Here is a 57671-nt window from a genome sequence, read left to right on the forward strand (position 1 = left end):
GTCCTGCTCCTTCGGAGCTGCGGACAAGGCGCCACACATGGTCGAGGACGTTCTGAAAACTAAGCCCAGCCCCCGCCGGACAGGTCAACCGCTACTCGCAGAGCAGCTTAGCGATCTGGACGGCGTTGGTTGCCGCGCCCTTACGGATTTGGTCGCCGCAGCACCAGAAGGTAATACCGCGCGTGGCCTCGGGGTTCGAGATGTCGCGACGTACGCGGCCGACCCAAATCAGGTCCTGGTCGGACGTATCCATCGGCATGGGGAAGCGGTCGTGCGCATCCTCGGCGCTCATGTCGTCAACCAGCTTCACGCCCGGAGCGGCAGCCAGCGCAGCACGGGCCTCCTCAACCGTAATGTCGCGCTCAAACTCGAGCGTAATGCTCTCGGAGTGCGAGCGCAGCACGGGCACGCGCACGCAAGTGCAGTTCACGCGCAGCTCGGGCAGATGCATGATCTTGCGGCCCTCGTTCTGCAGTTTCATCTCCTCGGAGGTAAAGCCCTCCTCCTTGACGCCGCCAATCTGCGGAATCAGGTTGCTCGCGAGCTGGGCGGCAAATGCGCGCGGCTCGGGAATCTCCTCGCCACGGCCCAGAGCGGCCAGCTGAGCCTCAAGCTCAGCCATACCGGGAGCGCCAGCACCCGAAGCCGCCTGGTACGTCGAGACGATCATGCGCTTCACGCCGGCGAGCTGATGCAGCGGCCACGTGGGAACCAGGCCGATGATGGTCGCGCAGTTGGGGTTGGCGATAAGGCCATGATGCCACTTGATGTCGTCAGCATTGATCTCAGGCACGACCAGCGGCACCTCGGGATCCATGCGGAAGGCGTGGCTGTTGTCGACCACGACGGCTCCGCGCTTAACGGCCTCGGGCAGCAGCTCCTTGGCGATATCGTCGCCGGCAGCGCCGAGCACGATGTCGCAGCCCTCAAAGGCCTCGGGGCAAGCTTCCTCAATCACGATCTGCTCGCCGCGGAACTCGACGGTTTTACCCGCGGAGCGTGCACTTGCCAGCAGCTTGAGCTTGCCAACCGGGAACTCCTGCTCGTTGAGGCACTCGAGCATCTGGGTGCCTACAGCTCCCGTCGCGCCCAAAATAGCAACCGTGTACTGTTTCATGCTTCCCCCTTTAAAGGTTGTGGCTTTTGCCCGCACGCCGAGCAGGCCGATTATTGTTGCCAGTGTATACAAGAACGGGGCGTGCACGAAACCCGCCCCGTCGAAACGAAACCGAAACGAAACGCCCCGCCGTAGATTTTTGAGACATGACCCAAAAATCTACTGGGATAGCAGCTACTTGTGGAGCGCGACCAGAGCGGGATCGACCGGCGCGGGAGCCTCCAGATCGGAGACCTTCACAATGCCGTTCTCGTCGGAGAAGGCGCGGTAAATGGTCTGAATCGCCAGATCAAAGTCCTTCTCCTCCACACCGATGATGATATTGATCTCGTCGCAGCTCTGCGAAATCATACGCACGCTCACGCCAGCCTGGCCAAGCATGCCAAACAGGTGGCCCGAGATGCCGGCACGACCGCGCAGGTTACGGCCGACGGTCGCGATAAGTGCCAGACCCTCGACAACCTCGATCTCGAGCGGCTCGACCTCCTGCTGAATGTCGCCCACGAGCGAGTACAGTGAATCGTGAACGTCCCGCTCCTGCACCACGGCGCCAAAGCGGTCGACACCGGTGGGCATGTGCTCGACGGAAACGTCATAGCGCTCGAACACCGAAAGCGCACGGCGCATAAAGCCGACGCGGGGCTTGGTGCGGTCGCGGGCGACGTTGATGGCGACAAAACCGCGCTTGCCGGTCACGCCGGTAATGATGGGCTCCGCCTCGCCTTCATCAGCCGTCTCGCTAATGATGGTGCCGGGGTCCTGCGGCGCATTGGTGTTCTTGATGACCAGCGGAATGCCTGCCTCGCGCACGGGGAACACGGCTTCCTCGTGCAGGACGCTTGCGCCCATGTACGAAAGCTCGCGCAGCTCCTCGTAGGTAACGCGCGCAATGGGCTGAGCCTCCGGAACAATACGCGGATCCGCAGAATAGAAACCCGAGACGTCGGTCCAGTTCTCGTAAAGGTCGGCGCCCAGGCACTTAGCCAAAATCGAGCCCGAGATATCGCCGCCGCCACGATCGAGCAGCTTGATCTGGCCCTCACGCGTCGCGCCGTAGAAACCGGGCATAACAAAGCCGCCCTGCTGACCGTACTCCTGCACCAGCTCGGAGGTGCGGTTCATGCTGAGCGTACCGTCGTGATGGAACGCAACGACCGTCGCGGCATCCAGGAACGGCAGGCCCAGGTACTCGGCCATCAGGCGGGCGGTGAAGTACTCACCGCGGCTCACAAGCTCCTCGGTGGAGTAACCGCCCGAGCGGGCGCGCTCGGCAAAGGCCGCGAACTCCTCGCGGATGGGATAGGTAAGCTCCAGCTCGTCAGCAATATCAAAATAGCGCTGGCCAATGTCCTCGAGCAACTCCTCGCACGACACGTGATACTTAACGTGCGCGTTAACCAGGTAGAGCAGGTCGGTCACCTTGGTGTCGCCCTTAAAGCGGCGACCGCAGGCAGAAACCACCACAAAACGGCGGGCAGAGTCGGCATCGACGATGGCCTTGATCTTCTTGAAGTGTTCGGCGTCGGCGACCGACGAGCCGCCAAACTTGGCAATCTTAATCATGGGCTGGAGGTTACCTTTCTAAAAGCCTCTGCGAACCTATTTTGCGTGCTCTGATACCATGGTTTCACCGATTGGGACCAAGGCATCCGAGGAGCAGTGTTATATGGGAACTTATCATAGTACACGAGGACGCACTTTATCGTGCTCAAGTAAGGTGGCAATCCGTACCGGCATCGCTCCCGACGGGGGTTTGTTTGTCTCGGACGAGCTCGGCACCCAGCAGGTCGATATCAGCTCGCTTGCAGCTAAATCGTACTTTGAAATCGCTCAAGATGTGTTGGGAATGTTACTGAATGATTACACGGCCGAAGAAATTTCGGCGTGTGTCGACGAGGCATACCGCGGCACGTTCGCGAGTGAAGAGGTTACGCCGCTCGTCAAACTCGACGCTGCGCCGGGTGTTGACGCCCCTCAGACCTATGTGATGGAACTCTTTGGCGGCCCTACAAGCGCCTTCAAGGACGTCGCCCTGCAGATGCTCCCCCGTCTGATGGCCCGCACTTCCGCCAAGGACGGCGGCGCCGAGCGCATTATGATTGTCACCGCCACATCGGGCGACACGGGCAAGGCTGCGCTCGCCGGTTTTGCCGACGCTCCGGGCACGGGCATCACCGTCTTTTATCCCGAGGGCAAGGTTAGCCGCGTCCAGAACCTGCAGATGTCCACGCAGGAGGGCGACAACGTCGCCGTCTGCGGCATCCGCGGCAACTTTGACGACGCCCAGAGCGCCGTCAAGCGCATCTTTGCCGATAAGGAGCTTGCCGAGCGCCTGGAAGCCGCCGGCACGGTGCTTTCGAGCGCCAACTCTATCAATGTCGGCCGTCTGGTACCGCAGGTCGTCTACTACTTTGCCGCCTATGCGCAGCTGCTGCGCGCCGGCGCTATCGAGGCTGGCGACGCCGTAGAGTTCTGTGTGCCCACCGGCAACTTTGGCGACATCCTGGCCGGCTACTATGCCAAGCGCATGGGTCTGCCCGTCGCCAAGCTCATCGTCGCGAGCGACAAGAACAACGTTCTGGCCGACTTCCTGACCACCGGCGTTTACGACCGCAACCGTCCGTTCTTCACGACCATCTCGCCGTCGATGGACATCCTTATCAGCTCCAACCTGGAGCGCATGTTGTACTTCCTGTCCGACGGCGACTGCGAGCTCGTTGCCGGCCTTATGGAGCAGCTTGCCCAGACCGGCCGCTACGAGGTGCCCGCCGAGCTGCTGGCCAAGATCCAGAGCGTGTTTGGCTGCGGCTGGGCCAGCGAGGACGAGGTCCGCACTGCCATCAAGAGCTGCTGGGATGCAAACGGCTACGTGATTGACCCGCACACCGCTTGCGGCTATCACGTCTTCGAAAAGGTCGCTCCCGCCGAGGGCGTCAAGGCCCGCGTGCTACTTTCGACCGCCAGCCCCTACAAGTTCCCGCGCGCCTGCTGCGACGCCCTGGGCCTCGACGTTCCCGAGGACGACTTTGAGGCCATGCACGTGCTCGAGCAGGCAACCAACACGGTCGCCCCGGCACAGCTCGCCGAACTCGAGTCCAAGCCCGTCCGCTTCGAAGACGTCTGCGACGTCGATGAGATGGCCAGCTACGTAGAGCAGGCTGCAAAAAAGATGGCAACCAACTAAACCCCATATAAGGCGCTGGCGAAAGCCGGCGCACTTTCTTTTAATTTGGCTCCCCAGCGCGGTGAGGAGACGGCGTAGGTCGGTTTCACGCTTGCTCCGTCGCGAGTTCCGCACGAGCCGAAGGCCACTAAATGTGGCCTTCGTGCGAGCAGGACTGTCCGAGCAGCGGAGCAAGCGTGAAACCGACCCCCAGGAGGACCAACAACAATGATCAAGATCACCGTCCCCGCCACCAGCGCAAACCTAGGCATTGGCTACGACACCCTCGGCATGGCCGTAAGCCTCTACTCGCACTTTACCTTCGAGCGCACCGACAAGCTCACCATCACGGGCTGCCCCGAGGAATTCCAAAACGAGAACAACCTGGTCTACGTGAGTTTTGTGGATGCGCTGGCCGCATGGGGCGAGCCGGCCTTCCCCGTCGCCATTGACATTCAGACTGACGTTCCCGTCGCCCGCGGCCTGGGCTCCAGCTCCACCTGCGTCGTCGCCGGCATTATGGCCGCCGCCGCACTGACAGGCCACACTGTCGACCGCGCCGAGCTCGTCCGCATTGCCACCGAGGTCGAGGGCCATCCCGATAACGTCGCCCCCGCTATCCTGGGCGGCGCCGTCTGCTCCTTTACGCCGACCGATTCACTCCCCCAGTGCCTGCGCTACGAGGTGAGCAATCGCTTGCGTTTTATTACCGTGATTCCACCTTACGAGGTGCACACGAGTGAGGCGCGCAAGGTCGTGCCACAGGAGATTCCGCTCTCCACCGCCGTGTGGCAGATGGGCCGCATCGCCGGCATGACGCGCGGCTTGGAGACTGGTGACCTGGACCTGATTGCCGCCGCCAATGACGACCGCATTCAGGAGCCCTATCGTCGCCGCCTGATTCCCGACTACAACGCCGTGCGCGACACCTGCCTTAACGGCGGCGCCAAGACCATCTGGATCAGCGGCTCGGGCTCGACCCTCATGGCCGTGACCGACGACACCATCGTGGCAAAGTTCCTGCAGGTCAAGCTGCGCGAGCAGTTCCCCAAGTGTGACACGCACATTCTGACGTGCGACACGGAAGGCGCCCAGATCGAATACCTGTAGTCGCCGTCCCGTATACTCGCCGGGGAGGCCAGGGGCTTTGCCCCCAAATCGTCCTCGGACATGGCAGGACCCCCGCTGTGCACTTCGTGCGGCGGGGGTCCTGCCGTCCTGCGGAAAGATTTGGGGGCAAAGCCCCTGGCCTCCCCTATGTTAACTTCGCCGGCGGCGGCTACAGGGACCTACGCTCTGGAAAGTCGCCGGGCTGATGTTCTGCATTTTATTGATAGGAGCACTTATTAGAGGCAAGCCTCGGCGATGCGCTTTTTGAGTTCGTCGATGCCCACGCCGGTCTGGGAGCTTGTGATGATTACGTTCTCGGCAGGGACGTTGAGCTGCTTTTTGATGGCTGCTGCTTGGCGGGCCTGCTGGGTACGGCTGAGTTTGTCGGCCTTGGTGAGGCAGACGATAAAGTTGAACTCGTTGCCCTGCAGATAGTCGATCATGTCATGGTCGAGCTTGCTCGGGTCGTGACGAATATCCACCAGCGACACGACCAAGTTAAAGCTACGCTCGGAGTCAAAGAAATCGCCGATGAGCTCGGCCCAACGATCGCGCTCGGCCTTGGAGCGACGGGCGAAACCGTAACCCGGCAGGTCCACGAAATGCACGTCGTCGGCCTCAAAGAAGTTGATATTGCTCGTCTTGCCCGGCGTACTCGAAACCTTGACCAGGTTCTTGCGGCCAAAGAGTTTGTTCATAATCGACGACTTGCCCACATTTGAGCGGCCAACGAAGCTCACCTCGGGACAGGTGGACTCGGGGATCTGCGAAACCTTGCCGTAGCTGGCGACGAACTTGGCAAGCTGGTAGTTAATTGAATCGGCCATGGACACTCCTTGGTCGTAGGTTCTTACAAAACGGGCGTGCTATTGCGCGGCAGCGATACGACGAACGATGTCAAGCGTGATGCCGCTCGCGGTGCGAGCGTACTCGTCCAGATCGAACTCGCGCTCGCAAAACGCGTCATATGCCTCGTCACAATTATCGCTGATAGCGCGCAGCACCAGGCAATCGACACCATTCTTGGCCGCGATGTGCGCAATTGCCGCGCCCTCCATCTCGACGCAATCGGCATGCGTGGCCTCAATCGCAGCGTTACGCATGGCGTCACCCGTAACAAAGCGGTCACCCGTGGCGATAGTGCCACACAGGAACTGCTTGGGGTCCTTCTCCGCAGAATTCTCATCCGCCGAGGTATCCACAAATCCATGCTCGGCAAGCACGGCGGCGGCAACATCAACCAACGCCGGCGTCGAGACAAACTCCTCGAGCCCCGGCGCGGACTCGGCGATGAGTGCCGTATCGGTATCCAGATAGCGCAGGCACTTGCCTATAACCACGTCGTTAATATGGAGTTTAGGGTTTAGGCCGCCCGCAATACCCGAGAACACAACGGCCTGCGGGGCGTATTTGCTGATGAGATGCTGCGTTGCGGCAGCGGCGTTCACGGTCCCCATGCCTGCCGTCGTGGCGACTACCGTCAGACCCGAAAGCCCACCGTTCACAACGGTCAAGCCCGCCTCCTGCGACTCATGCGCGCCACTCAGCTCTTCCTTAATCTGCGCAACCTCTTTTTCGAGTGCGCCTATGATCGCGATGGTTGCCATGCCATCCCCCAAATCCGTGCAAATTGCTTATCCACGGTATGGTACCAGCATTTTGGCTCAACCGTGTCAGCACCAAGCCGTTAGGCCAGTACAGCTCGGGTATCATAAAGGGGCAAAAATGGCTTGTTAGCCGATGGCCGACCTGAGCTCCGCACGGCGCTTTTTCATACCGGCCATAACGGCATTGCGCAGCTCGGGCATGCGCGCGGTATCCATCTGAGGTACGCCCTCAAGCTTATAGGGAATGCCCAGTTGCTCGTACTTGACGACACCCATCGTGTGATACGGCAGCATTTCCAGGCCCACCACGTTGTGCCATGGAGCGATGAGGCGACCGAGCTTCTCGCACTCCTCCACCGTGTCGGTAATGCCCGGCACCACCACGTGGCGGATAACGACCTTGATCTTGCGACGTGCAAGTTCATCGCCGAACGCCAAGATGCGTGCGGGATCGCAACCGGTCAGCTTTTTATGCTCGACCGGGTCGGCATGCTTAATATCGAGCAGTACCATGTCGGTCTCGTTGAGCACGGCATCGAACTTCTCGGGGTGGTTGGGGTCAAATGCATAGCCACAGCTATCTAGGCAGGTATGTACACGGCCATCGGGGTTGTTATGCATAGCACGAAACAGATCGGCCAAAAACTCGGGCTGCAGGAGCGGCTCGCCGCCGGACACCGTAATGCCACCGCTGCGATAGAACTCGTGGTTACTCTGGAACTCATCCATCAGGTGTTCGACGGTCACCATGGTGCCGCCGTTGACCGACCAGGTATCGGGATTGTGGCAATACGCGCAGCGCATGGGACAGCCCTGAACAAACACCACAAAGCGGATGCCGGGTCCGTCGACCGTTCCCATCGTCTCGATCGAATGCACGCGGCCAAGGGCAAACGCAGAGTCCTCGGGACGAGCGTCCACACCCTCAAGCGTCATTTCTGCCATTCGCGCTACCTTGCCTCTCCTTGGATGCAACCAATTAAAATGCCAGAGTCATTCTAGCCCATGCGTTTGCGTTTAAACGTCTCGGACTAGAACGGCACGTTTTAATCTATCCCCCATCACCATGGCTGGGGGCTACGTCGAGATGTCAGGCTGAAGAACGCTCGCCTGCGGCCTTTACGCCTTAAGCGTGAGCACCGCACCGAAGGCGGTCGGGCCGCAATGGCTCGAGATGACGCCGCCGACCTGAGTCCAGGTAACGTCCTTAAAGCCCAGATCATGCGCATAGACCTCCATGTCATCGCGCAGCTCCTGGGAAAGGCCCACCGAATACGCCAGGCCAATGTGCGAGTAGTCAATCTCGCCCTTCGCAACCATGTGGTCAATAAAGGCGCGGGCGCACTTGAGCATAGAGCCGCGGAACTTCTTGGTCGCCACGAACTTGCCGCCCGTCACCTCAATGCAGGGCTTAATCTTGAGCAGATGGGCGCCAAGGAATGCGACGTTGGACAAGCGACCGCCCGCCTTAAGAAAGGCAAGATCGGTAGGAACAAAGCCCAGCAGCACGCGGTCCATGACGGAATTCGTAAATGCAAAGATCTCGTCGACGGTGGCATCGGGGTGAGCCTCGATGTATTTGGCGGTCTCGACGACAACGAGCGACTGGCCTACCGAGACAAAGCGCGTGTCCATAGAGAACACGTAGTCGCGACCCTTGGCGGCGATCTTCGATGATTGATGCGAGCAGGTCGTGGCCTCGGAATACGCGAGATGCAGAATAGTCGCATCGGGCTGCTCAGCGTGAATGCGGTCGTACACGTGAGCAAAATCCGCAGGCGCGCAGCCGCTGGTCTTGGGCATCACGCCAAACTCGTTGCAGCGCGAATAAATCTCGAGCGGATCGATCGAGCCGTCCTCGACGGTCTCGTCACCAATCGTGACATGCATGGGCACGCGCACGATGCCGTAGCGCTCGCAGAGCTCCGGCGTCACATCCGACCCAGACTCAACCACGATTACGTACTTGCCCATTATTATCACGACCCATCTCGACATTGGCTTTTCAATACATGGCACGCGCCGCCGCACTGTTGCACAACGGCGTCCAAGCGCCAAAGAGACGCCGCCCCTTGCACACAACAAAGGACAGCGTCTCCCTGGAAAACTCCGTGCTTATCTAGGATTCCACACGGTTTATTAAGGAGGGTTACTTATTCCGCAAACGGTCGCTATATGCGGTAAGCGGTAGTTGGCCGCGACAACTGCGACACATTCCGTCCAGCAAATCCAATCGTGCTCCACGCACGGTTAATGCACGAGGCGGTAGAAATTCATCGATGCCGCACCCTCGGCGTGCAGCTCCATCGCCGGAACCGCCGGCGAATAGGTACGGCTCGTAAGTGCCGCCTCGCCGCCATTTGCAAAAATCTCGACCATCGTAGTGTCCGAAAGCACGCGCAGGTCGCGAAGCTCGCTGAGCTCGATCGACCTCTGGTCGCGCCCATAGCCTTCGTCACCCATGTCGAGGGTAAGCATCCCGTCTGCATAGCGCACAAAGACACCCTTGCGGATTTCGAGCTCGATCACCTGGGCGCCCTCACAGGAAACCACAAGATCAAACAGGCGGCCCGGCTCCTCAACGGTTTCACCGCCTGTCGCGCGAACGCAGTCGCCGCGCATCTTCTCAATCTCGTGCGCCGGCTGCTGACAGAGCTTACCATCGCGTATGCTCAGCTCTCGCGGCACCGTCAACGCGCACTGCCACCCGCGTGCCACCGTCGGGTTTTCTGCCGTCGCATCGGGGCAACCAGACCACCCGATCATCAAACGCCGACCCGCAGCATCCTCAAAGGACTGCGGTGCGTAGAAATCAAAGCCGGCATCGACCATCGGGGGCATGCCCTGCCCGGTGATCTTAAAGCTCGGCGCCTCCCAATCGGCCTCGATGGAGAACCACACGCACTGGTGCGGATTGCGGTAACGCCAACCATCGGCGGGCACGCCCTGCGGACAGCAAACGAGAATTAGCTCGCCATCAAGCTCAAATAGATCAGGGCACTCCCACATAAAACCAAACTTCTCGCCCAGCTCAATGCGCGTCGCATAGCTCCAATCCTCTAGATCGCGCGAAGTATAGACAAGCACGCAGCCGCGGTCGTCTTTCGTACGAGCGCCCAGAACCATGTAGTAGATACCATCGTGTTCAAGGATCTTGGGGTCGCGTACGTGCGTACCGATATCGTCGGGGTAATCGACCGGCCCAACAGCCACACGCTTCTTGCCCAATTCGTCGGGATTCTCGGTAACCATATGAATTTGGTTTTGCTCACGGCCCGTCAACACGTAGTCGTAATCATCGCGGTCAAAATGCTTGACGTTGCCGGTATAGAAGTAGTGAATCTTGCCGTCGTGTACAAAGGCAGAACCAGAATACGCTCCGCTCGAATCCAAATCGGAATCGGGGAACAGCACAGGGCCGCGATTCTCGTACGTCACAAAATCCTTTGTTGTCAGATGATTCCAAAGCACTGGACCGCCATGCGCAGCATCGAATGGATCGTATTGGTGATAGATGTGATACGTATCACCGATCTGCACCAAACCGTTGGGATCGTTGAGCCAGCCAAGCTCAGGCTCAACATGGAACAGGAGCCTATCGGGGTCGGACGCGATGCGACCCGCCGTCTCATCCTGTCCGGCACGCCACTGCTCATAGTCCGCGCGTGTCACCTTATTTTTTTGATTAAACATCGCCGTTGACTTTCTCGTCTATGGGGAAGGACGCTCGACTCACACGAGTCGAACGCCCTTCCTCAAATGGACTTATCCTCAGATTACGCTGAACGGCTCAACTAGAAGCTGACATCGAAGCCAGCACCAGCGCCCTCTTCATCGGTGGTCGGCACGCCCTTTGCCTTGTTGTAGGCAAAGATCAAGACGATCGGCACGATGAAGGCGATGAGATTGCCAGCCACATACCACACGAGCGTCTCGGGCGTAACGATGAGCAGGCCAAGCACGCCGGTCAGACCCTGACCGATGGCGCGCACCTCAAAGAGCTTCACGAAGGCACCGCCGCAGCCTGCACCGATGCAAGCGCAGATGAACGGGATGATCGAGTAGCGCATGTTTGCAGCAAAGATTGCGGGCTCGGAGATACCGACCAGCGTCGGGATAAAGGACGACATGCAGATGTTGCGCTCTTTGGAATGCTTCTTGTGAATGAGGTACATGCCGATGGCGCCGCCGCCCTGGGCGATGATGGAAACCGACCAGATTGCCTGGATGTAGTTGAAGCCAGTCGTGGCAACGAGGTTTGCCTCGATACCCTGGATGAACTGATGCGTACCGGTAACGACGAGCGGCTGCAGGAATGCGGCAAAGACAAAGGCACCGAAGACGCCCATCCTGTTGTACAGGATATCGATTACGCCGGCGAGGACGTCGCCGATCAGGTTGCCGAGCGGGCCGAACACGGTGAACAGGGCGACGTTAGCAAGAATCAGGGTAACGGTCGGGACAAAGACGAACGAAACGACCTCGGGGATGTACTTCTGGGCAATCTTCTCGACCTTGGCCATAAACCAGGCAGTCAGGATTGCAGGGAACACGCCGCCCTGGAAAGCAACCATGGGAATGGAGAGCGGACCGAAGTTCCAGTACTCAGCACCCGTCGGGTCCATAACGAACGTGTTACGGTTCATAAGGCTCGGGTGAACCATGACGATACCGACGAGGATGCCCAGGATCGGGTTACCGCCAAAACGCTTGACCGCGCTGTACATAACCAGGACAGGTAGGTAGTCAAACGTGGTGGCGATAATGGCAAAGAAGCTTGCGAGGTTCTTGAGGAACTCGCTGTGATCGGCGAGGCTGCCCTCCATGCCAAAGAGGCCGTTGGCAACGATCAGCGACTTAAGGCCGATGATGATAGCAGCGCCGACGAAAGCGGGAATGATGGGGATAAAGATGTCCGAGAATACCTTGAGGACCGAGAAGAACTTGCCCTTCTTGTCCGCCTCGGCGCCCTTGACCTCGGAAGCGCTGATCTCCTTAACGCCTGTCAGAGCCATAAACTCATCGTAAACCTTGTTGACGGTACCGGTACCGAAGATGATCATGAGCTGGCCGCTGTTGTACAGCACGCCCTTGACGCCATCGATGTTCTCGAGCTCGGCCTTGTTGTACTTGCTCGTATCCTTGAGCACCAGACGCAGACGCGTAACGCAATGCGTGGCGCCCTCGATGTTCTCCAGACCGCCGACGTTATCGACGACTTGCTGAGACACTACTTTGTAGTCCATGTTCCTCTCCATTCCTTTACGAAATCATAAGACGTTTTGATGCCATTACAGAGACGCGATCGTTGCATTTGCGCACTTAAGCGTACCGTCGGTGACCGTCAGCGCCACACCCTGGCCCTGCTTATTGCAGAATCGAGCGTTAAGCGCAACATCATCGACAAAGATGGTCGCGATATCGTCGTCAACGACCAGGCGCACATGATGAGTGCCCTCGCCCTTAAAGAACAACGGACGCTCGAGGCCCATGTTGTTGACCTGGAACCACGGATACTGGGGGGCCGCCGTAAACTCGAGCTTGCCCTCACGCAGGTTGGCGCGGAACTCATAGGCAAGACCGGACTCGGCGTCCTCGGCAAGCTTCACCGAGAAGCCGGCAGCGTCACCGGCGAGCTCGATGTCGGCATCGAGCATATAGGTGGAACCGGCATCCGCGGCGAGCACCTGCTCGACCTTGCCCGACTCGCAGGAGAGCTCAAAGGCCTCGACTGCCTTAGCCTCGCCAAAGGCGCCAAGCATGCTGTCAGGAAGCTTGGTGCCGAGCGTTCCGTCGGCACGCTGAACGATCTCGAGGGGCATAAAGGTGCCACCCCACAGGTAAGAGCTGGGGTCGCCGCCCTCGTCACGCGTAGGAACCCAACCAAAGAGAACGCGGCGCTCGCCGTCAAATGCGGTACGCGCGGCATAGTACGCGCGGCCATCGAAGGAATCGTCCGCAGGAGTGATCCAAGGACCGTTGATAGAGCGAGACATGCGGTAACGGGTCTTGTTGCCATCACTGTACTCGGAGAACACCAGATACCACCAGTCGCCCATCTTAAAGAGATCAGGCATCTCGAACATGGTGTACAGGCCCGGATTCCACCAGTCGCCCTGGAACTCCCAGGTATCCAGGTCCTTGGAGGTGAACTTGACCAGACGACCGGTCATCAGACGCTTGTCCTCGCCCACACGCGTGCCGAGGATGAGCATGTACTCTTCGTTCTCCTCATCCCAAAGCACAAAGGGATCGCGCCAGTTGCGGTCATCGTAACCCTCCTGGGGCGGAAGCAGCGTCTCGGCGATGTTCTTCTCCCACTTGACGGCGTCGTCACTCGTTGCGTGAAGAAGAACCTGCTTCATCAAGCGTGCCTTGACCTTATCGCGATTGCAACCAGTGTAGAGCGCATGGTACTTGTCGCCCACCTTAAACACCGTGCCGGCATAAACATACTGGTCGACTTCCTCGTCGCCGCCACGCTCAAGGCTCTCGCCAAAGTCTTTGTAATTGACGAAGTCCTTGGTTGTCGCGAGTGCCCAGCCAAACGGCTCTCCGAAAGGTCCGGGGTTTCGCGTGTCACGCTGATGATAGAGATAGAACGTGCCGTCCTCGCCGTACGGCATGATGTCGCCTACCCAAATTCCCTCAGGCTGGTAATACACCTTGTGCATCCGAGACTTCCTTCCCACGTGATACTAACTCGGTACAACTGCAAGATATGTCAATCGTTTTCATATGTCAAACGTTTTCACACCAATACGTCTTTTCGCAGTTCCAGTCGTCGGCAAACGGTTGACATATGCCGGCGAACGGTCATCAGAGGCGTTTGAGGAATTCTTTTGGCACGGGATGAACTACGCGGTTTTGCCCTCAATGAGTTCAACGGGGAGCTTGGTATTCGATTCGGGCTTTTCACCGTTAACAAGAGCGATGATGGATTGCGCCGCGAGCTCTCCGATGCGATCGATATCTTGACGAACGGTTGTTAAGTCAGGCATAAACGTCATAGTGCGGCGGGCGCCATCCGCGCCCACGACCTTAATATCGTCCGGAGCGCTCAAGCCGCGCCGCTTCATCACGTTGAGGCAGATGGCCGCCATCGTGTCGTCTCCCGCAAAGATGCCGTCAATATCGGGGTTCTCATCGAGGATCTTCGCAACGACCGCACTCTTTTCGTCGTCGGACTTAACGAACTCGACCTCACGAACAAGCGCGGGCAAACCGGCCTGCTCCACAACATCGTGGTAGGCATCGGTACGCTTATTGGCAGGCATACGCATGCGGCTATTGTTGCGCAGGCACAAGATGCGCGAACACCCGTCATCGATCAGGCGACGCGTGGCAAGTTCGCCGATGCCATAGCTGTCGCTCGCAATCTGAACAGAGGTCTCGCCAAGGTCGCAGTCGATACCAACCAGACTCAAGCCCATCTCGGCATACGCCTCGGCACCGATATTAAGCGAGTTGACGATGACGCCATCAACCATATTGCGCCGAAGCATATCGATATAAGAACGCTCAAGATCAGGTCGATTGGCGCTATTGCACAGCAACATCTTAAAACCGTTTTCGGCCAGGGTACGCTCAACGGCTTGGACCGCTTGGGCATGAAACGGGCTGCTGACATAGGGGACGATCATACCTATTAGATTCAGGCGACCGTTGAGCATGGCACGGGCGATATCGTTGGGCGTATAGTTGATGCGCTTCATCGCGGCATGGACCTTATCGCGGGTCTCTTGGCTAATATAGCCACGATTATTAAGCACACGAGATACCGTAGTAGGCGAAACCCCCGCCACCGCCGCAACTTCCTTGATGCCAGGCTTAGCCGTATCCTTAGAACGAGCACTCTCGCGAGCCATAGCACCCTCCCCCATCAACATGTCATACGTTTACATACGAACAAAGCATACCCCAACAAGAGCGGGAAGACGGTAACAGTACAAGTAAGTAAACGACTCATCCAAATAATTAGGAGAGTTCCGCCTAAAGGGTGACTCCAAAGGACCCCACATGGCCGGTTTTGGGTTATTTTCCAAAACATCCCGCAGGACGCAAAGAGGCTCCGCCGCGCAACGCGCGCAGCGGAGCCTCTTTGCATGTCCGAGGACGTTTTGGGAAATAACCCAAAACCGGCCCCAGTAATCCTACAGGAGTTGAACCCTTTAGAACTTGTCGTGGAAGGTACGCGCAATGACCTCGTCCTGCTGCTCCTTGGTGAGCGTGTGGAAGTTCACGGCATAGCCGGAAACGCGGATGGTCAGCTGCGGGTACTTCTCGGGGTGAGCCTGAGCGTCGAGCAGCGTCTCACGGTTGAAGACGTTGATGTTCAGGTGGTGGCCACCCTTCTCGGCGTAAGCGTCGAGCATGTGGACCAGGTTATCGGCCTGGGTCTCGGAAACTTCAGAAACCTTCATAATGTGTCTCCTTCGATTAATAGGCGCCGGCCGAAACCGGCGCACTAATCAGTAATCGTTATTGTTAGTATAGCACTAACAATAGTTACTCGCCCAGCTGATCAAGGTCGATATCGCCAAAGAACACCTGGTCCTCCTTGCCGAGCGCACTCGGGATGATGGAGAAGGTGTTGGAGATGCCGTCCTGAGCATCGCGGAACGGGAGCTTGGAAACCGAAGACAGCGAAGCGATGGCGCCGTGGCTATCGCGCTTGTGCATGGGGTTAGCACCCGGGGCGAACGGCTGGCCAGCCTTGCGGCCGTCGGGCGTGGAGCCGGTCTTCTTACCGTACACGACGTTGGAGGTAATGGTCAGAACCGAGGTCGTAGGCACGGAGTTGCGGTAGGTATCGTTCATGCGGATGTACTCCATGAACTGGTGCACAACGTCGTGAGCGATCTGGTCGACGCGGTCGTCGTCGTTACCGTACTTGGGGAACTCGCCCTCGGTCTCGAAGTCGACGATGATGCCGTTCTCATCACGGACGGGGTGGACCTTGGCGTACTTGATGGCGGACAGGGAGTCAGCCACGACGGAAAGGCCAGCGATGCCCGTAGCGAACCAGCGGTGCACGTGCTTGTCGTGCAGAGCCATCTGGATGCGCTCGTAGCAATACTTGTCGTGCATGTAGTGAATGATGTTCAGCGAGTTGACGTACACGCCAGCGAGCCACTTCATCATGTCGTTGTACTTGGCCACAACGTCGTCGTAATCGAGCGTATCGCCCTCGACGGCGCGATACTTGGGGCCGACCTGCTTCTTGGAGACCTCGTCAACACCGCCGTTGAGTGCGTACAGCAGGCACTTGGCCAGGTTGGCGCGAGCGCCGAAGAACTGCATCTCCTTGCCGATGCGCATGGAGGACACGCAGCAGGCGATGCCGTAGTCGTCGCCATGATAGACGCGCATGAGGTCGTCGTTCTCGTACTGGATCGAGGAGCTAGCGACAGAAGTCTTGGCGCAGAACTTCTTGAAGTTCTCGGGCAGACGGGTCGACCACAGAACGGTCATGTTGGGCTCGGGGCTGGTGCCCATGTTCTCGAGCGTGTGCAGGTAGCGGTAGCTCATCTTGGTAACGAGCGTACGGCCGTCGACACCCATGCCGCCGATGGACTCGGTGACCCACTGCGGGTCGCCGGTGAACAGGGCCTGGTACTCGGGGGTACGGGCAAACTTGACCATGCGAAGCTTCATGATGAAGTGATCCACGAACTCCTGGATCTGCTCCTCGGTGAAGGTACCGTTGGCAAGGTCGCGCTCAGCGTAGATGTCGATGAACGTGGAGGTACGGCCGATGGACATAGCGGCGCCGTTCTGCTCCTTGACGGCAGCGAGGTAGGCGAAGTACATCCACTGGATGGCCTCCTGCGTGTTGGTAGCGGGGTTGGAAATATCGAAACCATAGGTCTCGGCCATCATCTTAAGCTCGCCGAGGGCGCGGATCTGCTCCTGCAGCTCCTCACGATCGCGGATGTTGTCGGCGGTCATGACCGTCGGGGTGGAAGCCTTCTGGGCCTCCTTGTCCTTGATCAGGTAGTCGACACCGTACAGGGCAACACGACGGTAGTCGCCGATGATGCGGCCGCGGCCATAGCCATCGGGCAGACCGGTGATGATGTGGGCCGAGCGGCAAGCACGCATCTCGGGGGTGTAAACATCGAAGACGCCGGCGTTGTGGGTCTTGCGCTCGAAGGTGTAGCGCTCGACAACGTTCTCGTCGACCTTGTAGCCGTGCTGGCTGGCAGCCTGGCAAGCGATGCGGATACCACCGTTGACGTGCAGCGCGCGCTTGAGCGGCTTGTCGGTCTGGAGGCCGACGATAGTTTCCTTCTCGCGGTGGGCGTTATCGATGTAGCCAGCGGGGTGGCTCACGATACCCGTGACGATCTTGGTGTCCATATCGAGGACACCGCCCTGTTCGCGCTCCTTAAGCAGCAGGTCGAGAACCTCGCCCCACAACTCCTTGGTACGCTCGGTCGGACCGACGAGGAACGACTCGTCGCCCTCGTAGGGGGTGTAGTTCTTCTGGATGAAGTCTCGGACGTCAACCTCTCCCGTCCAAATGCCTTCCTTGAAGCCTTCCCATGCCTCCTGCATTGTGTAACCACGCTCCTAGTTACGTGTAATGCGGCGCTCTCTCACACCGCTGCTTATTGAATTCTTGAATGTTCGGCTTGCACTACCGGCTTCTTCCGTTCTTCACCACACGCTGGTGCAGAGAAAACGTTTGTCCACCTTGGAACTACAACCCAAAACCCAAGATTTCACCCGTCTGAGAAGGATAACATAGCGACCCTCTCCATCTGGGCTGTTATATGTTTCTTTTTTTATATCATAAGGGCGTTTTTTACAAACCCGCAGGAAATGCGAGCGCGAACAACTACCGTTCACCGATTTATATGTTATTTTTCCTTGCCTTTGTACGACGTTCGCTCTAGCTGTTATGCCAGCTTTAGCAGGGTAAAGTGTCTCAGAGACCCTACAGAAACTGCAGGGCGGCCACGGGATCCCCCGTGGCCGCCCTGTGGCGTGACTAGTTTTTAGCTTTGATTGCCGCTTGGCATTAGGCGGCTGAGGCGGCCTTGTCGGTCGTTGCCTTGCTATCGCCGTTGCCCTGGCCCTCAAAATGCTTGTAGCACCAGCTGGTGACCAGCGGGGTCAAAATAGCCGTCACGATTGCGCAGGCAGCAACCTGTGCCGTGGCCGTCGCGAGCACCGCGCCGCCGTACATGGCCCCGTTGACGCTTGCCATGGCAGCAGGCGTGGCCACATTGGCTCCGGCGCAGCTCGAAATGGCCGCACCTGCGACACCCGTACCACCCGTGAGCTTATCGACCGCGATGACGGGAATTGCAAAGACCACCGAGCAGATCACGCCGAGCAGAATACCGGGAAGACCGCCATTAATGAGCTGGCCAAAGGTCATGGTCGAGCCCATGGCAAAGAAGACGAGCACGATGATGGCGGAAAGTGCCGGTGCCATCATCTTCTTAAAGCTCGGGAAGAGGTTGCCCAGAATAATGCCGACGACGATCGGCAGGATGGCGCCCACGAGCGACCAGCCGATCGGAGCCTGACCGGCAGCGCCGAGCACGATCATCGTGACCGGAGGGCCGACAACCAGCGTGGTGATGGCGACGGCGCCACGCTCGGCCTCATTGCCCATGGTGCCCATCAGACCAGCGTACATAGCGTTGTTGGCGCCGGTGCAAGCCGCCAGCATCACCATGGCAGAGATGCCAAACAGGTTGTCGTTGAACACATAAAGGATGAGCAGCGACACGGCAACGACCACGATCTGCTTGACGGCGATGATGATGGCGCCGCGTGCAGCGGCGGCAGGAGCACTCTTAAACGAAATCGTCGTACCGACGATGAGCAAAAAAGCGCCCACGAGCGGGCCTGCGCCCTGCTGGGTCATACCAAGCGTAAAGCTGCCGAGCGTTTTGAACAGGTCGGGGAATAGCGTGTTGAGCAGACAGCCCAACAGAAGCGGCACCAAAATATTGGCACCCGGGATGGAGGACATCTTAAAGAACGGCTCCTTTGCCGCCGGCGCCTCCACCGCAGTCGATTCACTCATATATATCTCCTTTGGATGCATGCGAATCGTAGCCGCACGCGCCTATGTCAGAAAGAAGGCGACGGTCCCGAGTCGCAGGAGCCGTCGCCGAATAATCATCGCGGGGTATTACCCGTCCAGGACGATGCCGCCGTCGCAGTCACCGATCTCGCCGTTCACGAAGCTGGCGAGGTCGGAAGCGAAGAACAGCACCATCTGCGCAGGCTCGCTGGCCTGGGCAGCGCGGCCCAGAGGAATACCGTTGATGATGCGCTGAGAGTTCTCGTCAGAGAGAATCGAGGTCATATCGGTCAACGTGAGCGACGGGCACACGGCGTTGCAGCGAACGCCAAACTTGCCGCCCTCCTTGGCGACCGCCTTGGTAAGGCCGTTGACACCGGCCTTGGAGCTCGCGTAGGCAGCGGTGCCAAGCAGGCCGCCGCCGATCTTGCCAGCAACGGAGCTCACGTTGACGATAGTGCCGGCATGAGCCGCCTTAAAGTGCGGGTACACGGCGTTCATCATAGTGAAGGTACCGTTGAGGTTGATGTCGATGGTGCGACGCCACTCGGTGTCATCGATCTCGTCGAACTTCTTGGTGCTGATGACGCCAGCGCAGTTGATCAGAATGTTGGTTTGAGGCAGGTCCGTAAAAATCTGCTCGACGGTCTCGCGCGCCTTGGGCGCATCGGCGACATCGAGCTGATAGAACTTGTTGCCCTCGCCAAGCTCGGCCACAGCGGCCTCGCCCTTAGCAGCGTTCCTTGCGATGAGCGCGACGTGTCCGCCGCCCGCGACGATGCCCTTGGCGATCTCGAGGCCAATGCCCTGAGTACCACCCGTGACAATCGCGGTCTTACCCGTGAAGTCAAATGCCATGACTCCATCCCCCTTTATGTAAGGTGTCTCCTTGCGGGAAGTTGGAGCATCGCACGTGGCGATTATATGAGTCCCAGTCGTCATGGTGGTGACAACCCCTCGCCTAACCGCGGCCATAATAGTTCTTTGAAACGCTTCAGCAATTGAATGATTTTAAGTCTTAATGAGCTCTTAATATTGCCCACTGTATGAGGCCCGCGTATGGGGGTATCATCTTCCACCGAAAATAGTTTCTAGTGTTAGGGGTTTTCGGTGGAAGATACCGATTTCCATGAGCTTGGGCGTCAGCTCTTTACCGAGTTTGGCAGCATGCACCAGCGCGTTTCGCGCTTTGCCGACCAGGCTCTGGGTGGCGAGATGGCCGTCATGCGCGCCCTCATGCGCGCCGGCGGCTCGCTCACGCCGAGCGAACTCGCCGATCGTGCCTGGGTCTCGAGCGCCCGCATCGCCAATATCCTGCGCGCCCTCGAGGCCAAGGGCTGGGTCGAGCGCGAGCACTCAAAGACCGACCGTCGTCGCGTACACGTCACGGTGACCGACAAAGGATTCCAGGTTATCGAAATCAAACGTCGGGAATTCGAGGACCGCACCGCGGCCTTCCTCGAGCAGCTTGGCGAAACAGATACCCAAGAGATGGTGCGCCTTCTTAGACGTGCCAACGAAATTATCGACCGCAATCAAGAAAGGAGAGATGCCGAGTGAGGATTCTCAAGCTCTTTAAAAAGCATGTCCTGGCACTATTCGCAGCTATCGTACTTATCGTAATCAGCTGCAACGCCGATCTGGCGCTGCCTACCTATATGAGCGACATCGTCGACGTGGGTGTGCAGCAAGGCGGCATCGCGTCGCCCGTACCCGACACCATCCGCGCCGAATCGCTCGACGACCTCGAACTCTTTATGAGCGCCAAGGACGCCAAGACGGTAGAAGCTGCGTTTGGCAAGGCAGACAAAAACGGGATTCGCACGTACAAGGGAACCGAGGATGAGCGCGCCGACGGCAGCAAGCTCGCCGATATCATGAGTCTGCCCGAGACCGTCGTCCTTTCGCTCAACCAGGGTATTGACGCCAACTCCATGGGTGACATGATGGGCACGTCCAGTGAGAAAGACAACAGCGGCGCCCAGGCCATGCCCACCCCCGAGCAAATGGCAGCGATGACGCCCGAGCAGCTCGCCGAGATGCAGCAGAAGGCCGCGGCGGCGCAGAACATGCAAAAGCAGATTGATGCCGACGGCGGTAAGATCACTATGAAGAGCCTGCGCCTGGGTGTCGAGGGCGGTCTGGTAGACCAAAGCAAGCTCGTCGAGGGCGCCAACCAAATGGCGGACAAAATGGGCTCCATGTCGGGCTCCATCGTCACCCAGCGCGCCGTGAGCTATGTACAGGACGAGTACAAGGCGCAGGGCATCGACCCCGCCGACGTGCAGAACGCCTACCTGAGCCGCATGGCGACCACGATGTTTGGACTGTGCCTCGTGTCGCTCGTCGCCACCATCCTGACCGGTGCCGTGGCTTCGCGCACCGCCTGCTCCATCGCCCGCGACCTGCGCCGCGAGACCTTCAACAAGGTTATGCACTTCTCGCCGGCCGAGGTGGGCAAGTTTAGCCAGGCCTCGCTCATCACCCGCTGCACCAACGACATTCAGCAGATCCAGATGGCCGCAACTCTGTTTATCCGCATGTGTCTGATGGCCCCCGTCATGGGCATCGTCGCCGTCATGCGCGTCCTGGCCAACCATACCGGCCTGGAGTGGACCATCGCCGTTGCCATCATCGCGGTCTCGGCCGTCGTCGGCGTGCTCATGGGCCTCACCATGCCCAAGTTCAAAAAGATGCAAAGTTACGTGGACCGCGTGAACCTTACCGCCCGCGAGCTGCTCGACGGCCTTATGCCCATCCGCTCGTTCAACCGCGAGGAGCATGAGCTCGAGCGTTTTGACAAGGCTTCGCTCGACCTGATGACCACGCAGCTCTACACCAACCGCGCCATGAGCTTTATGATGCCGCTCATGATGCTGGTCATGAACTGCATCACCGTGCTTATCGTCTGGTTTGGCGCGCAGGGCGTGTCCGACGGCGTGATGCAGGTCGGCAACATGATGGCGTTTATCTCCTACACCATGCAGATCGTCATGGCGTTTATGATCCTCACCATGGTTTCGATCATCCTGCCCCGCGCCGAGGTCGCAGCCGAGCGCGTGGAAGAGGTCATCACCTGCCCCACGAGCATCAACGACCCCACCTCGCCCAAACTGCCCGCTGCCAGCGCGCCGCGCGGCGAGCTCACCTTCCGTGACGTGAGCTTCCAGTATCCCGATGCCCGCGCCGACGTCATCAGCGGCGTGAACTTCACCACGCATGCCGGTCAGATGCTCGGCATCATTGGCTCCACGGGCTCGGGCAAATCCACGCTCGTGCAACTGATTCCGCGCTTATACGACGTCACGGGCGGCAGTATTTCGCTCGACGGCATCGACGTGCGCGACATGACCCTTTCCGAGCTTCGCCGCCGCATTGGTTACATCCCGCAGCAGGGTCGCCTGTTCTCGGGCACCGTCGAGAGCAACCTCAAGTTTGCCGGCGACATGGTGAGCGATGATGACATGCACCGGGCGGCACGCATCGCCCAGGCCGAGGACTTTATCGCCGAGCGCGAGGGCGGCTACGACTCCCCCATCAGCCAGGGCGGTTCCAATGTTTCGGGCGGTCAGCGCCAGCGTCTGGCCATCGCCCGCGCGTTGGCCAAAAAGCCCGAGGTCGTGGTGTTCGATGACTCGTTTAGCGCCCTCGACTACAAGACCGACGCGCGTCTGCGCGAAGAGCTGGCCAAAAACGTTACCGACGCCGCACTCGTGGTCGTGGCCCAGCGCATCGCGACCATCATGCACGCCGATCAAATCATCGTGCTCGACGACGGCCACGTAGTGGGCACCGGCACGCACGAGGAGCTGCTGCGCAGCTGCCCGGCGTACCTGGAGATCGCACAGTCGCAGCTCTCCGCCGAGGAGCTGGGGCTTACCCAAGAAGAAATTGCAGCCGTCATGGAAGGAGGCGAGCGCTGATGGCAGACGAGACCAAGACTCAGATTCCCAAGCCCACCCGTCAGCGTGGTCCCATGGGCCGCATGCGTCGCGGCGAAAAGGCCAAGGACTTTAAGGGCACCATGAGGCAGCTGCTCGGCTATATCGGCCAGCACAAGATTGCCGTGTTTGCCGCCGTCGCCTTTGCCGTGTGCTCGGTCATCTTTAACATTGTGGGACCCAAGGTGCTCGGCCAGGTTACGACCAAGCTGTTCGAGGGCCTGGTCGCCAAGGTCAACGGCACCGGCGACGTTGACTTTGACTGGATCGCCAAGACGCTCGGCTTTTTGCTCTGCCTGTATCTGGCAAGCTCTGTTTGCAGCCTGATCCAGGGCTGGCTCATGACCGGCGTCACGCAAAAGATTTGTTATCGCATGCGCAAGGAGATCGCCGCCAAGATCGCCGTCGTGCCAATGAGCTACTTTAACGGACACAGCAAGGGCGACGTGCTCAGCCGCATCACCAACGACGTCGATACGCTGGGTCAGTCGCTCAACCAGAGCGTGACACAGCTCATCACGTCGGTGACGCAGATTATCGGCGTGCTCGTCATGATGCTTTCGATCAGTCTACCGCTTACCGGCGTCACCGTGCTCACGCTGCCGGCCGCCGCGATTATCCTGACCGTGATGATTCACTTCTCGCAGCCGTACTTCCGCGAGCAACAGCAGGTCCTGGGCACCGTCAACGGTATTATCGAGGAGGACTTTGCCGGCCAGAACGTCATTCAGGTGTTCGACCGCGCCGAGGCCTCGATCGAGGAGTTCGACCGTCAAAACGACCGCCTCTTTATTAGTGGCTGGCGCTCGCAGTTCCTGTCGGGCCTGATGATGCCGCTTATGAGCCTGGTGGGTAACATGGGCTACGTGGGCGTTGTCGTGGTGGGCGCACAGCTCGCACTGACCGGCAACGCCACGCCCGGCGACATCCAGAGCTTTATCCAGTACGTTCGCAACTTTACGCAGCCCGTGCAGCAACTGGGCAACGTGAGCAACACGATGCAGTCGATGGCAGCCGCCACCGAGCGCGTCTTTGAGTTCCTGGCCGCGCCCGAGGAGGAGCAGAAAGCCGACGCGCAGATTCCCGAAAAGCGCCCCGGCCATGTGGAGTTTGATCACGTCAAGTTTGGCTATACGCCCGACAAGACCATCATCCACGACTTTAGCTGCGAGGCGCAGCCCGGCCAGACCATCGCCATCGTCGGTCCTACCGGCGCCGGCAAGACCACGCTCATTAAGCTGCTGCAGCGCTTCTACGATGTGGACGGCGGTTCGCTGCGCGTCGAGGGTGTCGACGTGCGCGACTGGGACCGCGCGGCGCTGCGCGGCGAGTTTGCCATGGTGCTACAGGATACCTGGCTGTTTAACGGCACCATCCGCGAGAACATCCGCTACGGACGCCCCGATGCAAGCGATGCCGAGGTCGAAGCCGCTGCACGCGCCGCACGCTGCGATCACTTTATCCATACGCTCGCCGGCGGCTACGACTTTATGATCAACGAGGAAGGCACCAACCTGTCGCAGGGCCAGCGCCAGCTCGTGACCATTGCCCGTGCCATTTTGGCCGACCGCCCGGCGCTAATTCTGGACGAGGCAACCTCCAACGTTGACACTCGTACCGAGGAGCTTATTCAGCGTGCCATGGATGCGCTGATGCAGGGCCGTACCAGCTTTGTTATCGCGCACCGCCTGTCCACGATCCGCAACGCCGACGTGATCTTGGTAATTCGCGACGGCGATATCGTCGAGAAGGGCACGCACGACGAGTTGCTCGCCCAGGGCGGCTTCTACGCCGATCTGTACAACTCGCAGTTCGACGAGGCGGCGTAAATTCTGCCGCGGGGAACGAATAACGCCCGAGAACGGGGGCGCAGGACAACCTGCGCCCCCGTTTTTGCTCTGCGGCCCTCAAACCGCCTCCCCTGGGACCTGATTGACAGCCCCTTCGAGGCCCCGTGGGCAAAAAATGGCAAATATGAGTACTGTTACCCTTTTAGTAACAGCCAAAACAGCCCCAAATGCCGTTTTCACGGCTTACACGCGTCCCTAAATTGATCAAACAGCCCTATAGCGGACTTATATGTGTTTGCGTTAATGAACATATTTTGCTGTTATGTCTATTATTTTGCGAAGGCAATATGCTACTAAGCTAGCAACCGTACTCATATTTGGCATTTTTTGCCCACAGGGTGTTTCCTGGGGAACCGACAATAGCCTTAGGGTCCCGCGCGACGCCACTCCCTCCCGGTATCCGCCGACGTTCCCCCATATAAAACCTGCCAAAATAAACCTGTCCCTTTTGGCAGGTTTCGGGGTGGCAAGGGCTTGCACTTTAGCGTGCGACAGCGGATAATGCCGAGCATTCGAGAATACGCTTATTGCTCTTTCTATAGATTGAGGAGGCCCCTATGGCCATGGAATTCAAACGCAGGCTGCCGATCCCCATGGAGATCCGCGAGGAAATGCCGCTTTCCGCCGAGCTTACCGCTAAGAAACAGGCATTCGACTCCGAGGTCGCCAAGGTCTTTACCGGCGAGGACGCACGTAAGGTGCTCATCATCGGCCCGTGCTCTGCCGACCGCGAGGATTCGGTGCTCGAGTATATGAACCGACTGGCCAAGACCGCCGAAGAGGTCAAGGACAAGCTCATCATCATTCCGCGCGTCTACACCAATAAGCCGCGCACCAAGGGCACCGGTTACAAGGGTCTTCTGCACAACCCCAACCCCGAGGCTCCCGACGACCTGCTCGAGGGCGTCAAGGCCATCCGCCATATGCACCTGCGCGTTATTGAGGAAACGGGCTTCTTCACCGCCGACGAGATGCTCTATCCGTCCAACTACCAATACCTCGTTGACCTGCTGAGCTATGTCGCCGTGGGCGCACGCTCGGTAGAGAACCAGGAGCACCGTCTGGTGTCGAGCGGCATTTCGGTACCCGTCGGCATGAAGAATCCCACTGCCGGCTCTACCACCGTTATGCTCAACTCAATTTACGCCGCCCAGGCGCACCAGAGCTTCATCTTCCGCAACTGGGAGGTCGAGTGCGACGGCAACCCGCTCGCACACGCCGTTATGCGTGGCTACATCGGTCTCGATGGGCGCACCTACCCCAACTACCACTACGAACACCTGGAACGCCTGGCCGAACGCTATACCGAGCATGCCGGCTATGCCAATCCGGCAGCGGTCATCGACTGCAACCACGACAACTCGGGCAAGCGTCCGCTGGAGCAGTATCGCATTTGCAAGGAGGTGCTCGACAGCTGCCGCCGTAACGAGTCCATCTCCAAGCTGGTCAAGGGCTTTATGATCGAGTCCTACCTTGAGGACGGCAACCAGCCAGTCGATGGCGGTGTCTTTGGTAAATCGATCACCGACCCGTGCCTGGGCTGGGAAAAGACCGACTACCTCATCCACGAGATCGCGGAGCGGATTTAGTTACGCGGTTTTACCAAACCGCGTAACGGCTCGACGCTGCAAACCCGCCAGAGCGGCAATCTGCCTTTCAGCTTCGACGGCATGACCAAAAGGTCAATGCCGCCTCGCTTCAAGGCACCTTGCTCGCTCTGGCGGGTTTTCGCTGACGTTTTTCTACCTGCGTCGTTGCCAGAGCTGGCACTTGGAGACGCTCCTTTTGGGTAATCGTTGGGGACGTTCTTGTTTGACTAGTCGTTTAAGAACGTCCCCAATGACTACAAGCCGCACCGCCCGCCGTTCAGCTGAAACCACCTGCCAAAAAGGGACAGGTTTATTTTGGCAGGTTTTATCTGGGCAAACGTCCAAACCGACGTAAGGGAGTTGCCTTCCCTCGTGGCGGTCTTCTAGCAGAAAAACCAAGTGAGTAGGCTTTTTGCAGAAGGCCGAGCACGCCCTAAAACGCCACAGCTCTAACCTGCGGTTTCATCGATCATTTGTCGCGATGTGCTCGGCAGGTTCAAAAAAGTCTACTCACTTGTATCTGAGACGCACCAGATTGGCAAAAACCGCCGCGAAAGGGCCCCTGGTCCCTTCGCGGCGGTCATACGCCTCTAATTTTGCGACGGTTTTGCCCGCTTGTTACTCGCTGTAGCGGGTAGCGATGGCGGCTCGCACCATGCCGGTGCTCATGAGGTAGGTCACCAGGAAGTAGCCACCGTATGCTGCCAGGAAAATCGCACAGGTGAGGCCCACGGTGCCGCCGATGCTCATATTTCCGAAAATGCTCACCAGCTCGATGATCACCTTGAGTGCCACAAAGGAGTGCGCCAGGCCCACTGCCAGCGGGAACAGGAAGAATACCGCTTGCTGTGCCATCACCGAATGGCGAATCTGGCGGTCGTCACAGCCAATCTGCGCCAGCACACGATAGCTGCGGCTGCCGTCGGCCACGTTGGAGAGTTGCTGAATCGACAGAATCGCCGCGCATGCAACGACCAATACAAAGCCGATGTAGATGGCTAGGTAGCTAATAAGACCGTTCATTTGCGCTGCTTGCGCGTACATCTCGGAGCGTGTGATGAAGGTTCCCCACGACCCCGGCTCCTTGCCGTCAACGAGCAGATTGTCGAGCACAGTGTATTTAATACTCTCGTCTGCCTCGGTCGTATCCATCCCCTGTTTGTAGTTAACGAGCAGACTACTGGAATACGGCTGCAGATTAAGTTGGGACAACAGCTCGTCGGCAACGACGACGGTACCCCCATTACTGCCCATCGCCGAGTTGGCGATGGCCGCCGTATCTTCGTCCGACTTATCGGTTGCGGGCTTGAGCGTATGCCCGCCCAAGGTAAGGGTATGGCCGCCAGCCATATACTTGGTGTACAGGTCGACCAGCTCGCCGCCCATATCACACGTGAGCAGATACTGGTCGTGACCGATGTGCACCGGCTCCTTGCCCATCATCTGGCGCAGTTTGTTGTACTGACTTGCCGGCGTCACAGACAGGCCTGTCATGTCGGCATTGCTACCCCCGAACGCCTTGGGAAGCTTTTCGCCCATGGTCTTGCACATCTCACTTGGGGTCACCGAAGGATCCGAGCCGCCAAGCGGGTAACTCAGATACGAATCGATCTGCACATGCTCACCGGCAACATCGGCGATATTGACCTTCTTGCCGGTCTCGTCGTTGTTGTCCGCCGACTTGCCCTTAATACCGTCTGCAACGTTATCGTGATCGATACGATCGCCGTGCCATGCGGGGTACAAATCGACCGTACTATCGGCCAGCACCATGCGATCGGCTTCAGACGGATTGATGTACTCTTTGTAGTAGTCGAGCGTATCGGGCGTGTAATAGACATACGTCTGTGACACGTCAACAGGGTTATAGCGCTCCAGGTTTTCGTTCATCACATTGGCAATCGACATACCGCACGTCACCGAGGTGATGGCCAAAAACAGGAGCATCGCGATGACACCCATCGAAAAGCACACCGTATTAACCTTGGCCGCAAGCTGGCGCACGGTAAACATATTGAGGCCGCGCCAATACACGCTGCGCAGGCTCTGCAGCAGCTTGATAAGAATGCCCGAGAGTCCCCAGAACAGTGCAAAGGTACCCACGGTAACCATAGCGGTTGTAATGCCAAACTGGCTCATGGCCTCTTGCAGCTTGCTGTCCGTCGCGGTTAGCGGGAACCCATCACGTAGCAGACGGTAATAGGCCACGCCCACAAGCACCACGCCTACGGCAAAGATGGCAATCGCGATCCAGGGGTTGCGTGTCTTGATGCTCTCGTTGCGACGCTCGGCACCCATAAGCTCGATGAGTTTGGTACGACGCACGGCACGAAGGTTCAGCAGTAGCGTGAGCACAAACATTACGAGCATGCAGGCAAGGGTCAGGTTGAACGCATGCACCGAGAAAAAGAAGTGGAAATTGGCGATCTGTGTCTTAAAGAGCGAGGCCGTAAAGAATGTCATGAGCTGGGAGAGTCCCACACCCAGCACAATGCCGACGACAAAGGCCACGACCGATACTATCACGGTCTCGAGCGCCATGATCGTGGCGACGCGCCCGCGCCCCATGCCGAGCACCTGGTACAGGCCAAACTCCTTTTTGCGGCGTTTCATGATGAAGTTATTGGCATACACCATCAAAAAGGCCATAACACCGGCCAAAAAGTACGTCAGGTCGCCGAGCATGCTGCCCATTACCTGCGCCAAGCCCTTTTCATCGATTCCGGCGATGTCAACCTGCATCGAGATGGTGTTAAAGGCATAGAAGACCGTGACGCCCAGGGTGAGCGTCAAAAGGTAGACGAGGTAGTCGCGGCCGGCACGGCGGACGTTGCCCCAAGCGAGTTTACAGAGCATCGGAGCCCTCACCGCCCATCATGGCAACGACCTCCATAATGCGGTCGAAAAACTCCCGGCGGTCGGTGTCGCCGCGGCGCAGCTCGGTGAAGATCTTGCCGTCGCGGATAAACAACACACGGCTCGTGTAGCTGGCAGCAAAGCTGTCATGCGTGACCATGAGCACGGTGGCGCGCAGGCGGCGATTGAGGGCCTCCAGGCTCTCGAGCAGCAGGCGAGCGCTCTTGGAATCGAGGGCGCCGGTGGGCTCGTCGGCCATAACCATAGTGGGGTCGGTGACGAGCGCGCGAGCCGCGGCAACGCGCTGCTGCTGACCGCCGGACATCTGGTAGGGATACTTGTCGAGCACCTGACTGATGGAGAGGCGCGCTGCCACATCCTGCACGCGGGTTGAGATCTCTGCCGAGTTTGTGCGGGCGATGGTGAGCGGCAGGGCGATATTCTCGCGTGCCGTGAGCGTATCGAGCAGGTTGGAGTCCTGGAAGATAAAGCCAAGCTCCTCGCGGCGGAACTGCGAGAGCTTGGCCTGCTTCATGCGCGTAACGTCCTGCCCGTTGATGCGGATGGTGCCGCTCGTGGCGCTATCGATGGTCGACACGCAGTTGAGCAACGTCGACTTGCCCGAGCCCGAAGCGCCCATGATGCCAACGAATTCACCGCGGTTGACGGTAAAGCTGACGTCGTTGAGCGCGCGGGTCACGTTGCCTAGCGCTCCGTATACCTTTTCGAGATGCGCGACCTCCAGTACCGGGGTCGCCATGTGCGTGGTTTGCATACCGAGTCCTTTCTTGCAATTAGTCTACGGCATCTATAGTCGCAAGAAGACGAGTCGGCTACCATCGATATGGCTTACGCTTGCCTTACCGTTGTGTAAGGTACGGGTAGCTACCCTGCCACGTGTTGATGTTGAGAGAGGACTCCTGTTGAAGACTGTTCATGTTGCTGCTGGGATCATTCGCAAGGAAGGATCTGACGAGCTGCTTGCCGTGCAGCGCGGCTACGGCGACATGCAGGGACTTTGGGAGTTCCCCGGTGGCAAGCTCATGCGCGGCGAGACACCCGAAGACGCCGTGCGCCGCGAGCTCATGGAAGAGCTGCAGGTAAAAGTCACCAACCTGCGCGATTTCTATACCGTTGAGTACGACTACCCCGATTTCCATCTCTCGATGGAGTGTTACTACTGCTCGCTCGCCGATGAATCCGATGGGCCTCAGAAGCACGACCGCCAGCTCGATATCCGCTGGATTCCACGCACCTCGCTTGCCACCGTTGAGTGGATGCCCGCCGACAAGGAGCTCATTGACGCCCTGATTGAGCTGAAGGAAGACCGGCTCGAGGCCAACGGCACTGCCAACAACGCCGAGGCCACCGCGACCGACGAGCCCGCCACCAAGCCCAAGCGCGCACCTAAGCGCCGCAGCAAGAAGCGTCCCAAGCCCGGCCTGCTCGACGGCATCGATACCTCGGACCTCTCCGCTGACGAGCGCGAACTGGTCCGCCGTCGCGCCGCCATCAAAAAGTCCATGAAGGGCAACAAGCGCGCCAACACCAAGCCCGAGCTGCTCGTTCGCCAGCGCCTGCGGGCAGCAGGCTTTACGGGCTATCGCTTGGAATGGAAGGTTCCCGGCAAGCCCGACATTGCCTTCCCCGGGCGCAAGATCGCCATCTTCGTCAACGGTTGCTTTTGGCACCGCTGCCCCAAGTGCAACCCGAGCCAGCCCAAGCGCAACGTTGAGTTTTGGGAGGCAAAGTTCCGTCGCAACGTCGAGCGCGACCACGCTGCCGTGGCAGCACTCACTCAAATGGGTTGGACACCCATAACCATCTGGGAATGCGAACTCAAAAAGGACCGCATCGATGCCACCATGGAAAAGGTCATAGAGCAGGTGCGGGCCGCAAAGCCGCGGCGCTAGGAACGCGCCGTCCACACGCCCCACACAGGCGAGCCACATCCGCGCCACAAACCTTAGAAAGCCCTTAAGCCCCCAACCTTTCAAGAGTGTTATGCAATAGCTTTGACCTGCGGTTTCATGGTTACATCAAACCTGATTAAGCCTTTCTTTAGCGCTTCTTTGCAACAGCCGCGGCATAATACTGCCAACGCACGGGACCTAGCAGCACACCCCGTGCGCAACCTTTTGGTGGACATCGAGGAGGCCGCATAAGCATGCATTCTTCCAATGACGCAGCACAGCAGCCATCCCTAAAACATGCAGACCTTTTCTCCTTCCCCCCGACACAGAGAAACGGCCTCCTCGACTCCCCCACCACAAAACCCAAACGCTCTGCAGACCAACACCTCAACCTACAGACATCCTTCGAAAAACTCCAAGCCTCACTAGACCAGGCATTCCCCAACCAAGCCCGGGCATACTAATCCCCCATCAGCAAAGAAGCCCTAACGCCCCATCCATTTCCGCCCTAACGCCACAAGGGCGATCGAGCAGGACGGCTTGGGCGGGTCCCCGTACTTAGTTTCCAAAATCATTCCGCAGCGCGAAGGCCCCCGTTGCCAACGCTTCGTAGAAGCGAGGCAACGGGGGCCTTCATGCGCGAGGACGTTTTGGAAACTAAGTACGGGGACCCGCCCAAGCCGTCCGGTGGGATCAGAGTACCCTTGCTGTTACTCTGCTTTGCCCACAGAGTTGAGGTTGGTCATGCGGATCTTAACCAGCTCGGTGATCTCACGCATACCCTCCTTGGCCGGCTTCTTGGGATCGAAGCAGGCAGGGTTCTCGGCCATGTAGGCCATGAAGCCCTTGGTGTAGGCCTGACGCAGCTCGGTGGCGTAGTTAACCTTGCAGATGCCGTTCTTCACAGCCTCGGCGACCTGCTCATCGGGCACACCGGAGGTGCCGTGCAGAACCAGCGGCACGTCGACGGCGTCGCGGATGGCCTTGACCACGGACTGCTCGATGTGCGGATCGCTCGTGTACACACCGTGGCTGGTGCCAACGCCAATGGCCAGCGAGGTGCAGCCAGTGCGCTCGACGAACTCCTTGGCCTCAGCAGGATCGGTGTAAGGGCTCTCGCCCTCAACCGCAGGACCGTCGTCCTCCTTGCCGCCAACCTTGCCGAGCTCAGCCTCGACGGGCACGCCCATGGCGCGGCCAGCGTCGGCGACGGACTTGGTCAGGGCGATGTTGTCCTCGAAGGACTCGTGCGAGCCGTCGATCATAACGGAGGTGTAGCCCGTGCGGAAAGCCTGCATGCAGCGGTCATAGCCATCGCCGTGATCGAGGTGCAGGGCGACGGGCACGGAAGCGCGCTCGGCGGCAGCCTTGACCATGCCGTAGAAGTAATCCAGGCCAGCGGTCTTGATGGTGCCCGGGGTGGTCTGCATGATGACGGGGGACTTGGTCTCCTCGGCAGCGGCCAGAACGGCCATAACAAACTCGAGGTTCTCGACGTTGAACGCGCCGACGGCGTAGTGGCCAGCCTGAGCGTCCTTGAGCATCTTTTCGGTGGTAACAAGTGCCATGAGCGTTTGCTCCTCTCCCTCGCCCGCATCTGGACATCGGGCGTAGTTGTTCACAAGGCGTTTTACCTTGCGTTTTTCTGCGCTCATTGTATGAAATTCAGTGGCTTTGCACGTGCGAGATATTGAGCCCATGCAGGTCAATACCGTCGTTTTTGAAAAGTAAACGGAAGGAATTGGAGCCGAGTGGGCGTGTTCGATATTGAATTTTGTGCGTTCAGCGTCTTTCTTTTATAGAAAAGATAAGTAATCGAAAGGTGTTTTCTTACTCAAAAAGAAAATGAACGAAAATAGAGTCAACACAATTCCTGCAAATTTAGCCGAGAATGGAGCAAACATGGCCCAAGCTACCAGCCGCGCTTTTGCCGACGAACGCCGTACCGCCATTATGGAAATGCTCGAGCATAATGCCTCGGTGCAGGTAGCAGAAATCGCCCATACCTTTGGCGTGTCCTCCGTCACAGCCCGCGCCGACCTGGACGCGCTCGCCGAAGCAGGCAAGCTGCGCCGCACGCATGGTGGCGCCGTATCGCTTCACAAGCGCCTGACCGTCTCCACGCAGGATCGCCGCATCAATGTCAACGTCGCCGCCAAGCAGGCCATCGCACAAAGCGCTATCGAGCTCGTCAATGACGGCGACACGCTGCTCGTCGACTCAGGCACCACCGCGCTCGAGTTTGTCCGGCTCCTCGACCAGCGCAACGGCATCACCGTCATCACGGCCGACATTACCATTGCCGATTACATCGACGAGAGCATGCCCTCGGTCGACGTCGTCATGCTGGGCGGGGCGCTGCGCAAAGGTCATCGCTATCTGTACGGTCCACTTACCATGCAGGCGCTCCAAATGGTCCACGCCGATCTTGCCGTCATGTGCCCTGGCACTTTTGTTCCCGGCTGCGGCTTTACGACCGACTTTCCCCAGATGGCTGAGACCAAAACGGCTATGATCGCCGGAGCCCATCAAAGCGTCGCCCTCATGGACGCCAGCAAGGTCAACGGACGCGGCATGTACCGTTTTGCCGAGCTTGCCGACGTCGACGCCATCGTGATGGACCGTGATCCCGACGATGCCGTCGCCACCTCAATCGACGAAATCGTCGACGACGCCCGCCCAAATCTCGTCATCGCCGGCGCTTAAACAAAAACCACCACAAAGGTGCCTGTCCCCTTTGTGGTGGTTGTGATGGTTGAGCGTCAAAAGTGAACGTGTCGCTACTTGGACAGCTCGTCGGCGAGGGCCTCGATCTGAGCGCGCGAGGCGTCGTTGAGCGAACCCAGGACAGTCACCTTGTTCTGCGTCAGGGTGATGTCCTTCATGCCCTCGAGCTCCTTGGTCATAACCTTGGCAGCTGCGGGCGCCCAGGAACCGGACTCGACAAGCGCCACGGTGCGGTTCTGGTAGGCATGCTCGGCGAGCGTGTGGATAAAGGTGCTCATGCACGGGAAGATCTCGCCCTGATAGGTAATGGAGGCGAGCACCAGACGGTCGTAGCGGAACGCATCCTCAACGGCCTCGGCCATGTCGTCGCGAGCCAGGTCAAAGACGGAGACCCTCTGGCCGCGAGCCTCGAGCGCAGATGCGAGCTCCTCGACGGCAGCCTTCAGATGGCCATACACGCTCGCATAGGCGATCGTGATGCCCTCGTCTTCGGGCTGATAGCTCGACCAGATGTTATAGGTGTCGAGGTAGTAGCCCAGGTTCTCGGTCAGCACGGGGCCGTGGAGCGGGCAGATAATCTGAATGTCCAGGTCGGCGGCCTTCTTGAGCACGGCCTGCACGAACTTGCCGAACTTACCGACGATGCCAAAGTAGTAGCGGCGAGCCTCGCAAGCCCACCCCTCGGGATCCTCGATGTCGTTGGCGCCAAACTTGCCAAAGCCGTCGGCACTAAAGAGCACCTTGTCGGTGGACTCGTAGGAGAAGATCACCTCGGGCCAGTGAACGTTGGGGGCGCCGATAAAGGTCAGGCTGTGGCCGCCCAGGTCGAGCACGTCGCCCTCTTTGACGACCATCTTGCGCTCGGGGTAGTCGGTGCCAAAGTAGTTGACCATCATGCGGAAGGCACCCATGCTGGCCACGATCTGCGCCTGGGGATAGCGCTCCATAAAGGCAGCGATACCGGCGGAGTGATCGGGCTCCATGTGATGGACGACCAGGTAGTCGGGCGTACGGCCATCGAGCACGGCCTCGAGGTTGCCGAGCCACTCGTCAACAAAACCGCCGTCGACCGAATCGGCGACAGCGATCTTGTCGCCCAAGATAACATAGCTGTTGTATGCCATACCGTTCTCGGACACATCGTACTGGCCCTCGAACAGGTCAATGTCGTGATCGTCGACACCGATGTAGCGGATATCCTTGGTGATCTCCATCAGGCAAAGCCTCCTAGATAGACAAAAGAACCCGTCTATCATAACACTCGTCTTCATAGACACGGCTATCTGCCAGCATCCTTATCGATTGTTATTGAGGTGGAATATACCGCCGTTGACCTGCACAAACTATGCGCGCAGTATTGCCGTGCTATGTCGAATAATGAGCTGGCCGGGAATACGGATGGCAACGGTTTTGCCCGCCGTACCCGCCTCGGGAACCGCATGCTCGAATACCTCGCGTCCACGTTGATGCAAGTCGAATCGAACGGTCGTAAGCTCGTTATGCGCTACAAAATCATCGAGCGAATCGTCGACGCCCACCACACTTACGTCCTCGGGCACGCGCAGACCACTATCACGCAGCGCGGCAATCGCGCCATTTGCCATCTGATCGTTTGCCGCGTAAATCGCCGTCATGGTGCGGTCGTGCTCGGCCAGGTACCTGCCGGCCTCGTAGCCGCTGTTGGCAGACCAGTCGCCCTCGAGCGGCTCTGCCGGCTCGATGTGTTTACGCTCGAGTGCATCCTGCCAACCGGCGCGACGAAATTGTTCGTCGACCGAGAACGACGGGCCGCCAATATAGCGAATCTGATCGTGCCCCAGCTCAAACAGGTGATCCATAAGCAATAGCGAGCAGCCGTAATGATCGGAGTCGACCGTGGTCACCCGCGGGTGCGCGTACATGGTAACGATGACCGTGCCAATGCCCGGCAGTGGATCAAACGTCTCAAAATCGGGCGCCATGCGACTCATGCCGATGATGATGCCGTCCACCGGCAATGCGGCCATACGACGCGTAGCCTCGGCAAGCGAAAACTCCTCGGTCTTGGACATCTCGACCAGTGTGATGGCGCAATTATGCTCGCGAGCAGCGCTGGCGATGCCATCGATCATTGAGAGGTTGCCAAACTTGGTGACATCGTTGACGCACAGGCCGACCGAATGGTAACGGCCGTCACGCAGCGAGCGACCGGCATAACTCGGACGAAAGCCGAGCTCTTGCATAGCGGCCTGCACGCGCTGGCGTGTCTGCTCGTTAACGTTGGGCAAGCCGTTGGCGACGCGCGAAACCGTCTGCTGCGAAACGCCAGCAGCGCGGGCGACGTCGGCCATGGAGACCGGACGCGTACCTGTATCGTTGGACGGGCGCCTTGCCACAGGATCACCTTCACCCTTGCGAGATCTGAATAGCGTGAATGCCGGCCCGGGCAGGAGTTTAGCCCGCGCCGAGGCCCGCTATCGTCGGACGCATGTTAACGTACTCTACTTTTTCAATCCGCATCTCTTCTGCTTTATAAATCCATACGGCAATACCGTTCACGGCTGAATTTCTACCGATTACCAGATTCTCAAAAAGTGACAAGAGTTGTGTTATGAGTACGTTAACATAGCCCGTAACGTGCGGCATCGTGAACACTTGGTTCATGCCGCTTCAAGTTGTTAACGTACTCATAACGACGCAAAACTTACCCGTACGCGCCAAGGAAAGGACTCCGATGACCACCCCCGACGAAAAGACACTCGCCACGCTCACCAAGCTGTTTGAGGAGGAGTTTGGGCCCATCGGCGATCGCCAGGTGCTCTATGTGCACGCGCCCGGCCGCTCCGAGATCAGTGGCAACCACACCGACCACGAGGGCGGCCACGTCATCGCCGGCTCGCTCGATGTCGCTGTCGACGGCATTGCCGTGGCGACCGACACCAACAAGGTTCGCGTTGCCGACGAGGGCTATCCCACGTTTGAGATCGCGCTCGACACGCTAGACGTTCAGGAGTCCGAGAAGGGCACGTCCGCGAGCCTCGTCCGCGGCATGGCCCACGAAATCGCAGCGCTTGGTGTTGAGCCCCACGGCTTCGACTTCGCCTTCACTTGCTCCGTCCCCTCGGGTGGCGGCCTTTCCAGCTCTGCCGCCGTCGAGGCCGCGTACGGTCGTGCCATGGAGACGCTCTGGGGCGCACCTGCCATCGAGCCCGTCGCACTCGCCCAGATGAGCCAGCGCACCGAGAACAACTATTACGGCAAGCCCTGCGGTCTGATGGACCAGGCCGCTGTGTGCCTGGGCGGCCTTGCCTACATGGACTTTGAGGACCAGGCTCAGCCTAAAACCCAGAAGCTCGAGCTCAATTTTGAGGATCACGGTTATGCGCTCGTGCTCGTTAAGGTTGGCGCCGACCATGTGGCAGCTACCGACGACTACGCCGCCGTTCCGCGCGAGATGCAGGACGTCGCTGCCGAGTTTGGCAAGGCACGCCTGTGCGAGGTAAACGTGGCGGACTTTGACGCCAAGCTCCCCGAGCTGCGCGCCAAGCTGGGCGACCGTGCCTGCCTGCGCGCCGTTCACTACTGGTACGAGAACGGCCTGGTCGATAAGCGCTGGGCGGCCCTGAACGCCGGCGACATCGACCAGTTCCTAGTCCTGACGCGCGAGTCCGGCGCCAGCTCTGCCATGTACCTGCAGAATGTCGTTGCCAAGCTGGGCTCCGAGCAGCCCTCGATGTATGCCCTGGCACTGGCCGAGCACGTGCTCGACGGCCGTGGCGCCGTCCGTATCCACGGTGGCGGCTTTGGTGGCACCATCCAGGCCTTCGTGCCGCTCGACCTGGTCGACACCTTTATCACCAAGATGAACGGCTGGCTGGGCGAGGGCTCTGCCCGCCACTACGCAATTTCTGACAAGGGGGCTTACGCGGCATGGCTGTAATGACTGACGCGCGCGAGGCCGCGCAGAACCTGATCGAGTACGCTATCCACCGATCGATGATCGGCCAGGACGATCGCATCTGGGCGTATAACACCATTCTCGAGTGCATCGGCGCCACGGGCCCCGCACTCGACATGGCTTGGGCGCTCAAGACCGAGAAGATTTCGCTCTTGCACCCCGATACCCTGCCCGACTTTGACCTGGAGGGCACGCTCGCCGCGCTTGCCGAGGCCGCCGTTGCCAACGGCGCCGCCGAGGACACGGCGTCGGGCCGCGACCGCATCGCCATGCGCATCATGGGCGCGCTGATGCCGAGGCCTTCGGTTGTAAACGAGGAATTCAACGGCCGCATGGGCGTCAACGAGCCCCGCGCCGCGACCGACTGGTTCTACGGCCTGTGCTGCGACGCCGGCTACGTGCGCCGCGCCGCCATCGCGCGCAACATCAAATGGAGCACTTCCACCAACTGGGGCGACCTGGAGATCACTATCAATCTGTCGAAGCCCGAGAAGGACCCGCGCGACATTGCCGCAGCCGGCGCCGCAAAGAACACGGGCGAGAAGTATCCCGCCTGCCAGCTGTGCATCGAGAACGAGGGCTACCCTGGACGTTCCGCCGCAGCCGACGGCGGCGCCCATCCCGCTCGCCAGAACCTGCGCGTTATCCCCATTCAACTCGACGGCGAGCGCTGGGGCTTCCAGTACAGCCCGTATGCGTATTTTAACGAGCACTGCATTGCCATGAGCTCCGAGCATCGCCCGATGCACGTCGACCGTAAGGGACTGACCTGCCTGCTCGACTTTGTCGACCTGTTCCCGCACTACTTTATTGGCTCCAACGCCGACCTGCCCATCGTGGGCGGCTCGATTCTGTCGCACGACCACTTCCAGGGTGGCGCGCACGAGTTCCCCATGATGCATGCCACCGAAGTCTCGCAGTTTAGCGTGCCCGGATTTGACCAGGTCAGCGGCACCGTGCTGCAGTGGCCGCTTTCGGTGCTGCGACTGCGCTCGCACGACCGCGCCCAGCTGCTCGACGCCGCCGAGAAGATTATCCTTGCCTGGCGCGAGTGGACCGATGAGTCGGTGGGCGTCATCGCGCACACAGCCGACGGCGTGGCGCACAACACCGTGACGCCCGTCATCCGCCGCGTCGACTCTCGCGGCAACGCCGGCGGCGAGATCTACGAGGCCTACCTTGCGCTTCGCTGCAACATCACGACTGACGAGCATCCGCTGGGCGTATTCCACCCGCATGCCGAGTACCACCACATTAAAAAGGAGAACATCGGCCTGATCGAGGTCATGGGCCTGGCAATTCTGCCGCCGCGCCTGGTTCCCGAGCTTGGCGCTGTCCGCGAGCATCTGCTGGCAGCCAAGGCCGATGCCAGCTACGACCTTGCCGGTGCGCTCGAAGGCGATGATCTTTGCCGCAGCCATGCCGCGTGGGCCGAGGATGTCTATGCCCACTGCGCCGATGAGCTTACGGCGGATAACGCCATCGATATCCTGCACGAGGAGGTCGGCGTGGTGTTTGGCCACGTGCTCGACAACGCCGGCGTCTTTAAGTGGGACGAGGCGGGACGCGCCGCCCAACAGCGCTTTATCGATTCGCTGTAATGATCCCTTGGGGACGAAGGAAAACGAATCATTTCGTCTTCAAGACAACGGCGCCCGCCGGCAACATCGCCGACGGGCGCCGTTTTTAAGTGTTCGGTGTCGCGACTCCTAGAGTTCGGTCACGACAACGCTGTTGTAGATCTCGTCCCAGCGGTCCATGACCAGGTGGCCGGTCTTGGGATCCATGGCGTTGAGCTTGCCGCAGGTATTGGCGGTCTTGAGCACCGTGACGTCGTCGGCGCCAGCAGCAATGGCATGTGCAAAGCCGGCGATGGTCGAGTCGCCGGAACCCGTTGCGTTCACAGCCGCAATCGCGGGCGTCTTGGCGCGGAACGCGCGACCCTCATGGAAGCCAACCGAACCGGCAGCGCCCATCGAAACGACAACCCAGGGGATACCGGCAAAACGGTCATCGGCGGTAAGCGCCTCGCGCAGGGCATCGACATCATCGGTCGTAAAGGACGTACCCAGCAGTCCGTTAATCTCGGTCAGGTTGGGCTTTACGAGCTCAGGCTTAGCGTCGGACTCCAGCGCGGCCTCCAGCGATGCACCCGAGGTATCGAGCAGCACCTTGGCGCCCGCCTCCTCGGCGATCTTGACGAGCTCGGCATAGTAGCCGGCATCGACGCCACGCGGCAGCGAGCCCGAAAGCGTCACAACGTCCGCCTTCGCTGCAAGCTCGGCAAACTTGGCCGTAAAGGCCTCGAGCTCGGCCGGGGCGATCTGCGGGCCGCTCTCCAGCAGCTCGGTCTGATTACCCTCGTGCAGAATATTCAGGCAAATGCGCGTCTCACCGGCGATGGGCACAAAGTCGTTCTTGACGCCATCGGCATCCATGAGCTCGGCCATATAGGCACCCATGTGGCCGCCGAGCAGACCGGTCGCGAGCACGTCGTCGCCCAGCTGCAGCAGCACGCGGCTCACGTTGAGGCCCTTGCCGCCAGCGGTCTTTTCGGGCGTCACGCGGTTCACGTCGTCGATGATCAACTTGTCGAGCTGATAGCGCGTATCAATCGACGGGTTCATGGTAACGGTCAGAATCATATTGAACTCCTGTTTCCGGGGCACGACACGCGCGGCCCCAAACATACGATAGCTCGTTAAAGGATCTCGATCTCAAAGCCGCGGGTAACGGTCTCCCCCGGCTTGGCCACCAGGCAGCCGCGCTTGTGCTCCAGAATATCGTCCTCGTCGGAGCAGGTGGACAGGCCGCCCCACGGTTCCACGGCCACAAAGTCACCCTCGGGCTTGCTCCACACAATCAGGTACGGCATATCGGGGAACGTCAGGCGCACGCCCTTGTCCTCGGTCTTCTTGGTCAGCGTAACCACGCGGCTCTCGAGCACGTCAAAGATGGTCTCCGCGAAGTCAAAGAGTTCGTGGGTCAGCGGCAGGTCATGGCCAACCATCGGGTTCTTGCTGCGATGCTCAACATCAATCAGGCCCGTCGAGGGAACGGCAGTACAGAGCTCGGCGGCCTCACGCTGCTCAAAACGGAGCTCGTAGTCGTCATAGGACTCGCCCTCGTCGAGCGGGCACTTAAAGCCAGGGTGACCGCCCACAAAGAACGGCATGTCCTCGGTGCCCTCATTGGTCACCTCGTACGACACCGCCACCTTTTCCGAATCGATCGTGTAACGAGCAACGATCTTAAACGGATACGGGTACTGCTCGAGCAACTCGGCATGGTCGGCAGAGCTTAGGCTCAGCGCGACCATGTTGTCGCCCTGCTCCTCGAGCTTCCACTCCTGTTTGCGAGCAAAGCCGTGACGGGCAAGCTTGACCTCGCGGCCGCCCATGGTCATTGCGCGACCGTCACGAAGGCCGCCGCAGATCGGGAAACAAATGGGTGCCTGGCCCGACCAGACCGCCGGGTCACCCTGCCACAGGTACTCACGGCCGTTGGCCGCAATAGAAGTGAACGACCCGCCCGCCGTGCTCAGTGCTACGCGGATAGAACCGTTATCAAGAACAAACTCCATAGGAGCCTTCCCTTTCTTACGACAGCCCGCCAAGTCAATAGGGCTGATAGAAAACCGGCCCGCGCCCCCTCACAGAAACGCGAGCCGTCAACGGACTAGTTAATTACGCCGGATACCCGCTAGTCATGGTATTCGCCGCGGTCCCACTTCTCCAGGAACTCGTCAAAGAAGTGCGGGTCGGCCTGAGCCTCGGCGTCGGCCTTATTGCAGGCATCAATCTTGGCAATCAGGGCATCGTGCTCGGGGGTCTTGTCGTAGGGCTCCTCCAGGAAGGCAAGCATGATGTCGGCCATCAGGAACTCGCCGGTGATCTTGCCGCCAAAGCCCACGATGTTAGCGTTGAGCTCGCGACGGGCATACAGGGCAGAGGTCATGTCGCGAACCAGAGCGCAGCGGGCGCCGGGAACCTTGTTGACGGCGTTGGTGATGCCGATGCCGGTGCCGCACAGGGCCACGCCAAAGTCGGCCTTGCCGCTGGCAACGGCCTCGCCCACGGCCTTACCGTAGATGGGATAGTGCGTACGGGTGTGGCTGTAGGTGCCGCAGTCGAGCACCTTGTAGCCAGCCTGCTCCAAGCGGTCGGCCAGATAGATCTTCTCGTCCGTAACGATATGGTCGCAACCGATTGCGATGGTCTTCTTCATCAGAACGTCCTTTCGTCTGAATTCACAAGTTGAGGTAGAAGTTCGAGTTCTCGGTGGCTCTCGTTAGGCCATCTTGTTGAGCATGTCGACACGGATCTGGTGACGGCCGCCGGCGTACTGCGCGCGCAGGAACTCGCGGGCGATCTTCTTGGCGACCTCGGTGCCCACAACGCCCGGGCCCATGGTGACCATGCGCGAGCCGTTGTGCTCGCGGGTCATGTAGGCGGAACGCTCGTCAGAAATGTTGGCGACGACCATGCCCTTAATCTTGACGGCGGCCATATAGGAGCCGACGCCGTACTTATCGAATGCGAAGCCCTGGGAATCCTTGTGCTCCAGCAGGTCCTTGGCAACGGCGGTCGCGGAATCGACAAAGTCCGCGGCAGGGGTCTCGGAATAGTCGACGACCTCGTGACCGTCGGCGATGAGCATCTCCTTGATGGACTCCTTCATCGACATACCGTCGGCATCGGAAGCGATTACAACCCTCATGACATCCTCCTTGAGAGATACGCAGGTGCGTAGTTTCTGTTTGGAAGTGTTGAATCGCGTTCAGGTCCGGGCATCTGAATGTGCGGTTCTTCACTGTTCGTGTTTATTTGAACACATTCGAACACCGACTGCAACAATAAATTGTTTATCTTTGTTCTTTTTTGAACAAACACCATTCACGGATGATTGCTGACCGTTTGAGCCCGGCGCGGACGTAGCGCCCACGTGTTCAACAAACAAAAGGGCGACCGAGAACGTGTCTCGGCCGCCCTTCTTACGGTTGATCTTCCAAAGATCGCTTTGCCGCCTACTCAGACTGCCCGCTCTTCTTGGCATGTCTGGACGGAGCGCTCAAGAAACGACCCGTCAGATAGTTCGCGGGACCGGAGATATCGATCCCCAGCAGCACGTGTCCTAGCCATAGGAACGCCACGAGCACCAGTAGAGGAATCACACACGAGGTCACGATCATCACGATGACGCCTTCGATCAGATCGGTCACCTGATGCACGATCTCATCGGTCATCTGCTTGGCGCCGCTGGTCACCGACGTAATAAGGCTCGATGCCCCATCAGTCAACTGCTCGAGCACGTTTTTGGACTCCGTGGCCTCGGATTTTTTCTTGTTCGATTTTGAGCTGGTCTCGGCTGACTTGTCCGTGGTGTCGGCCGCGTCCGCAGCGTCCGCAGCCTTTTGCTCAGCTTGCTCAATACTTACGCGATACGTTTCATCGACCTTCTGCGACACCCATACGCTCGCGGGCACGAGCGCCATGCCGATCACGGCAACCACCAGCACGCGCGTCGCCACACGGCGCAGGACAGTGCTCGTGCTCCAGCGCCCGTGAATGCCGAGCGACACCGCAAAGAGCACCAACGCAAACGGGATTAAGATGCCCAGGCCGACCGACCACAAAATGGTTAGCAGGTATTTCTCTAGGTAGAGCACGGCAAGCACGATACCAAGGTTGCCTGAAAGCTGCGCGAGCTGCTCGGCAACCGGCGTTCCCGTATCACCCGGCAGCGCGGTAATGCCCGCAGACAGCGCCACGCACGAGGTCGTGAGCGCCAGTACGTTACCCTTCTTTTGGTCGATGACCTCGATGGTGGAGTCCCAAGTTTTGGTATCGGCGAAATGCGGACGAGCCACAAAGCCCGACAGCAGCGCCAGGACCACAAGCGCAACGATAAAGCCAATCTGCAGCTTTTTGTTTGCGCACACGACATCGGACAGACTGGGCTGCAGCTCGGTTACCGTCGTGTGCTCGGTTATCTGGACAGGACGCCCATGAGCCATCTCGTGCGCGTCTCTTTTTTGTATTGACCCGTTATCCGGCATTTGGATACCTCCTCAGTCCGGCGTTTAATGCGAAAGGAAGTATACCCACCGAGCAAAAAACCGAACGGGAGGACGAACGGAGCGCACCAAGACTGTCCCCAATGACTATCTCCGGATGAGTTGCGGTGGAATAGGGATTGTTTTGCGCCCGTCGGCCCCTATTCAGTCCCTATTTCACCGCAACTTGGAGGAGGACAGAAAAAGCCCTGCTGCGGATGGCGGCAGAGCTTTTGGAAGGGGACTTGGTTGTGAGGGCTCGTTAGGCGAGCTTGGCCTCGAGCTCGGCGATGCGCTTGTAGGCATCGATGGTAAAGCGGGCCTGCTTCTCCAGGATCATGGTGGTCATGAGAGTATCCTGAGCATGGGCCATGATGAAGGTCATCTCCATCTCGCCGCCGCCGGCCTCCTGCGAAAGCAGCTTGGTCTGCGTGTCGTGGGCGCCGATAAGTGCATCGCTGGCATCCTTGTGCAGCTGCTCAGCCTTCTCAAAATCACCTTCGCGAGCAGCATCGAGCGCTGCAATCAGATCGGTCTGGGCGTCGCCCGCGTATGCGACAATCTCGAATCCAACCATCGAGATTTCTTCTTTGGTTGCCATATTGCGTTCCTTTCACATATGAACCAACGGAGAGCATCGCGTCCGGGCATACGCGCTGCGCTGTGTATGACAGGAACAGTAACATTCAAACAAAAAAGAACAGCGCAAAACGCAATTTCGAGCTATGAACGGTTGCTTTTCAGCCGTGAACGGCTTTTAAGCCAGTCCGAACAATATCAAACACAATTATCGGCAACCCAAACAGGTCCGCACCCTAGCGTACATCGCGCACCGTATCGCCCTCGACGAGCACGCCCGGAAACAGCCTGTGCTCCACACCGGGTGCAACGCCCTCGGCGCCGGCAATCTTGTCGACCGCCCACATGCCGACGCGCTTGTTGTCAAAGCGCACCGTGGTCAGGCGACGGTCGGGCACGATATCGCCCAGACTATCGTCAACACCCACCACGCTCACGTCCTGGGGCACGCACTTCCCGCGCGACTCGAGCCCACGGATACAGCCATATGCCATGGCATCGTTGGAGGCATAAATGGCCGTGCAGGTCGGATCATCCGCAAGCACCTGGCCGGCAGCATATCCACTCTGCGCCGTCCAGTCGCCACGGACGAGCTGCGGTGGCTCAATGCCATGCGCACGCAATGTCTCACGCCAGCCTTCCTCGCGCCGCATGCCCGAAAGCGAGCGCTCGGGGCACGAGATAAAGTGCACGGTCTTGTGCCCCTGCTCCAGCAAGTACTCGACCACCTGGCGCGAGCAATCGAACTGGTCGTTATCGACCGTCGAGCACAGCGGGTGCTCCAGCATGGTAACGAGCACCGTCTGCATACCGGGCAGCGGCTCAAAGGTGCCAAAGTCCGCCGGCATGCGGTTCATAATCACGACTATACCGTCCACCGGCAGTGCGCTCATACGCGACGATGCGCTCTCGAGGGTATAGGGGTGTCCATCTACTTTAGTGAGGGTGATGGCATAGCCGTGTTTGTCGGCCGCGGCGGCAAAGCCCTCCATACGGTCGAGGTTGCCGGTGCCGGTAATGTTGAACATGGCGACGCCGACGGTCTTAAACTTACCGCGGCGCAGCGATCGACCGGCAAAATTGGGGCGATACCCCAGCTCGCGCATGGCGGCACGCACGCGCTCCTTGGTCTCGGGGCGCACGCTGGGCGAATCGTGCACCGTACGCGAGACTGTCTGCTCCGAGACGCCCGCGAGACGCGCCACATCCTTAACGGAAACCGATTTTTTAACAGCGGCCATAGGTCGATCTTTCTATGTCGACGATGCCATTGGTGGCACCCTACGCAGTCATTTTTAACGCCTTCAAGTATATCCAACGCCTCCCCCACCATACGCTCACCACCCAAAACCTACCGTTCACCGACATTTTTGCTTCCCCAAACGGCTTTTGGCGCCCAAATGTTAACGTTGCCATTATGCAAACACAGAGCCACCGGGCGGCTCAAACGTTTACGCATAAGGAATCGACGGTTCGCAGGCACAGGAACCACCGGTTCGCGTCTTTTTTTGTGTCGCAAAATGGCAACGTCAACATTTTGGCAACCGAACGCCAAAAGCTACCATCGTTGCTAACCCACCGACTCTTAGGAGCATTGCATGGAGCAACTCATCGCCACCATCGAAAAAGGCCAGCCCTTTTTCAACGCGATCGCCCGCAACAAGTACCTCAAGGCGATCCGCGACGGCTTTATCTCCGTCATCCCCATCATCATCTTCTCGTCCATCTTCTGCCTGGTAGCCTCGGTCCCCAACATCTGGGGTTTCTACTGGCCCGATGACATCAACAACGCCCTGTGGAAGTGCTACAACTACTCCATGGGCATCCTGGCCATCGCCTGCGCCGCCACCACGGCCAAGCACTTCGCCGACGCTCAGAACCGCGATCTGCCCAAGAACAACCAGATCAACTTCATCTCGTGCATGTGCGCGGCCATCATCGGCTTTCTGCTCCTTTCGAGCGACACCATCGCCACGGACGCCGCCAGCGGTTTCAACACCACCTACCTTGGTTCCAAGGGCCTGCTGACCGCTTTCATCGCTGCGTTTGTGACTGGCATCATCTACAAGTTCTTCATTAAGCGCAACATCACCGTCAAGATGCCCGAGCAGGTTCCGCCCAACATCTCGCAGACCTTTAAGGACATCATCCCCTTCTCCGTCTGCATCACCGTCTTTTGGGTCTTTGACATCGTCTTCCGCGCTGCTTTTGGCTTCTGCTTTGCCCAAGGCGTCATCCAGGTGTTCCAGCCCCTGTTCACCGCTGCCGATGGCTACATCGGCCTCGCTGTAATCTACGGCGCCATGAGCCTGTTCTGGTTCGTGGGCGTCCACGGCCCCTCAATCGTCGAGCCCGCCATCGCCGCCGCCCTCGTTGCCAACATGACCGACAACCTGGCTGCGTTCCAGGCTGGTCAGCACGCTTCCGCTGTCCTGACCCAGGGTGCCCAGTACTTCGTCGTCTGCATGGGCGGCACCGGCGCCACGCTCGTCCTGGTCTTTATGTTCTGCTTCCTGGCCAAGTCTCAGGAGATGCGCGCCGTCGGTAAGGCCGCTATCGTCCCCGTGTGCTTTGCCGTCAACGAGCCGCTGCTGTTCGCCGCACCCATCGTGCTCAACCCCGTCTTCTTTGTCCCGTTTGTCTTTGCCCCGATCGCCAACATCTGGATCCTCAAGATCTTTATCGACTTCTTGGGTATGAACGGCTTTATGTACACCCTGCCTTGGACCGTCCCCGGCCCCATCGGCACCATCATGGGTCTGGGCTTCCAGCCGCTCGCCTTTGTGATGCTCGCCCTTATCCTGGTTGTCGACTTTGCCCTGTACTACCCGTTCTTCCGTGCCTATGACGCCCAGAAGTGCGCCGAGGAGGCCGAGATTTCCCAGGAGGAGCTCGCCGCCAAGAACGCCGAGAAGGCCGCCAAGCTTAACGATGCCTTCCAGGGCAAGGCTGACGCCAAGAGCGTTGCCGCCGGCGCTGCTGCCGATGCCGTGAAGGCCGACTCCCCCGCCGCTTCTGCAGCATCCGCTGCCGAGGCAACGACCGCCAGCGACCTCAACGGCAAGCGCGTGCTCGTGCTCTGCCAGGGCGGCGGAACCTCGGGCCTGCTCGCCAACGCACTGGCCAAGGCCGCCAAGGAGCGCGGCATCGATCTTGAAACCGCTGCCGAGGCATATGGCAACCACGTCGACATGCTCCCCGACTTTGACCTGGTCGTCCTGGCCCCGCAGGCCGCGAGCTACCTGGCCGACCTGCAAAAGGACTGCGAGCGCGTGGGCAACAAGTGCGTCGCCTGCCGCGGTAAACAGTACATCGAGCTCTCCCAGAACGGCGATAAGTCTCTCGCCTTCGTAAGCGAGCAACTCTCGAAGTAAGTAACGCTCAGGGCCAGCCGACCATCCAAGACCGGCTGGCCCTTCGATTTAGACGATTGGATCATCATGTCCGTTAACCCTGCTAGCGTCACTAACCCGCCTGCGCAGTTTCCCGAGGACTTTGTCTTTGGCGGCGCCACTGCTGCCTACCAGGTAGAGGGCGAGACCCGCACTCACGGTAAGGGCAAGGTTGCCTGGGACGACTTCTTGGAGGCCCAGGGCCGTTTCTCCCCCGATCCCGCTTCGGACTTCTACAACCAGTACCCCGTCGATCTGGAGCTGTGCGAGGAGTTTGGCATCAACGGCATTCGCCTCTCCATCGCCTGGAGCCGCATCTTCCCCAACGGTATCGGTGAGATTAACCCCGAGGGTGTCCAGTTCTATCACGATCTCTTCGCCGAATGCCACAAGCACCACGTTGAGCCGTTTGTCACGCTGCATCACTTCGATACGCCGCTTCCCCTCTTTGAGAAGGGCGACTTCCTCAACCGCGAGACCATCGACGCGTTTGTGGACTTTGCCACCTTCTGCTTTAAGGAGTACGCCGACCAGGTGACCTACTGGTTCACCTTTAACGAGATCTGGGCCGACGCCTCCAACACCTACATCGAGGGCACCTTCCCCGGTGGCGTCAAGGCGCATCTGGCCGAGGCCTTCCAGTGCGAACACAACATGATGCTCGCCCACGCCAAGGCAGTACTGGCCTTCCACAACGGCGGTTTTAAGGGCAAGATCGGCGTCATTCAGTCGCTGGAGTTTAAGTATCCGCTCAACGAGAACGACCCCGCCGACATCAAAGCCGCCAACAACGAGCACGTGCTGCAAAACCAGTTCTTGCTCGACGCCACCTTCCGCGGCGACTACGCGCCCGACACCCTCGAGTGCGCCAACCGCCTGGCCGCCGTCTCGGGCGGTACCATCGAGATCCTAGACGAGGATCTGGAAATCATGCGCGAGGCCGCCCTCTACAACGACTACCTGGGCGTTAACAACTACCAGTGCCGTTTCTTGAAGGCTTACGATGGCGAGAACGACCTGCACCACAACGGTACGGGCGAGAAGGGCACCGGCCGCTGGCGCGTCAAGGGCATTGGCGAGCACGTGAACAAGCCCGGCATCCCCACCACTGACTGGGACTGGATTATCTATCCCGAGGGTCTGTTCGATCTGCTCGTCTACATTAAGCAGCGCTACCCCAACTACAAGCAGATCTTCATCACCGAAAACGGCATGGGCTACAAGGACCCCTACAAGGACGGTTTTGTGGACGACCAGCCGCGCATCGACTACATCGAGCAGCACCTGCGCTGGTTGCTCAAGGCCATGGAGGTGGGCGTCAACGTGGGCGGCTACTTCCTGTGGAGCCTGCAGGATCAGTTCTCCTGGACCAATGGCTACAACAAGCGTTACGGCTTCTTCTACGTTGACTTTGAAACCCAGAAGCGAACGCCCAAGGCAAGCGCATACTGGTATAAGCACGTGGCGCAGACCCGTCGTCTGGACTAGTGACTGGCGGGGTTGCCCGCCCACATAACCTGTCCCCATTTCTCAGCCGGGGGCGGCACGTCACACGGCACGCCGCCCCCGGCCTTTTTGTGCAGGTCAGAAGCCGTTTATCTCAATCTGTAACATCTAGCCGAGTTTTTGGTCCTAGCTGTTACAGATCGAGACGAACAGGATTGCTCTTTCCGAAGAATCTAAATCTGTAACACGTAGCCCGCTTTTGACCGTCTACCTGTTACAAATCGAGACAAACGGAGTAGGACCTAACCCCGTATGTCCCTAACAGTCGAGCGTTCGACCAGCGTACTCGGCACATGAATCGCCTCGATAGACGAGCTCTCTCCAATCGCCGCCTCAAACGCAAGCTTACCGACACCGCGCAAATCAAATCGCAGCGTCGTCAGTCGATTGTGAGGAACAAGTCCCTCGAGTGCGTCGTCGATACCAACCACGCTCACGTCGTCGGGCACGGACAGGCCCGCGTTCTCGAGCGCGGCGATAACGCCCAGCGCCATCTGGTCATTTGCCGCAAGCACGGCAGTCGGCGCCTGCGACCCGCCGGCAAGCACCTCGGCCGCAATCCGCTCGCCCATGGCGTACCCACTGTCCGCACTCCAATCGCCACGCAGCATCGGAGCGGCATCGACATGAGCACGACCCAGCGTATCGCGCCAACCGGCCTCACGAAAACGCGAGGAAATCGAGTTTTCCGGACCCGCCACAAACCGCATATTCGAGTGACCATGTTCCAGCAGATAATTGGTCAACAGCTCGCACGAACCATACTGGTCGGAGTCGATCGTCGTGCAGCGCGGATGCGCATACATGGACAGGATGACCGTTCGCACTCCCGGCTGGGGAACAAACTCCTCAAAATCGGGAGCCATGCGGTTCATGTTGAGAATCATGCCGTCGACGGGTCGCTCGACCATGCGGCGCGAGGCATCGGCAAGTGTATAGGGCTTGTCGCCGCCCATCTCGATCATAGTGACGGCAAAATCGTGCTCGCGCGCCGCTTGCATGATACCCTCGAGCGTCGCCAGGTTACCGACACGTGTGATGTTGTACATGCACAGGCCAATAGAACGATACGACCCGCCGCGCAACGCCGCTCCAGCAAAATTGGGACGAAAGCCCAGCTCTTCCATGGCGGCCAGCACACGCTTGCGCGTCTTTTCCGTCACGTTGGGCATACCGTTGACCACGCGAGACACAGTCTGGCGGCTCACGCCAGCGAGCGCCGCAACCTCTGCCGCGCTCGCCGAATGACCATTCCTTGTCTGCTGAGCCATGCCTTCCACGCTAACCTGCTTCCCAACTATTCCCCGCGCCCATGGCGCATCGTACATACATCGATAACGTGCTCATGATACCCGAGCCATATACCACAACATGAAAACTTCTGTCAATCAAAACCGCTTACCGAACAAATACAACCGTTCGCGGCTGTTTGAAGTTGTTTTGTTTCTATACATCCCAGCCGGATGTTAACGTGCTCATTGTCAAATGTTCACGTGCTCATTTTGGTTCTAATCATTTTAAGATAGTGTTTATCGGGCTTTTTCACCGCTGAACGCTAACCAGGGAGCCTCCTGAGCGCAAACGCACAATATCGAACAGCGAGACGAGAGGGTGTATGCATATGTCTTTGCTAAACCGCGTACAGCAGCTGCCGAAGGGCTTTGTTTGGGGCGCCGCAACCGCCGCGTACCAAACGGAAGGTTCCACGAAGGTGGCAGGCAAGGGTAAGACCATGTGGGACGATTACCTTGTCGCCCAGGGTCGCTTTTTGCCCGACCCGGCCAGTGATTTCTACAACCGCTACGAGGAGGATATCCGCCTTTCTGCCGAGCATGGACTCAACGCCATCCGTGTGTCCATCGCCTGGACCCGCATCTTCCCCAACGGCGACGATGCCGAGCCCCTCGCCGAGGGCGTTAAGCACTACCACGAGCTGTTCGCCTGCTGCAAAAAGTATGGCGTCGAGCCCTATGTGTCCCTGCATCACTTTGACTCCCCCGCCGCCCTGTTCAACCAGGGCGACTGGCTCAACCGCAAGACCGTCGACGCCTATGTGCGCTATGCCGAGTTCTGCTTCCGCGAGTTCCGCGAGGTCAAGAATTGGTTCACCATCAACGAGCTCATCAGCCTCTCGCACTCCCAATACATCCAAGGCAACTTCCCGCCCAACCATCACTTTGATGTGACGAGCGGCATCCAGAGCCAGCACAACGAGCTCGTTGCCCACGCCCGCGCCGTCAACCTGTATAAGGATCTTGACGAGACCGAGCACCTGGGCGGACGCATTGGCATGGTCAACGTCCTGACGCCGGCATATCCTGCCACAGACTCGCCCGCCGACCAGCACGCCGCCGACCTGTACAACGCCTTCTACACCGACTTCATCATGGACGGCGCCTTCCTGGGTCACTACTCCGCGCGCACCCTCTCACTCATCAACGAGATTCTGCGTGCCAACAACGCCACGCTTACGGTTGAGGACAGCGACATGGAGGAGCTCGCCAAGGCGGCGCCCCGCAACGATATGTTCGGCCTCAACTACTATCAGTCGGCGTTTATCGCCGCCTACGATGGCGAGTCCACCAACAGCTTTAACGGCACCGGAGACAAGGGCACCTCGTGCTTTAAGTTTAAGGGCGTCGGGCAGCAGGTCGATATGCCGGGTATCCCCACCACCGACTGGGATTGGCTCATCTACCCGCAAGGCCTCTACGACACGCTCAAGCACATCAGCGCCACCTATCCCAACCTCCCCGTCATCTATATCACCGAAAACGGCCTGGGCCACAAGGACCCCGAGCCCGACGCAAACGGCATCGTCGCCGATCCCGAGCGCATCGACTTTGTCGACCAGCACATGGAGAAGGTGCTCCGGGCGCGCGCCGAGGGCGTCGACGTCCAGGGCTACTTTATCTGGAGCCTGCAGGACCAGTTCTCGTGGGCCAACGGCTATAACAAGCGCTACGGCCTGTTCTACATCGACTTCGACACGCAAAAACGCTACATCAAGCAGTCGGCACTCTGGTACAAGGAGCTCGCCGACACTATGGCGGACGCGCAGTAGCGCATCGCCTCGCTTTCCCCCGAGAGGGGAGCGGCCCTATGCGATACAAACCCAGCCGCTCCCCTCTCTCCCCCTGGGACCGACCCCGCCTGCACCCGGGCTTTTAGCAAGCGGGAGACCATATAGGTTTTCAACGTCCATGCCATTAAGATTTCATGCAAAGAGGAGCGTGAACTATGGAATCGATCGTTAAGTTCTTGGAGAAAGGTCAGCCGTACTTCGACAAGGTCTCTAAGAACATCTACCTTCAGGCCATTAAAGACGGCTTTTTGGCAGCAATGCCCATCATCCTGTCTTCTTCTGTCTTCCTGCTTATTTCGACCCTGCCGGGCGTTGTCGCCACGGTCGGCGGCTTTACGCTGCCCGACTGGTGGAACGTCGACGTCGTGAACTTCTGCAACAAGGTTTACAACTTCACGATGGGCGTCGTGGGCATCATGGTCGCCGGCACCACCGCAAGCGCGCTGACCGGCTCCAAGAACCGCCGCATGCCTGCCGGCAAGGCCATCAACGCCACGAGCACCATGGTCGCCGCCATGTGCGCTATGCTCATCTTGGCCGTTACCCAGACGAGTGCCAAGATCGACGGCGCCGATGTCTCGGTGTTCTTTACCGACAACATGGGCACCAAGGGCCTACTGAGCTCCTTTGTCGCCGCATTTGCCACGGTCAACATCTATGCCTTCTGCATTAAGCGAGACATCACCATCAAGCTGCCCAAAGAAGTCCCCGGCGCCATCGCCCAGAACTTCCGCGACATCTTCGCCTTCAGCTTCTCCATCCTGTTTGTCGCCGTCATCGACGTTATCTGCCGCACCTGCTTGGCCGTCCCGTTTGCCAACGTCATCTCCACGCTGGTGAGCCCGCTGTTCGCCGCTGCCGATTCCTACGCCGGCCTCGCCCTCATCTGGTTCATGATCCCGCTGTTCTGGTTCATGGGCATCCACGGCCCCTCGGTCGTTAAGCCTGCCCTCAACGCCGCGCTGTTTGGCAACATCACCACCAACCTCGCCACGCTGCAGGCCGGCGGTCACCCCGCCCTCGCCCTGACCGAGAACTTCGGTAACTACATCGGCGAACTCGGCGGCACCGGCGCCACGTTCATTGTCCCGATCATCTTCCTGCTCTTTATGCGCTCCAAGCAGCTCAAGGCCGTCGGCAAAGCCTCTGTCGTACCCGTGATGTTCGCCGTCAACGAACCGCTGCTGTTCGCCGCGCCCATCATCCTCAACCCGTACTTCCTGATCCCGTTCCTGTTTGCCCCCGTGGCCAACGTCCTCATTGGTAAGTTCTTCATCGACTTTTTGGGCATGAACGGCTTTATCTATGCCATGCCGTGGGCACTCCCCGGACCGATCGGCACCTTCATCGACACCAACTTCCAGCCGATCTCTCTGGTCCTGGTTGTCGTCCTGCTGGTCGTTGACTTCTTAATCTACTACCCGTTCTGCAAGGCCTACGACAACGTCCTGTGCAAGCAGGAGGCCGAGACCCTGGCCGAAGAAGAGGCCGAGGAGACCAAGGCCGTCAAGACCGCTGCCGCCCCCGCCGTTGAGGCTCCTGTTGTCGAGACCGCTTCTGCCACTGAGGCCTCCGCAGCTCCGTCCGCCCTTAAGGGCAAGGATCTGAGGGTTCTGGTTCTGTGCGCTGGCGCCGGCACCTCTGCACTGCTCGCCAACGCGCTTAAGGAAGGCGCCGACGAGCTGGGCATCGACATTACCGCCAACGCCGGTGCCTACGGCAGCCACTACGCCATCATGGACCAGTACAACGTCATCGTCCTGGCTCCGCAGGTTCGCACCTATTACAACGAGATGAAGGCCGACACCGACCGCCTGGGTATCACGCTGCTGTCGCCCAAGGGCAAACAGTACATCGACCTCACTAAGGATCCCAAGGGTGCCGTCGCCTGGATCGAGGAAAACCTCGAGGCATAAGACGCTGACGCCACCTACCGCCCGCAGAAAAAAATGGCCCGTGCATCGATGCGTGATGCGCGGGCCATTTTGTTTAGACCGCACCCGTCCTCCTGTTCATCTTAATCTGTAACATCTAGCCGAGTTTTTGGGTCCCAGCTGTTACAGATCGAGGTGAACGCACAGGCCAAGCCAAAAATCTCAATCTGTAACATGTAGACCGCTTTTGACCGCTTAGATGTTACAGATCGAGACAAACAGATGGGTCAATCCAATCAATCTAGATCTGTAACACCTGGCTGGTCATTTCACTCCTAACTGTTACAGATCGAGACAAACGGAATAAGCCGGGCCGAATTGTCTAAATCTGTAACATCTAGCCGAGTTTTCGGGTCCCACCTGTTACAGATTTAGACGAGCAGGCCGAGCACGTCTACGCCCGCAGATCCCTTACGCTGGAACGCTCGACCAACACGCCCGAGACGAGCGTACGACTTCTGGAGCTCGGGGCTTCCAGACCTGCAACGACCTCGTTAAGCGCACGGATGCCCAGCTCGCGGTGGCGAAACTTCACCGACGTCAGAATCGAGTTGGGAATCGTCTTGTAGAGCTCATCGTCGAAGCCGATCACGGACACGTCGTCGGGCACACCGAGCCCTTTGTCACGTAGAGCCATCATCACGCCGTTTGCCATGCAGTCGTTAGCGGCGAGGACCGCCGTGCAATCGGGTTTATCGGCAAGCGCAAGGCCTGCGGCATAGCCACTATCCGCATTCCAATCGCCTTGCAGAGGCTCGGGCGGCTCAATGCCACGCGCCTCGAGCGCCGCACGCCAACCTTTCATACGGCACTGGCTCGACAGCGACTCTTTCTTACCAGAGACGAAGTACACGTTTTTATGCCCGCGATTCAAGAAGTACTCGCACGCCATGTGCGCACCACCCTCTTGATCGTCACTGACGGTGGAGCAGGTAGGATGTTCCATCGGTGTGATAATCACCGTCTTGAGGTCTTTCGGCGCCTCAAAGGTATCAAAGTCATCGACCATCTGACGCAGGTTGAAGATCATGCCATCAACAGGCAGCTGCGACATCCTACGCGCCGCTTCGGCAAGGGTCATCTTTTCCCCAGCCCGCTTTTTGATCATCGTGAGCGCAAAGCCTCGCTCTTCGGCGGCATCGGCGATACCGTCAATCATGTCCACGGCGCCGCCCGACAAGTGGAACAGCACCACGCCGATGCACCCGTAACGGCCCAACTTGAGTGAACGCGCGGCAAAGTTCGCCCGGAACCCAAGCGCTTCCATGGCAGCATGGACCCTATCGCGTGTCGACTCTCGCACGCTTTCGGGCTCATTGATCACGCGCGACACCGTCTTGAGAGAAACGCCCGCGGCAATCGCCACATCGTTCATCGAGACATTTTTCTTGTCCATCGTTGCCACTGCTTCTCCACTCGGTTCTTTATCGCTTGTTTTTTGCGTTCTAGCATACACTACCTGCCTGACTGATAAATCAACCGTTTACCGGACAATATCGACCGCTCACCCGTATATCCTTGTTGCTCTTCCAAAAATGTCTTACGTTGTCATTAACGAAATGACAACGTTGTCATTTCGCAATGCCTTCCTTAAGCAGGAAGGTTTCCGGGCAGTCCTGACCATCCATCGACGACCAGTTCCATCCACATGCATCGCGCATCAAGTAGCAAAGGAGCTCTATGGACGCCATCGTAAAGATGCTCGAAAAGCATCAACCGTTCTTTGAGAAGATCTCGAGGAACGTCTACCTCCAGGCCATTAAGGACGGATTCCTTGGGTGCATGCCCATTGTCCTCACCTCTTCGATCTTCCTGTTGATCGCCACCCTTCCTGGCGTAGTTGGCATCACGCTGCCCCAGCCGCTCATCGACTGGTGCAACAAGCTGTACAACTTCACCATGGGCGTTATGGGCATCATGGTTGCCGGCACCACCGCCAAGAACTTCACGGCTTCCATGAACCGTCGCATGCCCGCCGGCAAGGTGCTCAACGACGGCTCCACCATGGTGGCCGCCCAGTGCAGCATGCTGCTGCTCGCTGTTACGCAGTTCACCACCAAGTTCGACGGCTCCGAGCTTTCGGTCTTCGATTGCACCAGCATGGGTACGCGCGGTCTGTTCTCGGCCTATATCGCCGCGTTCATTACCGTGTGGGTTTATAAGTTCTGCGTCTCGCGCGATCTGACCATTAAGCTGCCCAAGGAGGTCCCGGGCGCCATCGCTCAGAACTTCCGCGACATCATCCCCTTTGGCGGCGCCGTCATCATCTGCGGCATCATCGATGTGGTTGTGCGCAACCTCATGGGCGTTCCGTTCTCCGAGCTGCTCATCAAGCTGCTCTCCCCGCTCTTCACCGCAGCAGAGACCTACCCCGGACTCATCCTTATTCAGGCGGCCACCGCGTTCTTCTGGTTCATCGGCGTCCACGGTCCTTCGATCGTCCAGCCGGGCATCGACCCCATCCGTCTTGCCAACCAGGCCGAGAACCTGCAGGTTCTGCTGGCAGGCGGCCACCCCGCCCACTCCCTCACCTTTAACATGTCGCTCGTGGGTGAGTTCGGCGGCACCGGCGCCACGTTCATCGTGCCGCTTCTGCTGATTCTCTTTATGAAGTCCAAGCAGCTCAAAGCCGTCGGTAAGGCCTCGATTGTTCCTGTTGCCTTTGCTGTCAACGAGCCGCTGCTCTTTGGCGCGCCGATGATCCTTAACCCCTACATGCTCATTCCCTTTGTTGCCGCCGGCTGCGTCAACGTGAGTGTTGCCAAGTTCTTTATCGATAACGTGGGCATGAACGGCTTCTCCTTCGTGGTGCCTTGGGCCACCCCTGCCCCCATCGGCATTTTCATCACCACGAACTTCCAGCTTATCGCCCTGGTATTTGTCGCAATCATCATCTTGCTGGACGCCATCATCTACCTGCCGTTCTTGAAGGCATACGATAAGCTGCTCTGCGACCAGGAGGCCGAGCGCGCCGCCGAGCTGGGTCTCGAGTCCGATGGTGCTGCCACCATCGCCGCCAGCACCTCTGCGCCCGCTGTCGAACAGACTACCGCTTCCGTCGAGCCGACCGCCGCTGCCGCCGACAGCGAGCCTGTCGCCGATCAGCCCGAGCCCGCCGCCAACGCATCCGCTAAGAAGGATGTCGACGGTCTGAAGGTCCTCGTCCTGTGCGCCGGCGCCGGCACCTCTGCCATGCTTGCCAACGCCATCAAGGAAGGTGCTGCGCAGACCGGAGAGAACATCGCTTCCTCCGCAGGCGCCTAT

43 protein-coding genes (1 of these 43 running past the window's edge) are annotated in these 57671 nt (G+C 59.1%); 15 read left to right on the top strand and 28 right to left on the bottom strand.

Annotated features, from left to right (window positions below):
* Window positions 1–91: 91 nt before the first annotated feature.
* Window positions 92–1117 carry an aspartate-semialdehyde dehydrogenase gene (locus ABCN01_RS05410; protein WP_138374600.1) on the bottom strand — a complete coding sequence of 342 codons (1026 nt, stop codon included), beginning with the start codon at window positions 1115–1117 and terminating at the stop codon, window positions 92–94.
* Window positions 1118–1291: 174 nt separating this feature from the next.
* Window positions 1292–2680: an aspartate kinase gene (locus ABCN01_RS05415; protein WP_342996029.1), complete on the bottom strand. Its 1389-nt coding sequence runs from the start codon at window positions 2678–2680 to the stop codon at window positions 1292–1294.
* A 103-nt stretch (window positions 2681–2783) separates the two neighbouring features.
* Here ABCN01_RS05415 and thrC point away from each other — a divergent pair, with 103 nt between their 5' ends.
* Entirely contained in the window at window positions 2784–4301 is a 1518-nt protein-coding gene (thrC, locus tag ABCN01_RS05420) for a threonine synthase (protein ID WP_342996030.1), read from the top strand.
* 207 nt (window positions 4302–4508) lie between these two features.
* Window positions 4509–5390: a homoserine kinase gene (gene thrB / locus ABCN01_RS05425; protein WP_342996031.1), complete on the top strand. Its 882-nt coding sequence runs from the start codon at window positions 4509–4511 to the stop codon at window positions 5388–5390.
* Window positions 5391–5626: 236 nt separating this feature from the next.
* Here the strand turns inward: thrB and yihA are convergent, their stop codons facing one another.
* From yihA to ABCN01_RS05485, 12 genes are all read right to left on the bottom strand, one after another.
* Window positions 5627–6217 (bottom strand): ribosome biogenesis GTP-binding protein YihA/YsxC, encoded by a 591-nt coding sequence (gene yihA, locus ABCN01_RS05430; RefSeq protein ID WP_195362208.1) that lies wholly within the window; start codon window positions 6215–6217, stop codon window positions 5627–5629.
* Between the two features lie 39 nt (window positions 6218–6256).
* Window positions 6257–6997 (bottom strand): 5'-methylthioadenosine/S-adenosylhomocysteine nucleosidase, encoded by a 741-nt coding sequence (gene mtnN, locus ABCN01_RS05435; RefSeq protein ID WP_342996032.1) that lies wholly within the window; start codon window positions 6995–6997, stop codon window positions 6257–6259.
* Between the two features lie 126 nt (window positions 6998–7123).
* Window positions 7124–7942: a pyruvate formate-lyase-activating protein gene (gene pflA, locus ABCN01_RS05440; protein ID WP_117766536.1), complete on the bottom strand. Its 819-nt coding sequence runs from the start codon at window positions 7940–7942 to the stop codon at window positions 7124–7126.
* Window positions 7943–8116: 174 nt separating this feature from the next.
* Entirely contained in the window at window positions 8117–8971 is an 855-nt protein-coding gene (locus ABCN01_RS05445; RefSeq protein ID WP_233504627.1) for a DegV family protein, read from the bottom strand.
* Between the two features lie 276 nt (window positions 8972–9247).
* Window positions 9248–10690 (bottom strand): glycoside hydrolase family 32 protein, encoded by a 1443-nt coding sequence (locus tag ABCN01_RS05450; RefSeq protein ID WP_342996033.1) that lies wholly within the window; start codon window positions 10688–10690, stop codon window positions 9248–9250.
* A 101-nt stretch (window positions 10691–10791) separates the two neighbouring features.
* Window positions 10792–12243 (bottom strand): PTS transporter subunit EIIC, encoded by a 1452-nt coding sequence (locus ABCN01_RS05455; RefSeq protein WP_040358954.1) that lies wholly within the window; start codon window positions 12241–12243, stop codon window positions 10792–10794.
* 45 nt (window positions 12244–12288) lie between these two features.
* Window positions 12289–13671, bottom strand: coding sequence for a family 43 glycosylhydrolase (locus ABCN01_RS05460; protein WP_117743236.1), 1383 nt, complete (start codon window positions 13669–13671; stop codon window positions 12289–12291).
* 183 nt (window positions 13672–13854) lie between these two features.
* Window positions 13855–14865, bottom strand: coding sequence for a LacI family DNA-binding transcriptional regulator (locus ABCN01_RS05465; protein WP_342996034.1), 1011 nt, complete (start codon window positions 14863–14865; stop codon window positions 13855–13857).
* Window positions 14866–15168: 303 nt separating this feature from the next.
* Window positions 15169–15420: an autonomous glycyl radical cofactor GrcA3 gene (gene grcA3 / locus ABCN01_RS05470; protein WP_006234861.1), complete on the bottom strand. Its 252-nt coding sequence runs from the start codon at window positions 15418–15420 to the stop codon at window positions 15169–15171.
* A gap of 85 nt (window positions 15421–15505) precedes the next feature.
* Complete coding sequence (gene pflB / locus ABCN01_RS05475; protein ID WP_006234859.1) at window positions 15506–17557, bottom strand: formate C-acetyltransferase; 2052 nt, start codon at window positions 17555–17557, stop codon at window positions 15506–15508.
* A 466-nt stretch (window positions 17558–18023) separates the two neighbouring features.
* Window positions 18024–19043 carry a 2-keto-3-deoxygluconate permease gene (locus tag ABCN01_RS05480; protein ID WP_342996035.1) on the bottom strand — a complete coding sequence of 340 codons (1020 nt, stop codon included), beginning with the start codon at window positions 19041–19043 and terminating at the stop codon, window positions 18024–18026.
* 108 nt (window positions 19044–19151) lie between these two features.
* Window positions 19152–19901, bottom strand: coding sequence for an SDR family NAD(P)-dependent oxidoreductase (locus tag ABCN01_RS05485; protein WP_006234857.1), 750 nt, complete (start codon window positions 19899–19901; stop codon window positions 19152–19154).
* A gap of 252 nt (window positions 19902–20153) precedes the next feature.
* Here ABCN01_RS05485 and ABCN01_RS05490 point away from each other — a divergent pair, with 252 nt between their 5' ends.
* The 4 genes from ABCN01_RS05490 to ABCN01_RS05505 all read left to right on the top strand — a co-directional run bounded on the left by ABCN01_RS05490 (window position 20154) and on the right by ABCN01_RS05505 (window position 26423).
* Window positions 20154–20603 (top strand): MarR family winged helix-turn-helix transcriptional regulator, encoded by a 450-nt coding sequence (locus tag ABCN01_RS05490; protein ID WP_050766108.1) that lies wholly within the window; start codon window positions 20154–20156, stop codon window positions 20601–20603.
* Entirely contained in the window at window positions 20600–22966 is a 2367-nt protein-coding gene (locus ABCN01_RS05495) for an ABC transporter ATP-binding protein (RefSeq protein WP_342996037.1), read from the top strand. The genes ABCN01_RS05490 and ABCN01_RS05495 overlap by 4 nt, the downstream gene beginning before the upstream one ends.
* Window positions 22966–24813, top strand: a complete 1848-nt coding sequence (locus ABCN01_RS05500) for an ABC transporter ATP-binding protein (protein WP_342996038.1) — start codon at window positions 22966–22968, stop codon at window positions 24811–24813. Before ABCN01_RS05495 ends, ABCN01_RS05500 begins: the two co-directional genes overlap by 1 nt.
* A 578-nt stretch (window positions 24814–25391) precedes the next feature.
* Window positions 25392–26423 carry a 3-deoxy-7-phosphoheptulonate synthase gene (locus tag ABCN01_RS05505; RefSeq protein ID WP_342996039.1) on the top strand — a complete coding sequence of 344 codons (1032 nt, stop codon included), beginning with the start codon at window positions 25392–25394 and terminating at the stop codon, window positions 26421–26423.
* A 618-nt stretch (window positions 26424–27041) separates the two neighbouring features.
* On the opposite strand, the gene ABCN01_RS05510 is transcribed toward ABCN01_RS05505, so the two are convergent.
* Together ABCN01_RS05510 and ABCN01_RS05515 are read right to left on the bottom strand one after the other, a co-directional pair.
* Window positions 27042–29279 carry an FtsX-like permease family protein gene (locus ABCN01_RS05510; protein ID WP_342996040.1) on the bottom strand — a complete coding sequence of 746 codons (2238 nt, stop codon included), beginning with the start codon at window positions 29277–29279 and terminating at the stop codon, window positions 27042–27044.
* Entirely contained in the window at window positions 29269–30054 is a 786-nt protein-coding gene (locus ABCN01_RS05515; protein ID WP_342996041.1) for an ABC transporter ATP-binding protein, read from the bottom strand. The genes ABCN01_RS05510 and ABCN01_RS05515 overlap by 11 nt, the downstream gene beginning before the upstream one ends.
* 148 nt (window positions 30055–30202) lie before the next feature.
* Between ABCN01_RS05515 and vsr the strand changes: the two genes are divergently transcribed.
* A complete protein-coding gene (gene vsr, locus ABCN01_RS05520; protein ID WP_342996042.1) occupies window positions 30203–31192 on the top strand; it encodes a DNA mismatch endonuclease Vsr in 990 nt (329 codons plus the stop codon).
* A 710-nt stretch (window positions 31193–31902) separates the two neighbouring features.
* Here the strand turns inward: vsr and ABCN01_RS05525 are convergent.
* The gene (locus ABCN01_RS05525; protein ID WP_022095149.1) at window positions 31903–32760 is read right to left on the bottom strand and encodes a class II fructose-bisphosphate aldolase; all 858 of its coding nucleotides are present in this window, start codon (window positions 32758–32760) and stop codon (window positions 31903–31905) included.
* Between the two features lie 334 nt (window positions 32761–33094).
* Here ABCN01_RS05525 and ABCN01_RS05530 point away from each other — a divergent pair, with 334 nt between their 5' ends.
* A complete protein-coding gene (locus ABCN01_RS05530; protein WP_342996043.1) occupies window positions 33095–33898 on the top strand; it encodes a DeoR/GlpR family DNA-binding transcription regulator in 804 nt (267 codons plus the stop codon).
* A gap of 74 nt (window positions 33899–33972) precedes the next feature.
* Here ABCN01_RS05530 and ABCN01_RS05535 read toward each other — a convergent pair whose 3' ends face one another.
* Both ABCN01_RS05535 and ABCN01_RS05540 read right to left on the bottom strand, forming a co-directional pair.
* Window positions 33973–35133 (bottom strand): FprA family A-type flavoprotein, encoded by a 1161-nt coding sequence (locus ABCN01_RS05535; RefSeq protein ID WP_342996044.1) that lies wholly within the window; start codon window positions 35131–35133, stop codon window positions 33973–33975.
* A gap of 129 nt (window positions 35134–35262) precedes the next feature.
* On the bottom strand, window positions 35263–36249 hold the full coding sequence (locus ABCN01_RS05540; RefSeq protein WP_342996130.1) for a LacI family DNA-binding transcriptional regulator: 987 nt from the start codon (window positions 36247–36249) through the stop codon (window positions 35263–35265).
* 383 nt (window positions 36250–36632) lie between these two features.
* On the opposite strand from ABCN01_RS05540, the gene ABCN01_RS05545 reads away from it, so the two are divergent.
* Together ABCN01_RS05545 and ABCN01_RS05550 are read left to right on the top strand one after the other, a co-directional pair.
* The gene (locus tag ABCN01_RS05545; protein ID WP_342996045.1) at window positions 36633–37838 is read left to right on the top strand and encodes a galactokinase; all 1206 of its coding nucleotides are present in this window, start codon (window positions 36633–36635) and stop codon (window positions 37836–37838) included.
* Window positions 37829–39457, top strand: coding sequence for a UDP-glucose--hexose-1-phosphate uridylyltransferase (locus ABCN01_RS05550; protein WP_425458728.1), 1629 nt, complete (start codon window positions 37829–37831; stop codon window positions 39455–39457). Before ABCN01_RS05545 ends, ABCN01_RS05550 begins: the two co-directional genes overlap by 10 nt.
* 108 nt (window positions 39458–39565) lie before the next feature.
* Here the strand turns inward: ABCN01_RS05550 and ABCN01_RS05555 are convergent, their stop codons facing one another.
* The 7 genes from ABCN01_RS05555 to ABCN01_RS05585 all read right to left on the bottom strand — a co-directional run bounded on the left by ABCN01_RS05555 (window position 39566) and on the right by ABCN01_RS05585 (window position 45731).
* Window positions 39566–40501: a hexose kinase gene (locus ABCN01_RS05555; RefSeq protein ID WP_342996046.1), complete on the bottom strand. Its 936-nt coding sequence runs from the start codon at window positions 40499–40501 to the stop codon at window positions 39566–39568.
* A gap of 56 nt (window positions 40502–40557) precedes the next feature.
* Window positions 40558–41439, bottom strand: a complete 882-nt coding sequence (locus tag ABCN01_RS05560) for an aldose 1-epimerase family protein (RefSeq protein WP_342996048.1) — start codon at window positions 41437–41439, stop codon at window positions 40558–40560.
* Window positions 41440–41558: 119 nt separating this feature from the next.
* Complete coding sequence (gene lacB / locus ABCN01_RS05565) at window positions 41559–42083, bottom strand: galactose-6-phosphate isomerase subunit LacB (protein WP_117583544.1); 525 nt, start codon at window positions 42081–42083, stop codon at window positions 41559–41561.
* A 63-nt stretch (window positions 42084–42146) separates the two neighbouring features.
* Window positions 42147–42575, bottom strand: coding sequence for a galactose-6-phosphate isomerase subunit LacA (gene lacA, locus ABCN01_RS05570; protein WP_006234830.1), 429 nt, complete (start codon window positions 42573–42575; stop codon window positions 42147–42149).
* Window positions 42576–42882: 307 nt separating this feature from the next.
* Window positions 42883–43872: a hypothetical protein gene (locus ABCN01_RS05575; protein ID WP_343014226.1), complete on the bottom strand. Its 990-nt coding sequence runs from the start codon at window positions 43870–43872 to the stop codon at window positions 42883–42885.
* A gap of 301 nt (window positions 43873–44173) precedes the next feature.
* Complete coding sequence (locus ABCN01_RS05580) at window positions 44174–44512, bottom strand: PTS lactose/cellobiose transporter subunit IIA (protein ID WP_342996056.1); 339 nt, start codon at window positions 44510–44512, stop codon at window positions 44174–44176.
* A gap of 214 nt (window positions 44513–44726) precedes the next feature.
* Entirely contained in the window at window positions 44727–45731 is a 1005-nt protein-coding gene (locus tag ABCN01_RS05585; RefSeq protein WP_342996057.1) for a LacI family DNA-binding transcriptional regulator, read from the bottom strand.
* Window positions 45732–46088: 357 nt separating this feature from the next.
* Between ABCN01_RS05585 and ABCN01_RS05590 the strand changes: the two genes are divergently transcribed.
* Together ABCN01_RS05590 and lacG (ABCN01_RS05595) are read left to right on the top strand one after the other, a co-directional pair.
* Window positions 46089–47864, top strand: a complete 1776-nt coding sequence (locus ABCN01_RS05590) for a lactose/cellobiose PTS transporter subunit IIB (protein WP_342996058.1) — start codon at window positions 46089–46091, stop codon at window positions 47862–47864.
* A 66-nt stretch (window positions 47865–47930) separates the two neighbouring features.
* On the top strand, window positions 47931–49370 hold the full coding sequence (gene lacG / locus ABCN01_RS05595; RefSeq protein WP_342996059.1) for a 6-phospho-beta-galactosidase: 1440 nt from the start codon (window positions 47931–47933) through the stop codon (window positions 49368–49370).
* 260 nt (window positions 49371–49630) lie between these two features.
* On the opposite strand, the gene ABCN01_RS05600 is transcribed toward lacG (ABCN01_RS05595), so the two are convergent.
* A complete protein-coding gene (locus ABCN01_RS05600; RefSeq protein WP_055310566.1) occupies window positions 49631–50659 on the bottom strand; it encodes a LacI family DNA-binding transcriptional regulator in 1029 nt (342 codons plus the stop codon).
* Window positions 50660–51009: 350 nt separating this feature from the next.
* On the opposite strand from ABCN01_RS05600, the gene lacG (ABCN01_RS05605) reads away from it, so the two are divergent.
* Entirely contained in the window at window positions 51010–52452 is a 1443-nt protein-coding gene (lacG, locus tag ABCN01_RS05605) for a 6-phospho-beta-galactosidase (RefSeq protein ID WP_055310581.1), read from the top strand.
* A gap of 176 nt (window positions 52453–52628) precedes the next feature.
* On the top strand, window positions 52629–54389 hold the full coding sequence (locus tag ABCN01_RS05610) for a PTS lactose transporter subunit IIBC (RefSeq protein WP_022094682.1): 1761 nt from the start codon (window positions 52629–52631) through the stop codon (window positions 54387–54389).
* 412 nt (window positions 54390–54801) lie between these two features.
* Here the strand turns inward: ABCN01_RS05610 and ABCN01_RS05615 are convergent, their stop codons facing one another.
* Window positions 54802–55803: a LacI family DNA-binding transcriptional regulator gene (locus tag ABCN01_RS05615; protein WP_342996060.1), complete on the bottom strand. Its 1002-nt coding sequence runs from the start codon at window positions 55801–55803 to the stop codon at window positions 54802–54804.
* Between the two features lie 284 nt (window positions 55804–56087).
* On the opposite strand from ABCN01_RS05615, the gene ABCN01_RS05620 reads away from it, so the two are divergent.
* On the top strand, window positions 56088–57671 hold the 5' portion of the coding sequence (locus ABCN01_RS05620) for a PTS lactose transporter subunit IIBC (RefSeq protein WP_342996061.1). 195 nt of this gene lie beyond the right edge of the window; 1584 of the gene's 1779 nt are visible here — the first part of the coding sequence; it begins with the start codon at window positions 56088–56090; its stop codon lies beyond the right edge, outside the window.

Origin of the sequence: Collinsella aerofaciens, from assembly GCF_039062365.1 — a bacterium.
Lineage (GTDB): Bacteria > Actinomycetota > Coriobacteriia > Coriobacteriales > Coriobacteriaceae > Collinsella.

Bases quoted from the DNA above. Each gene is read 5' to 3' on its own strand.
- ABCN01_RS05610 (WP_022094682.1), top strand. From the start codon at position 52,629: ATGGAATCGATCGTTAAGTTCTTGGAGAAAGGTCAGCCGTACTTCGAC.
- ABCN01_RS05580 (WP_342996056.1), bottom strand. From the start codon at position 44,512: ATGGCAACCAAAGAAGAAATCTCGATGGTTGGATTCGAGATTGTCGCA.
- ABCN01_RS05485 (WP_006234857.1), bottom strand. From the start codon at position 19,901: ATGGCATTTGACTTCACGGGTAAGACCGCGATTGTCACGGGTGGTACT.
- ABCN01_RS05530 (WP_342996043.1), top strand. From the start codon at position 33,095: ATGGCCCAAGCTACCAGCCGCGCTTTTGCCGACGAACGCCGTACCGCC.
- ABCN01_RS05560 (WP_342996048.1), bottom strand. From the start codon at position 41,439: ATGGAGTTTGTTCTTGATAACGGTTCTATCCGCGTAGCACTGAGCACG.
- thrC (WP_342996030.1), top strand. From the start codon at position 2,784: ATGGGAACTTATCATAGTACACGAGGACGCACTTTATCGTGCTCAAGT.
- yihA (WP_195362208.1), bottom strand. From the start codon at position 6,217: ATGGCCGATTCAATTAACTACCAGCTTGCCAAGTTCGTCGCCAGCTAC.
- ABCN01_RS05455 (WP_040358954.1), bottom strand. From the start codon at position 12,243: ATGGACTACAAAGTAGTGTCTCAGCAAGTCGTCGATAACGTCGGCGGT.
- ABCN01_RS05500 (WP_342996038.1), top strand. From the start codon at position 22,966: ATGGCAGACGAGACCAAGACTCAGATTCCCAAGCCCACCCGTCAGCGT.
- ABCN01_RS05555 (WP_342996046.1), bottom strand. From the start codon at position 40,501: ATGATTCTGACCGTTACCATGAACCCGTCGATTGATACGCGCTATCAG.
- ABCN01_RS05450 (WP_342996033.1), bottom strand. From the start codon at position 10,690: ATGTTTAATCAAAAAAATAAGGTGACACGCGCGGACTATGAGCAGTGG.
- ABCN01_RS05515 (WP_342996041.1), bottom strand. From the start codon at position 30,054: ATGCAAACCACGCACATGGCGACCCCGGTACTGGAGGTCGCGCATCTC.
- ABCN01_RS05535 (WP_342996044.1), bottom strand. From the start codon at position 35,133: ATGGAGATCACCAAGGATATCCGCTACATCGGTGTCGACGATCACGAC.
- pflA (WP_117766536.1), bottom strand. From the start codon at position 7,942: ATGGCAGAAATGACGCTTGAGGGTGTGGACGCTCGTCCCGAGGACTCT.
- pflB (WP_006234859.1), bottom strand. From the start codon at position 17,557: ATGCAGGAGGCATGGGAAGGCTTCAAGGAAGGCATTTGGACGGGAGAG.
- lacG (WP_342996059.1), top strand. From the start codon at position 47,931: ATGTCCGTTAACCCTGCTAGCGTCACTAACCCGCCTGCGCAGTTTCCC.
- ABCN01_RS05445 (WP_233504627.1), bottom strand. From the start codon at position 8,971: ATGGGCAAGTACGTAATCGTGGTTGAGTCTGGGTCGGATGTGACGCCG.
- ABCN01_RS05525 (WP_022095149.1), bottom strand. From the start codon at position 32,760: ATGGCACTTGTTACCACCGAAAAGATGCTCAAGGACGCTCAGGCTGGC.
- ABCN01_RS05585 (WP_342996057.1), bottom strand. From the start codon at position 45,731: ATGGCCGCTGTTAAAAAATCGGTTTCCGTTAAGGATGTGGCGCGTCTC.
- ABCN01_RS05510 (WP_342996040.1), bottom strand. From the start codon at position 29,279: ATGCTCTGTAAACTCGCTTGGGGCAACGTCCGCCGTGCCGGCCGCGAC.
- ABCN01_RS05415 (WP_342996029.1), bottom strand. From the start codon at position 2,680: ATGATTAAGATTGCCAAGTTTGGCGGCTCGTCGGTCGCCGACGCCGAA.
- ABCN01_RS05550 (WP_425458728.1), top strand. From the start codon at position 37,829: ATGGCTGTAATGACTGACGCGCGCGAGGCCGCGCAGAACCTGATCGAG.
- grcA3 (WP_006234861.1), bottom strand. From the start codon at position 15,420: ATGAAGGTTTCTGAAGTTTCCGAGACCCAGGCCGATAACCTGGTCCAC.
- ABCN01_RS05480 (WP_342996035.1), bottom strand. From the start codon at position 19,043: ATGAGTGAATCGACTGCGGTGGAGGCGCCGGCGGCAAAGGAGCCGTTC.
- ABCN01_RS05465 (WP_342996034.1), bottom strand. From the start codon at position 14,865: ATGGCTCGCGAGAGTGCTCGTTCTAAGGATACGGCTAAGCCTGGCATC.
- ABCN01_RS05410 (WP_138374600.1), bottom strand. From the start codon at position 1,117: ATGAAACAGTACACGGTTGCTATTTTGGGCGCGACGGGAGCTGTAGGC.
- lacG (WP_055310581.1), top strand. From the start codon at position 51,010: ATGTCTTTGCTAAACCGCGTACAGCAGCTGCCGAAGGGCTTTGTTTGG.
- ABCN01_RS05540 (WP_342996130.1), bottom strand. From the start codon at position 36,249: ATGGCCGACGTCGCCCGCGCTGCTGGCGTTTCGCAGCAGACGGTTTCG.
- thrB (WP_342996031.1), top strand. From the start codon at position 4,509: ATGATCAAGATCACCGTCCCCGCCACCAGCGCAAACCTAGGCATTGGC.
- ABCN01_RS05545 (WP_342996045.1), top strand. From the start codon at position 36,633: ATGACCACCCCCGACGAAAAGACACTCGCCACGCTCACCAAGCTGTTT.
- ABCN01_RS05505 (WP_342996039.1), top strand. From the start codon at position 25,392: ATGGCCATGGAATTCAAACGCAGGCTGCCGATCCCCATGGAGATCCGC.
- ABCN01_RS05615 (WP_342996060.1), bottom strand. From the start codon at position 55,803: ATGGACAAGAAAAATGTCTCGATGAACGATGTGGCGATTGCCGCGGGC.
- lacA (WP_006234830.1), bottom strand. From the start codon at position 42,575: ATGAGGGTTGTAATCGCTTCCGATGCCGACGGTATGTCGATGAAGGAG.
- ABCN01_RS05460 (WP_117743236.1), bottom strand. From the start codon at position 13,671: ATGCACAAGGTGTATTACCAGCCTGAGGGAATTTGGGTAGGCGACATC.
- lacB (WP_117583544.1), bottom strand. From the start codon at position 42,083: ATGAAGAAGACCATCGCAATCGGTTGCGACCATATCGTTACGGACGAG.
- ABCN01_RS05575 (WP_343014226.1), bottom strand. From the start codon at position 43,872: ATGGCTCATGGGCGTCCTGTCCAGATAACCGAGCACACGACGGTAACC.
- ABCN01_RS05600 (WP_055310566.1), bottom strand. From the start codon at position 50,659: ATGGCTCAGCAGACAAGGAATGGTCATTCGGCGAGCGCGGCAGAGGTT.
- ABCN01_RS05590 (WP_342996058.1), top strand. From the start codon at position 46,089: ATGGAGCAACTCATCGCCACCATCGAAAAAGGCCAGCCCTTTTTCAAC.
- mtnN (WP_342996032.1), bottom strand. From the start codon at position 6,997: ATGGCAACCATCGCGATCATAGGCGCACTCGAAAAAGAGGTTGCGCAG.